We start from the raw sequence: 57671 nt of genomic DNA on the forward strand, positions 1-57671 counted from the left end.
GGCGTTTGCTTGTTGTCGTTGCGCTTCGCGGGATTCGATCATAGCCACTAATCGGCGCTCAAACTCTTGAATTTCTGCGAGTTTTTGATGCAAGCTGTGGCTTGAGTGCATAACCGCTTGAGCAGCTTTTTTATAGCGACGGGCTTTGATGGCTTGTAAACGTTGTGTCGGTTCTTTATGCAATGCTTCATTTGCGTTAAGGGCATTACGCAAAGCTGATATTTGCTGTTCTATCAGTTGCAGTCGACTGTGCGCTAGGGTGTTTTTTTTTGCTGATAATAAGCGCGAAAGTTCAGCCGTTTTAGTTTTTACTTCAAGTACATAAGGGTAGAATTGATCGCTATGGGTGTTAAAAATAGCGTTGGAAAATATGTCGTTTTCTTGAATTAATTGGTGCGACTTAGTCTGTTTATTTTGCTGATCAAGCGCAAGTGCTTGTTGGCTAAGTTGCTCAAGTATCGAGAGGATTTTATTGATGGCTGTTTGCATGCTGTTCCCTGTTTAGCTAAACCATGCTTGGTGAGCTAAATTAATTGACATCAAAATAACGACAGTAATAAATACCGGTCGAATAAATTTGCCGCCAAACTTGATGGCATAATGCGCTCCTACCCAAGCACCCAACATGATAAACAAGCCCATTGATAAGCCAAGAAGAAAGTTCACATGGCCAAGGTAAATAAAAGTTATTAAACTAAAAAAGTTGCTAACAAAATTGGTTGCGCGCGCTAACCCTGAGCTGAGTAGGATGTCTATTTTGTAGAGGACACTTGATGAGCTAACCCAAAATGCGCCTGTGCCGGGGCCAGCAACACCATCATAAAACCCTAACACTAGTCCTTGTATCATCTGTTTGCATTTAATGGCGTTAGTTTTTATCGGTAAACCACAAACTTGATTAATAGTTGATTTAGCGACTAGGGTATAAACCGCCGTTAAAATAATTAATACCGGAATGTATTTATCTAAAAACTCAACAGACAGTAAATTAACAATTAAAGTGCCAATGATAGCGCCAATAGCGGTTGCTATAATAGCAACTCGCCAATACTTGGGGTTAAATAACTTTTTGCGATAGAAAGCAAACGAAGCGGTGCTGGAGCCAAATGAAGCAGCTAATTTGTTGGTGCCTAGTGCAACATGTGGGGGAAGCCCAGAGGTTAATAATGTTGGTACGGTTAACATGCCACCGCCGCCAGCAATGGCATCAATCAGCCCGGCCACAAAACCGACACTACATAAGGTTATCCATAAACTTAGGTCTAGTACGGGATCAACAATAGTCATAGAAAGTTTGCCTGTAAAATGAGCCGCAGACTATAGCACATACAAGCGTCATTTTGCCGATCTTTATCAGCCAAAAACGCTTATTGACACAATTTGACATAGTTTAAATAAGTAAAGATGTATCTAAATTTTTCATAAAGCACTATACATACCTTAACTAATTGTTTTCAAATTGAATTTATTGTTTTTTAAATCTTTAATGCTCAACTGCCAATTTGCAAATATATTGAACTAATTTTACCTCTTTGTTTTTGCATGACATTTCGTTAGCAAGTCGCACAGAAAATGTTTCATTGTGTTTACGATTGAGCGATTACGATGAAATTCGCTATCGGTAAACTTTAACTTGTAAGTAACTAATAATTTTATGTTTTTATGATTGTATCAATTAAAGGATTGAGAAATTGTAAATGAAATGTTGCTAAAATTCACAGGTTGAAATACCTCTGGTTTAGCTATTGATAATGCAGGGTCTAGTATTGCGCTAGAGCGTTGCGTTAGCGAAATTGATGTTTTATTCCTAAGTGTAACGTTAAGCCAAACAAGACAAATTAATAGTCTTGAACCTTAAGGTATCAGCATCACTTAAGTGGTGCAGGGAGAGTAACATGTTAAGTAATCGTACATTGTTAAAACCAACCAATCTAGCACTGGCGTTGAGTACTAGTGCAGCACTAACATTAGCACCAAGCGCTTTGGTGTTAGCGCAAGATAGCGTTGACGAGGTCGAACGAATAGAAGTTACCGGCTCGCGTATCAAGCGTACCGATCTAGAAACACCAGTGCCTATCACTGTTATAGGCCGCACAGATATCTTAGCCATGGGGGCAATTAATGTTGCCGATGTGCTAAATACTAGTCCAGTTGCTGTGGCTGGCTCGGATCAATCGAATACCTCATTTACCAATTCCAGTGTTGGCCTAAATACAACTGCATTGCGTAATTTGCAAGAAGAGCGAACCTTAGTACTGGTTAATGGTCGTCGCTTCGTGTCTGGTGTTTCTCCGTCGGTAGGGTATGCGGTTGATTTAAATGCCATACCTGCCGCGATGATTGAACGTATTGAAATCTTAAAAAGTGCCTCTTCGGCAATTTACGGTACCGATGCGGTCGCTGGTGTAATCAATATCATAACCCGTAAAGATTTTGAAGGGGTTGAAGTTAACCTGCAAACGGGTATTTCCGATGAAAGTGACCGTGAAAAATACGCAATCAATATCACTGCAGGTAATACATGGGATACAGGTAGTGTGACTATGGCTTTTGGCTATGATGAAGACAAAGGCTTGAAGTCCTCTGACCGTCCGTTTTCTGCAGTCGATAGGGCAACAATATTAGATGATAATGGCAATGAAGTGATTGGCGATATATTTTCGTCCTTTCCACCACAGGGGCGCATCGGTGGTACGGCGAGCGGCTATAACGGAGATGGCACACCTTTTAATGGTGCCGCTGGTTTTGCTGGCGACAGATTTAATCGCGCCGACTACCGCCAACTAGTTACGCCGTTAGAGCGTAAATATGTGGCGATGAATTTCAATCAGGAAATTGGTGAAGATATAAATTTCTTTACTGAAATGAATTGGAATTCCACCAAAACCAACAATTCGACCATAGAGCCTTATGCCTTAACGGTACACGATGATATTTGGTTTAATGACCGTGGCGGTAACGGTGGCATGAGTGTAATGTCGCCCCTGTTACCAGCTCTACTTAGAGACAATTTAATTGCTGATGGTGTTAGCGACTTGAATGAAGTTGGTTTTCGTCGTCGTATGGTGGAGTTTGGCCCGAGATCAACTGATCTAGAGCGCTCAACCATTCGTGTGGCATCCGGTTTTGATTGGAATATCGATGATAATTGGAACCTCAACACCTACATTAGCTGGGGGCAAACCGATCAAACGCAGCAAAATGGTGGTCAAGTTAATGTTGAGCGTGCAGCATTGGCACTTGATGTCGAATTGGCTGATGATGGCACGTTACAATGTGTTGATGAGTTAGCTCGCTTGCAAGGTTGTGTGCCCTTGAATATGTTTGGTGCTAATACCATTTCTGACGCTGCCGTTGCTTACGTTAGATCACCTGCAAAAGTCGCCGGCCGTGTTGAGCAGTTTGTATTTGCCGCCTCGGTAACCGGTGAGTTGCCGTTTGAGCTTTCTGGCGGTAATGTTGCCGTTGCCTTTGGTGCCGAGCATAGGTTAGAAAAAGGTGCTTTTAGTCCAGGAGACTTAGCACAAACAGGGGCTTCGTCAACCAATAAGTCCGAAGCAACCAATGGTTCCTTCTACAGTAATGATATTTTTGCGGAAGCTATTTTACCGGTAACTGATGAGTTTGAGGTTGATGTGGCAGTACGCTTTTCAGATCATGAAATTGTCGGTGAAGCCACTACATGGAACTTAGGTCTGCAATATCAACCCACGGATGAACTTATGTTCCGTGCTTCTGCAGCCACTGCTATTCGTAACCCCAATGTTGCCGATTTATTTGGTGGTCGCGGTGAAACCTTTGCTGGTGTTACCGATCCTTGTAATGGTATAACGGCGGCATCGACTTCACAAGAAGCCATCAATTGCTTATCTATTCCAAGCATAGCAGCGCGTGTAGCCGCTAATGGCTCTTTTGAATTAACGCAAATTGAAGCACAAAGTGCTGGCGGTACTATTGGTGGTAGCCCAGATATCCAAGAAGAAACGGCTGACACATGGAGTGCAGGCTTGGTTTGGCAAATCATGGATGGCTTATCAATGACAGTAGATTATTATGATATTTCTATCGAAGATGCCATAGACACAACCAGCAGAACTACAGTGCTGAACCGGTGTTACGCCGTGTCATCGGCAGAGTTTTCGCCAAACTGTAATGGTGCCACGGTGCGTGATGCAAATGGTGCGCTTACTGAGGTTAATTCTGGTACCAGTAATGAAAACAATATTGAAACGTCGGGGATTGATATTGAATTTAATTACACCGTAGAAGTTGGTCCAGGTACCTTAAAAGCGGATTTAATTTGGAACCATACTCGAGAGTGGATCCAAACCGCTATTGAAGATGGTAGCTCGGTAGACTTTGCCGGTGAGGTATTAAATCCAGATAACCGTGCCAATTTGAATTTAAATTATGCCTTAGAAGATCTGTCTTTTTCGTGGCGTATGCGTTATTGGGACAAGTCGGTGGACTCTGTTGAAGGCGATAACTTCAACTTTACTGACTTTGAACCTTTAGAAGCGGCCAATATCTATCCTTCGATGGTTTATCATGATATCTCAGCGAATTATCATGTAGCAGAAAACATAGAGTTGAGCCTTAATATCCGTAATTTATTTGACAAAAAGCCGCCATTTGCAGGTCAAGGTCATGATAAAGGCGGAACCGGTATTAATACCGTTTCTGAAGCGTTTGATGTCACAGGGCGTTACTTTCAAGCGAGTATCACCAGTAAGTTTTAACGCTTAAATTAGCTCAAACAAAGCAATGACCTATGCCAATTGTCAACACTGTGATGATTGGCATATTGCTTTTTGTTAGCTTATGGTAAGTCCCATTGAACATATGCTCTAATGTCTCTGACACGATAGTCACTATAAATTGTTTTTGTGCAGTCACTAGCGGGCAATGCTAACGGCGATAGCCTTGCTTACTTAACCCTAAACCCTTAAATCTTTTAATCTTGGCTTAAAGCTTTCCTCATTAACGACTGCTGGTACTTCGCCCAGTCAGGACAAATCTGCTGGCCTGGCGTGCGTTAACATGCAGGCAACTTTTCTATTTTATCGCTAAAAGCAGCTTACTATTAAATCATGGACGACTTGTCGCCTAACTGTGCAAGTTAGCCGCAATTTTCATAATAATACTGTGTTCGAAATAAAAGACATTTTACAAAACACGCAAAACTGTTTCATTTTGTTTACGTTTTTGCAATATTTATAAGTTATTGATTTCTGGTATTTTGAGCATGTAACTTGCCGTAAAACCAGTGCAAATGGCTAGCAATAAAATACGGCTTACAAACAAAGTGACTGCTATTGTTTCTCATGACGACACCGTTGGGTTGTCGCCTTATATAATTTTTTAGTTATTGTATTGTAAGGTTTTTTTGATGGCTTCGGGGTAGTGCTTTATGGCGTAATAGCAAACGTTTTACAATAAGAAAATGACAAATGTAAATATTGTTTTTAATTCTTTGAGCTTATCTTGTTGTTTTTACCTGAATTTGTCTGCTTTATAGTTGCGTTTACTAGTTAACTGTGAATAATGTAATTGAAACGTAACTGTTTGTGTTGACCAACTAACAACATTAAGTTTAATATCTTCACCGACAGTTCGCTTAAGAACTCAATAAATTTATAACAAGACAATATAGTCTTGAATTTAAACACTAGAATCACGAAAGTGGTCCAGGGAGTATATCAATGTATCAAAGTAACAAGCTTACTAAAGCTGTTCGCTTAGCTCTTGTAGCTGGCGCAACAACTACCGCTTTAGCTGCACCAGCTGCTATGGCATTTGCTGATGAAGCTGCAGCAGAAGACAAAGGTGTTGAACGTATCCAAGTAACGGGTTCACGTATCCGCCGCTCTGAATTAACAGCAGTAACACCAATTATCGAAATTGATGCTCAAGAATTCGCAATTTCTGGTAACCTTAACATCGAGCAAAAACTTGCTGAGTTACCTTCTACTTTACCTTCGTTTGGACCAAGCTCAAACAACCCAGGTGACGGTACAGCAACAGTTGATTTACGTGGCTTAGGTACTTCACGTACGCTAGTTATGGTTAATGGTCGTCGTTGGGTTCCTTCGAACCAATCAGGTGTTGTAGATTTGAATACAATCCCTGCATCATTAATCGAAAATGTTGAAATCATCACAGGTGGTGCTTCTGCGGTATACGGTTCAGATGCAATCGGTGGTGTTGTTAACTTCAAAATGAAAGACGATTTTGAAGGTGTTGAAATTTCAACCTTATATGATGTAACAACAGAAAACGATGCCGAGAAGTTTAACCTTGATTTAACTATGGGTGGTAACTTCGCTGATGATCGTGGTAACGCTGTACTTTACATCGGTTACTCAAAGCGTGAAGCCTTATTCCAAGGTGATCGTGCATTTTCAGATAAAGCCTTAACAGAAGGCGCTGATGGCCTAATCGCTGGTGGTTCTTCTGGTATTCCAGGTACGCGTGTTTTTGGCGGTCCTACATTACCTAATGGTGACAACTTAGGTCGTTTCTTACCAGACGGTTCAGGTGCTCCATTTACTGGCGCTGACCGTTTCAACTATGCACCAGATAACTTCTTGCAGTTACCGCAAGAGCGTTTAACTATGAGTGCTTTCTCGCATTTTTACATCAATGACGAGACGCGTATTTACAGTGAAATTTCATTTATTCGTAACGAAGTTCCACAAGAATTAGCACCAACACCAGCATTTACTACTATCGAAGTAAATCCAAACAGTGCATTTTTTGCCCCAGACGTACAACAAGCCATGCTTAACAGCGGTGACTTAAACGCTGACGGTAACTACGAGATGTTCGTTGGCCGTCGTATGGTAGAAAACGGTCCACGTCAAGCAATCGATACACGTGACGCAATGCGTATTTTAGTGGGTATTGATGGTTACATTAATGACGATTGGTCATACGATGTGTACTATAGTCGTGCGCAAATGGATCAGTCTAACCTACTTAACAATGACGTTTCAGCATCTCGCTTTAAGCAAGCTTTATTAGTTAACGATGCGGCAACTGCGTGTCAAGATACCTCAGGTGGTTGTGTACCATTAAACATCTTCGGTGAAGGTAATATCTCTGATGAAGCGGTTGGTTTTGTAAACGTTGGCGCTGCAAACATTACTTCAATTAAGCAAGAAGTATTCATGGCCACGGTTTCAGGTTCATTACCATTTACTTTCCCAGGTGCAGATGAGCCAGTAGGTGTAGTATTTGGTTATGAGAAGCGTCAAGATGAATCATCGTTCCGCCCAGATGAGTTTTTATCAGCGGGTGACGTATTAGGTTTTAACGCTGGTCAAGCAACTGTGGGTTCATACGCTTCAGATGAGCTATTCACTGAATTCTCATTACCTCTAATGAGTGGTAAAGACTTCGCAGAAGACTTAAGCTTATGGGGTGCAGCACGTTTTGCTGATTACTCTAACATTGGCCAAGTTTCTTCATTTGCTGCAGCATTAAACTGGGCTCCTACAGATTGGGTTAGCACGCGTATTGGTTTCCAATCTGCGGTACGTGCGCCAAACGTTTCTGAGTTATTCTTAGGTGCTGCTAATGGTTTCCCAGGTGCAACCGATCCATGTGCTGTTGACGGTTACCAACCTGGCGTAACCAGTGATGCACTTTGTTTAGCTGACGGTGTTGCTGCTGACCAAATCGGTGTATTTGAGCAAGCTAACGGACAAATTGAAGGTTCGTTTGGTGGTAATGAAAACCTAACGGAAGAAACGTCAGATACCTTTACTGTCGGTATCGTTGTTCAGCCATTTGAAGGTCTTGATTTCACTATCGATTACTTCAGCATTGAAATCGAAGATGCGATTTCTTCTTACGGCGTTAACAACACACTAAACGTTTGTTACAACATCGTTAAAGATGCTAACCACGAAACGTGTAAAAACATTACTCGTCGTGCCGATGGTAACGTAGATATCGTTCAATCATTGAATGCTAACATTGCGTCAATCGAAACAACGGGTGTTGACTTCAACGTAACTTACAACAAAGAACTTGATTTTGGTTTATTTGGTGATGGTTCAGACTTAAATGTTCAGTTCCGCTCAACATTCCTAGAAAAATCTGACTTTGTACCAATTGTTGGTTTAGATACTAAATACGAATGTGCGGGTTACTATGGTAATACTTGTGGTGCTCCACAGCCTGACTTCCAAGCTAATACTCGTATTAACTGGACAAACGGCGACTTAACGTTATCTGCATTAGTTCGTTACATCGGCGCATCAGACGATGACCAATTAATGGTTGATAGCGATTTAGCTAAGAGCGACTTAATTGTTCCAGAAATTGATTCAGCACTTTATGTTGATATCAGCGCTAGCTATGTATTTAGCGAAAACTTAAACATGAACTTTGGTATTAAGAACGTATTTGACGAAGAGCCTACTGCGTTAGGTGACTCACAGCAACAAGCGAACACTTTCCCAGAAACGTATGACGTTATTGGTCCACGTGTATTCGTAAGTGCTTCTTACACGTTTGATTAATATTATTTAAAACTATAAGTTTTATAGTTTAATTTAAGTAATCATAAAAGTGACCAACATTTGTTGGTCACTTTTTTTTAATCTAAATTTTGAGCTAAATCATAACCACCGTTAGCAATTTTTGAGATTGTTTTAGTACAATGTTTTCAAGGTTGCTAGTAGACGGTTATCTAGATACTTTATGACATAACCTTTGCAGGGAAATTGTCAGGTGCTAATCGTCTAATCTAATCACTTTAGCGCGCTTGTTTAAGTGCCTCCTGTAGATTAAAGTCGCCTTAACAGAGCACTGTATTTTTCATATCAATAATAAATAGTTGAGCTTAAAAACTATGTCGAAAGTTAATGCCGCCGCAATCGCTGGCAAGCTTCAGCAGCTTTTTGCCTTATTGCAAAAAGGAGAAGCGAAAACCGTTATCAATGAGCTAAATACATTGCTAGAGCATGCTGGTGCAAGTGCAGATATACTGCATTTATTAGCGATGGCTTATAAGGCTGATAGTCAAACAGATAAAGCGATTAGTTATTTTAATCAATCATTAGCCATTAATGATAAGCAAGCGCAAGTGCACAACAACCTCGCCAATACATATAAACAAAGCAATAATCATCAATTGGCAGAAAAGCATTACCGGCAGGCCATTCAGTTAAACCCTAACTACCTTGATGCCTATAAAAACTTAGGACTGTTACATTTTGCAAACCAAGCGTTTGCGCAAGCAAAAACAAATTTTCAGCAGGTCATTGCCTTGGCAAAGCACGATGTTTCGGCCATAACCTCATTAGCGAATATCTATAAAGCACAAGAAGACTTTCAAAATGCGGTTAAATATTATCAACAAGCGCTCGCTATAAACCCCAATTATGTCAATGCCTTGCATAACTTAGGGGTTGCCTATCGAATGCAAGGTGATTTTGCTAATGCCTTAAGCTGTTTTAAAAAAGCGCAGGCCATTGCTCCTAACATTGCAGAGCTAGATTATAACGAAGCCAATACCCAATTTGATATCGGCAACTTCCAAGCCGCGGAACAAGCCTATTGGCGTGCGCTACAAAAAGCGCCCGATAATTGTGAAGTACACGAAACACTCAATGAGTTTTATTGGCAAATCGGTAAAAAAGATCAGTTTGGTAAAAGCTTTAAAATGGCAATAGAGCACTTACCCAGCCACTCTGCTTTGCGGCATGCTTATGCAGAAAGTCTCTTATCCTCAGGGCATAAAGAACAAGCACTACAAGTCGTAGAACAAGCGTTAAGCTTAGCGCAAAATCCTGAGCTTTTACATTTAAAAGGCAAACTGCTGGCGACTATGGGGGAGCTAGCAAATGCCATTACTTGGATCGAAACCTCGCTAGATAAGCAATATAAACTAACTAATGCCTTGGATTTAATCGAATTGTTAATCATTGTTGGTGATTATGAGAAAGCATTACAGCGAATAGCGCATGCAGAAAAAATAGCGCCGCATAACCAGTTGCTCATCGCCTATAAAAGTGTTTGTTGGCGCTTAACTGATGATGCGCGCTATTTATGGTTAATTGATTATCAAAAACATATTCAAACTTATGACATTCCCGTACCTAAAGGCTATAGCTCCAGAGCCATGTTTTTAGAAGAATTACAGGGTGTGCTACTTACCATGCATCAAACTCAACACGCACCGCTTAAGCAAACATTACGCTTTGGTACACAAACACCAGGTCGTCTTTTTCACAATCGAGTTCAGCAAATAATGGAGTTAAAGTCTGTGTTTGCAGAAGTTGTGCAAGAATATATATCATCGCTGCCAAGTGATGATAGTCATCCGCTTTTATCCAGAAAGCGTCAGCAATTTAGTTTTGCTGGCTCTTGGTCAGTCAAGCTTAAGCCCAATGGTTTTCATGTTAATCATGTTCATCCAGCCGGCTGGCTAAGTTCAAGCTTTTATGTCAACGTGCCTGACTTTAGTCATTACCCACAAACATCTGAGCATGCAGGCGCGATAAAGTTTGGCGAAAGTGCAATGAACTTGCAAGATCGTGAGAAAATATCAAGAATTGTCACCCCTAAAGCCGGATTAGTGGCGATATTTCCATCTTATGTCTGGCATGGCACTTTTGCGTTTAACGGGCCAGATGATATATTTCGCCTCACTGCGCCTTGTGATATTACACCTGTATAAGGTGAGTTATGTCTAATGTCAGTTAACATTTTAGGAAAATAACATGACCACAGCTAATTTGTTGCAGCAAGCAAACCTAGCCTTTGAAGCACAAAATAATCAACGAGGCTTACAATTACTGCGCGAGTACACGGCTATTAATGGACAAGATGTCGAGCAGTTATATCGGCTTGCAGTTATCGAAGAGCAGATAGGTCTTGAAAATAATGCTGCGCAAGCATATTTAAAATGTATCGCTCTTGATGAAAACTTTATTGAAGCCTATCTATATGCGGGTTATTTCTTTCAGCAGCGCGGTGAACTAGAAAAAGCACTCGCCTTATACTCGCTTGGTCAGGACCGTGATGCACGATTAACTTTATTATATCAACATGAAAGCATCGCTTACCCAACTCGACTAAGATCACATGCCGCGCACCTTGCACTTTGCGATCACTTTACCCAGTTACACAGTCAAAGCATCAAGAGCAATAATAACAGCGATAAAATTGCCGCCGCTATCTGGCCGCAGACCCATAATCAAGGCTTCAATTACCCAAGTAAGCAACAACAACCACACTTATTTTATATTCCAAGCCTTACCGCCAAAGGCATTCATGATGCTAGCGACTTTGCTTGGAGTAAAACATTAGAGGCACACTTTGAAGATTTAAGTGCTGAATTTTCAAACCTACAGGCGTTAATTAAAACTCACGGAGTGCCTTACTTAGCAAAAGGCAACTATATTGAGGGCTTTGAGGCATTAACAGGCTCGAAAAACTGGACTGCGCTTAACCTCTATAAAGATGGTGTTGCTAACGAAAAGTTACTTGCAAAAATGCCAAAAACCGCAAAAATGCTCGCACAATTGCCACTGTACAAAATGAATGATAACCCTTATGAAGTGTTTTTTTCTTTACTGAAACCGGGCCAACATATCACGCCACATTTTGGTCAGTCTAACCATAGCTTGACAGTGCATCTACCGATTATTGTGCCCAAGGGTGGCTATTTGACGGTAGCAGGAGAAAATATTGCTTGGCAAGTGGGCAAAGTAATCGTTTTCGATGACTCTTTTGAACATGAAGCGATTAACCCAACCGATGAAGACCGTGTGGTGCTAATTTTTTCAATTTGGCACCCTGAGCTTTCAGCAACCGAGCAGGAAGATATTTTGGCGAGTTTTCATGCTCGTGCACAGTGGTTGGAAAATCGGCATCAATACTTGTCGCCGGCAAGCTCCGCATAATAGCGTTTAAAATCTGCTAATTCTTGCTGGTAATGACGAGAGAAGTTTTGCTTTTTGGTATTTATTGGCTGCCTAACTTGCAACTCACTAAATGTAAAACTGTTGGCAAGTTTGGTGTGAAAATTTAGGTAGTCATCGTGCCATGTTAGCCCACAAAACTTGAAAATACGCTGACCCTGAGCGCTCGGCTCAAGCGTAAGTTGGTTGTAATCTACATCAATAACTTGCTGTGGAAATTTCTCACGCCAAAAGTCCATAAGTTGGTTAGCGTGGTATATGGCGTGAGCAATAGTTTTTAAATTTGCGGCGTAATTGTGATGTGGCGCAAAAGGCTGAGAAAAAATTGATAAGGCAAGATCTTCAGGTGTGCGCCTCATTTGAATAACCTTTACCTGCTTAAATATTGCTAATATGGCGCCAACAAAACGAAAATTATGTGGCATTTTATCCACCACAATATCAGCATTAAGCGCTGTTTTTTCAACGTAATTACGATGAAACTCTTGACCATGCTGCTGAAAAAAGCACTCCCAGTTGGTCGCTAACTTATCTTGCTGGGCATTTATCTTGTTTTCGATAAATAAGGCTAAAGCTTCATTCTCACCACTACTTTGAATATTCGGATGTTGAGCAAAAATACGATCCATTAAAGTGGTGCCTGAACGCGGCATACCGACAATAAACAGGTTGCGGGGTGTTTCGCTGGTATCGGGTTGCAACGTACTAAATACTTGCTTTAAAAATAAGTTGTGCGCTTTGGCTTGTTGGAAATTATAACTAAGGTTTTGCTCAGAAATAATTTGCTCTTGCATCATATTTGCTTTATCAAAACAAGCAAATGCTAAGCGGTATTGCGCTAACTTTTCATAGGCTTTCGCTAGCGTAAAGAGGTTTTGCTGGTTTTCATAATTATTGCTAATGGTGTCTGTTAATAGGTGAGCTAATTGTGTTGTTACTTGTTGGTCTTGGTTAGCAAACTCTTGCTTAGCGCCCCAGGCAATATAACTGTAAGGATTGATTGTAAGCGCTTGCTCCGCAGCCTTTAATGCCTGAGCCTTATTACCCTCGAACCTACAAACACGAATTTCAATTTCATAGCGAGTTAAGCTGACATCATTAAGGGCAATTGCTTTGTTAAGTTGGCTACGCGCCTGGTCTATATCACGAGCAAGAATATACAAATCAGCAAACTTCAAATAATGGTGGCTGTCGGCTTTAACCAACTGTAAAAACGCCGTGAAAGCTGTGATCGCCTCATCGTAACGTCTTAACTTTGCCAAGCAAATAGCAAGGTTATTTTGCACATCGGCTTTATTGTGCGATGTTTCACTTAAGCTTTGCCAGCTTTCTAATGCCTTAATCCAGTTTTCATTTTGCATATGCGCCTTTGCAATGATAACTTTTGTTTGCTGATTTGCCTTGTTCGCTTTACTGGTAATTTCGAGGGCTAAGGTAGGCTGCGCTATTGACAGTGCTAAGTGCGCGAAGGCATTTAATATATAATTGTCATTGGGTAAATGAGCACTAATTGTTGCAATTACTTGGCTTGCTTCTGTATTTTTATTCGCCGCTTTTAAACACATGGCGTAGTTTAGCGTGATATCGATAGCGAATGGCTCTTGTTGCAATGCTTGGTTAAAAAGCGTTATTGCTAAGTCATATTTTTTGATTTGTGTATATAAGGTTGCTAAACCAAATGTAGCATCATTACTCTTAAAACGCTGTAAAATGGCTTTGTAAGCACGTTCAGCTTCTAAGTAATGTCCTTGTTGGTGAGCGGTTTCGGCTATTTTTAGAGATTCACTTAACGTCATAAAGGTATTATTTTTTGCTATTTAAGCCAGTGCTTTATCCAGTGTATGAAATGGATTGAAGCTGGTTATTTAATATATGCGTGAGATAATACAGTAAAACTTGCAGCTAATAAATCACCGCCTAACCTTGAGGAATAAATGAAATTATCATTAAATGAACCGAATAACATCAGCAAGCTTAAGCAAGATTATCTCGCACACGGTTATGTACAATTGCAGCATGCTTTATCAGCTGATAGCGCTAATTTAATATCTGAAAAACTTGCAACGCAAAAACAATGGAACCTTGTGTACAGGCGCAATGGTTGCCATCAAGATTTAAATAGCGTTGAGGTTGCAACTTGGTCATCCGAGCATAAAAATAACCTTTTAAAATTAGTGCATAGCAATGCAGACAATAGCTTTCAATACTTTTACGAAACGATTCCAATTTATGATATTTATTACGATAAATTATTGCCGGGACATTTTTTTAATGACATCGTTGAGTTTTTAAATAGTGAGCCAACACTTAACTTATTTCGAACCCTGCTTAATGCGCCAGAAATCAATTTTGCCGATGCACAAATTACCCGTTTTAGTGCCGGGCATTTTTTAAATCGACACAATGATGATGTACCAGGCAAAAACCGCGTGGCCGCCTTTGTGATTAATTTAACAAAAGAGTGGCGCGCAGATTGGGGTGGGGCATTACAGTTATTGACGAATGATCTAGATATTAAGAAAAGCTTTATGCCAACATTTAATGATATCAATATTTTTAAAGTGCCAGTAGAGCACTTGGTGACTTATGTTCCACCATACACGCCGGTTGCAAGACTATCGATTACTGGCTGGCTTAGAAGTGGCGTAAACCCTAAAGATAACAAAGGACAAGCATGACAATTCAAGCAAATAATATAGGTAATATTGACGAGTTAGCAGCTGAATTTGAACGCCAAGGTGTTGTGAGAGTATTTAACTTCCTAGAGCAAAATAGCCTTAAAACCTTGGCTAACGCAATTGAGCAGCCTGGCCATTATGACAATGCTTTTTATTTAGATGGGCAAAATAAACAAGCCAGTGATGCCGAGATTAAAAAACTTCCTGTTGCTACTCAGCAACAGCTATTTAAAAATATCCATAGTATCGCAGCCAAGGGCGCAGGCTTTTTATATGGCCGTCATAAAATAGAAAATCATTCACCCCGTGAATTTAAAGCCGTTTTGCAGCTATTAAATTCAGATAATGTACTTGCAAATATTCGCGCCATAACAAATCAAACGCAATTACGATTCGCTGATGGTCAAGCGACGCGATATCGCCGTGGCGACTTTTTAACGCGACATATTGATAATATTCCAGGAGAGACTCGACGCATAGCATATGTACTTGGTGTAACACCAGGTTGGCATCCTGATTGGGGGGGGCTATTACAGTTTTTTGAACAAGATGGTACGCCAACGCAAGCATGGTCACCCAGCTTTAACTCCTTGACCTTATTTGATGTCAACAAGGTGCATTCGGTGACCTATGTAACGCCATTTGCGGAAAAAAACAGGTACTCAGTTACTGGGTGGTTTAGAAGTTAACCTTAATATGAAGTACTGCGAAATGTCCTATACTTGGCTAAGTTAGCTTGATTAATTACTATGTGTGATCGCATCAGGTAATACAGATTAGTAGATTTAATTGGCAGAAGCTGTACGTTTTAAAAGCAAATTTATAAAATAAAACCGCATTTGAATAATTATATTTGACTTACTACGAAAGAGTTAGTAAAACATAGGCAGCATATATTTTTACAATTAAGAGGATGTTTGTAACAAAAAATAACCGAATAATATATCTCGTTAACGAAATATCTTATTCAAATCACGTTACTAAATAAAGTTTACTTCATTGACGAGAAATGAATTAAACTGTCTTTTTAATGTACCTAGTTGACAGTTAGGCTGTCGTCTGGGAATATTGCATGGTTTTATTCTAGAGAAATTAAAACTTAAAATGGCAGATTATTAAATTTGCGTTAACAATAAGCTTGTTATCAAAATTCAATAGCAATTGGTTGGGAACTATGTCCAAATTAAGCAAGAAAAGCCTTATCGCATCGACGATAATCGGCGCACTAGCATTTTCAGCAAGCAACTTCGCGGCTGCAGATGCGCTAACAAAACTACAAAAAGCGGAAGCTCAAATCATTAAAGCTTCGAGTAAGTCACAAAGCAAAATCGACAATATTTACGAGCAAACGCAAGAACTTCTTGCTGAATACCGTAATACGGTTGATGAAGCAGACGTACTTAGAGGTTATAACGATCATGTGCAACTTATGGTTGACGATCAAAAAGCCAACATTAAGTCATTGCAAGATCAAATTGCGGGTATCGACAAAACCAAGCAAGGTGTTGTGCCGTTAATGTACAAAATGATCGATACCTTAGAAAAGTTTGTTGACCTTGATGTTCCTATGAACATTGATGCACGTAAAGAGCGTATCGCTGCGTTACGTGATGTAATGGGTGACTCAGACGTTTCAGTTTCTGAACAGTTTCGTTTAGTACTTGAAGCTTATGAGATTGAAGCTAATTACGGCACCATATTCGGTGTGTATCAAGGTGAGCTTGACTTAGGTGATCGCACCATCACTGCTGACTTTGTTCATATGGGACGTATTTCATTTGTTGCTCAATCTCTTGACATGAAAAATGCTTGGGTTTGGAACAATGAACAGCGCGCGTGGGAAGCTTTAGGTGACGAATACTTGAAACCTGTTACTGACGCCGTTCGTATGGCTCGTAAGCAACTTCCACTTGATCTAGCTAAACTACCAGTATTTGCGGCAGGAGCAAAATAATGAAAAAAGTTATTAATTTTGTATTACTTGCTGCTTCAATGACAGTAGCGGCATCAGCATCGGCGAATCAATTAGATGACTTGTTAAAGCAAGTTAAAAACGATCGTATTTCAGAAGCTAAAATTGATAAACAACGTGAAGCTGAGTTTTTATCAGCGCGTGCTGACAAGCAAGCGTTATTAAACAAAGCGAAAAAAGAATTAGCAGACCAGCAAGCACGTAACAAGCGTTTAACTAAAGAGTATGCTGATAACGAAATTACCTTAGCGCAAAAAGAAGTTGAACTTAGCAACGCGCAAGGCACTTTAGGTGAAATGTTCGGTGTAAGCCGTGCAGCAGCAGCAAATGCCTATGGCTCTATTGCGACATCTATCGTATCAGCAGAATACCCTGGTCGTGGTGAAGTACTAAACGTTATTGCTAACTCTAAAGCGATTCCAAAGCTTGAACAACTTGAAGAGTTATGGTTTGCATTGCAAACTGAAATGACACAATCAGGTGAAATTTCTAAGTTTACGACTGAAGTGACTAACTTAGATGGTTCAAAGTCTACAGAAACTGTAGTACGAGTTGGTACGTTCAACTTAGTGTCTGAAAATGGTTACTTAAACTACAATGATGAAGTTGGTCAAGTTCAGCCGTTAGCTAAGCAACCTGCTGGTTACATTGCCGGTGCAGCTGCGTCATTCTTCGGCGAAACTTCTGGTTATTCACCGTTATACGTTGATCCATCTCGTGGTGCTATCTTAACGCTAGAAACGCGTAAGAAAACCTTGATGGAATTCTACCATGAAGGTAAAGAAGTTGGTTATGCCATCACAGTATTGCTTATCATTGGTGTGTTAATCGCTATTGAGCGTATGATTGTTCTTGGCAGCATGAGTGCGAAAATCAAGGCACAAACGAAGAACCTTGATCAACCAAACGAAAACAACCCACTGGGTCGTTTATTAAAAGTTTACTTTGATAATAAATCAGTTGATGCAGAAACGCTTGAACTGAAACTTGACGAAGCTATTCTGCGAGAAACACCTAAAGTTGACCGTGGTATTAACTTAATCAAGATGTTTGCAGCCATTGCACCGTTGATGGGTCTATTAGGTACGGTTATCGGTATGATCATGACCTTCCAAACGATTACACTTTTCGGTACAGGTGATCCGAAAATTATGGCGGGTAACATCTCTCTAGCTCTTGTAACTACTGCTTTAGGTCTGATTTGTGCATTACCACTAATCTTAATCCACAGTGTTGTTGCAGGTAAGAGTAAGTCTGTACTTCAGAAATTAGACGAGCAAAGCGCTGGTTTAATTGCTGCGATTGCAGAGAAGGAGTCTAAATAATGTTATTCCTGATAGAGCTTTGGGAATCTGTCAGGAGTTTTATTGCGACTGGCGGTAACGTACTATACGTTGTTGCCTTCGCACTCTTATTGATGTGGATAATGATGATAGAGCGCTATTGGTTCTTATCAAAAGTATACCCAAAAATGAAAAACGATATCGTTGGACGTTGGGATGCAAGAGAAGATACAACTTCTTGGTATGCACATCGAATTAGAGATACTTGGATCTCCGAAGCGACAGAATTACTAGAGCAACGTATGCTCACAATTAGAACCTTGGTGGCAATGTGTCCACTAATTGGTTTACTCGGTACCGTAACCGGCATGATCGGGGTGTTTGAAGTAATGGCACAACAAGGTACTGGTAACCCGCGTCTGATGGCGTCTGGTATATCAATGGCAACAATTCCGACTATGGCGGGTATGGTTGCTGCATTATCAGGGGTGTTTTTCAGTTCAAGGTTAGACGCTAAAGTTAAACTAGCAAAGGCTAAACTGATTGACAGTTTACCTCATCACTAGAGAGATATTCGAATGGCACGTAAACGTATTCGTGAAGACGAAGAAGCAGCAATAGATATGACGCCGATGCTTGACATCGTATTCATCATGTTGATTTTCTTCATCGTAACTACTTCTTTTGTTAAAGAAGCTGGTATTGAAGTTAATAAACCCAAAGCGGCAAATCAATCTAAACAAAAGTCAGCTAACATCTTTATTGCAGTTAAAGATAACGGTGAAATTTGGTTAGACAAACGTCGTGTAGATGTTGAACGCGTAGCAGCCAACATTGAAAAATTATTGGCTGAGCAACCAACCGATGTTGTAATCATTCAAGCAGACAAAGACGCTAAACACGGTGTCGTTGTTAAAGTAATGGATGCAATCAAAGAAGCGGGCATAGACAGAATTTCTATCGCTGCAGCTAAGGGGTAGATATGGTTCGCTTTTTAGTATCTATACTACTAGGCGCGGCAGTAACATTTGCTTTGTTTTCTTTTATGGCGTTTCTTGTTTCTAGCGGTGATAGAAACAAAGAAGAACCATTAGAGAATATTATTGTAGAAGTTAACACTACGCCTCCAAAGTCAGCAGCAGAACGCCGTCAACGCGTTCCGCCGCCGCCACCGCCGCCGCCTAAAACGCCACCTAAGCCTCAAGCTCCAGAGCCTGAGACAAGCAATACTTCAGGTGGGTTAACGTTTAATATGCCGGGTGTGCAACTGGCTGGTGCAAATGCTGGAATTTCAGCTCCAGGTGCTGGTTTTGGTCGAGACGGAGATGCAACACCGATAGTTCGAATTGAGCCTAAGTATCCGATACAAGCAGCTCGAGACGGTAAAGAAGGATGGGTAAGACTATCATTTACTATCAATGAGATTGGTGGTGTTGAAGATGTTGATGTTATCGAAGCACAGCCTAAACGTATCTTTGATAAAGAAGCAAAACGCGCGTTACGTAAATGGAAATACAAGCCTAAAGTTGTTGATGGCAAAGCTATGAGACAAGAAGGTTTAACGGTGCAACTTGACTTTAAAATGGACGGGGGGAATTAATAATGCATAAGATAATTTCATCTTTACTGTTAATTGTTTCAGTTATTTTAATACAGTTGCCAATAGCTGCAGACGCATCTGCAGCTAGCGCTGAAAAGTCTGAAAAGCCAAAGCGTAAAACACAATTGGTTGGGCCTGCAGTCGGTAAAAAAGTCGGTAAAGCATTTGAGCTTTATTCAGCTGATGATATTCCTGGGGCGCTTGCGCTGCTGTTAGATATCGAAGCGAAAAAAGACTACGACAAAGCCTATGTGTCTCGCTTTATCGCAGTGATGTATGCAACGTTAGGTAATGAGGAAGCAAAAGCGATTGAGTATTTAAAAGCTGCTGTTGAACCTGATATTCTTAACGAAGCTGATCACGGTGAATCTATAAAGTTACTAGCGGATCTTCAAATGCAAACTAAGCGTTATGAAGAAGCACTGGTTAATTATAAAGCGTGGATGGACTTTACTGGTAAGTCAGATGGTGATACTTGGACTAAGATAGCCAATGCTTATTATGCGCTTAAACAATTAGATAAAATGATTGTTCCTGCGGATAATGCAATTGCGGCTTACGGTGACAAGCACAACAAGAACCCTTATATTTTGAAAGTAACCTCGTATTACGAGCGCAAAAAATATAGAGAAGCAGTTGATACGCTTGAAACGGTTATCCAGATATTTCCAGAGGATAAAACCTGGTGGACTCAGCTTGGTATGTTCTACCTGCTAGTTGAAGATTATAAAAAAGCACTAGAAACTCTAGTACTGGCTTATAAACAGGGTTTCCTAGAGAAAGAATCTGAAATCAAAACCTTAGCGAGCTTGTACTCTCAAAATGCGGTGCCTTATAAAGCAGCGGTATTATTAGAGAAGCACATCGACTCAGGTCTGGTAAAACGTGATGACAAAAACTTATCATCTTTAGCAAATGCTTGGCATGCTGCGCAACATATTGACAAAGCCGCTAAGTATTATGGTGAACTCGCTAAAATGACTAACTCAGCTAAGCATTACAGCAAGCAGGGTATGTTATTAAAGCAAGATGAGCAGTTTAAAGCCGCAATTGTTGCGTTAAATAAAGCGTTAGAGCTTGGTGTTAAAGATGAAGGTAAACTGCATATGAGTATTGCAGAATCTCACTTTTATCTAGAACAGTATAAGCAAGCTTATAAAGCGATTAATTTAGCAATGAAAGACCCTAAAACCCGTAAATCGGCGAAGGGTTGGGTAGGCTTTATTAAAGATACAGCACAACGTAAGAACGTATCGCTATAACCTGTTTTGTAAACTAAACAAGTATTTAGTAAAAACCAGCTTAATTGTTAAGCTGGTTTTTTTATGCTTTTAATTCAGTAATAAACTTTCTTCAACATTGCTCGATTAGCAGCAAACTTTCACTATTACGATAAAATAATAAGTAACTAAAGGGCTTACTTGATTTAGGTCAAATAATGCTACCTTTAATGGCTAATTTAGTCTACAATCCGCGCCGTTTAGTCAATTAATAGGTATCATTATGTCAGAAGAAAACTTTAAAGATAGCTCGTCACTAGTTCACCTATTTTGCGCAGTTGTTGTTCTGTTCGCGGCACCTTTATTGCCAATGTTGGCGGGTTGGTATACCATGCTAGCCAATTAAACTTGCAAGAGTTTATAAATAAAATGAATATTTTAGTAGTTGACGATAAAGCAATCGTTATCGATAAGCTCAGCGGTCTGTTGTCAGCATCAGGCTATGCAGTTGCAAGTGCCATTAATGGCCTTGATGCCTCAGAAAAGTTACAGCAGGCAGATTATGACTTACTGATTGTTGATCACCTCATGCCAATAATGGACGGTATTCAACTAGTAAAAAACCTGCGCCAAAATGAAAAATATAACCATACACCGATTATATTTATGACCACGCAAGGACAAGATTCAGTCAAGCAGTTATGCAATATTGATATGTTTACAGCTGTTATTGATAAGCCGATTGATGAGCAAAAATTATTAGATTTAGTTACTAGCTTAGAATCTGCAAATAGTCGCTATCAGTCACTATAAATTCCTCAAGATTTGCTTTATTCTGTTACTAAATTTTATTTTGACCTTGAGCAAATGACAGAAACAGAAATTAAACAGCTTAAATCCGCAATTCACACCATCCCAGACTACCCTAAAGCCGGTATTATGTTTCGGGATATCACAGGAATTTTGGATGACGCTGAAGCATTCAAGCTGACCATAGAAATTTTAGCTAATAAATATAAGGCTGCAGGTTACACCAAAATAGTGGGTACTGAAGCTCGTGGCTTTCTTTTTGGCGCACCATTAGCCTTCGCTATGGGTATTGGCTTTGTACCAGTAAGAAAGCCTGGTAAGTTGCCTAGAGCGACATACGCGCAAGACTATCAACTTGAGTATGGTCATGACACTCTAGAAATTCATCAAGATGCTTTAACCGTTACAGATAAAGTATTAATTCTAGATGATTTACTCGCAACCGGTGGCACAATAGAAGCTACCACTAAGCTGATCCGACGTATTGGTGCGACCGTTACCGACGCTGCATTTGTTATCTCGTTACCAGATTTAGGTGGTGAGCGAAAACTTGAAGATATAGGCTTGTCTGTCTTCTCTTTACTGCAGTATGCAGGTGATTAAGGCGACGTAATGAGTTATCAGGTTTTAGCAAGAAAGTGGCGACCTAAGTCGTTTCAAGAATTAGTCGGCCAGGAGCATGTTGTTACTGTTTTAGTTAATGCACTAACACAGCAGCGCTTGCATCACGCTTATTTATTTACCGGTACCCGCGGTGTTGGTAAAACCACTATTGCGAGAATCTTTGCTAAAAGCCTGAATTGCCAACAAGGGATAACGGCAACGCCTTGTGGCAGTTGTGATGCCTGTGTTGATATTGACCAAGGTAAATTTGTCGATCTATTAGAAATTGATGCCGCGTCACGCACTAAAGTCGATGATACCCGTGAAATACTTGATAATGTGCAATATGCGCCAACGCGCGGTCGATATAAAGTGTACTTGATAGATGAAGTGCATATGCTATCGCGTAGTAGCTTTAATGCCTTATTAAAGACCTTAGAAGAGCCGCCTGAGCACGTTAAGTTTATTCTCGCCACAACTGATCCGCAAAAACTGCCTGTAACCGTGTTATCTCGCTGTTTACAGTTTCACCTAAAAGCACTTACGCTAAAGCAGATTAGCGATAAAATTAGCGAAATTCTCCGTAATGAAGCGGTAACATTTGAAGATGAAGCGATTGCGCTTTTGGCTAAGGCCGCTCGCGGAAGTATGCGTGATTGCTTAAGCCTGACTGATCAAAGTATTGCGCAGGGTAATGGCAACATTGCTCGAACAGACGTACAACAAATGTTGGGCGGTGTTGATAGAGATTGGGTTTTTCAAATTTTAATCGCCTTGCTAAAGCAAGATGCAGCGGGCTTAATGCATTTGTCCCTAAATATCGCATCCTATGCACCAAACTATAGCCAACTGTCAGCAGAGTTAATGCAATTGCTGCATCAAATCGCCATGGCCCAAGTGGTTGATAGCGATTTCTCTCTCCCCCCTGACCAACAGCAACTATTAGCACGTTTTTGTCAATTAATGTCACCAGAAGACGTGCAGCTTTATTATCAAATTGTTTTAGCGGCGCGAAAAGACTTACCTTATGTTGACGATGAGCAAGCCGCGTTTGATATGATGCTTTTAAGGTTACTTGCCTTTAAACCAATAAGCCATAGTGGCGAATTGGCCAATACGACTAGCGAACACAGTTCAGCAGATCAAAAGTTGGGGCTAGATGATTTAACGACGACGCCATTATCTGCAAATAAATCTGCAAAAAATTCAGCACCCGTTGAAACGACGCAAGACAGTGCTTTAAAACATGAACAGCCCATTGTAACCCAGCATAATCAGCCTGATATCGATAGCTCTGCGCAGGCCAAGCAAAGCGAAGAGCTACAAGCAAATGAGCAGGAAAGTGCTGAAAGCAGCGAGAGTGTATTAAATACAGAGCCAACATCAACGCCTAACGTGAACCTAGCAAACTTGCCCGAAAGTGAAGCAAAGCCAGCGCCAGATAACGCTATAACAAGTGCGCCATTAACGCATGACAAAGTAGAGAAAACTGAGTCAACAGTTGCCGCTGCAATTGCAACGCGCAATATGCTGCGCAGCCGAAAAAAGTCGATGGAGAAAGCTGGAAAAAAGTCTAGCGGCGCTGTCACGCGTCTACCATCGAGCTCAGAAAAGCCTGAACCAGATTTTACGACGGCTGAAGCCGTCGCCAATAGTAGCTCATCGCAAGCTGCCAGTGTCGCTGAGTTACCTGATTTACCACAACAGCCTTATAGTGAAGACGCCATTGATCCCGCAAAGATTAAACTAGCGAACCAAGTGGATAAATGGGCGCACATGATAGATAGCATGTCATTGGTGGCTCGCTTACGGCAATTGGCAATACATGCAACGATCGATGAAAAGTCGACGGATGATTTATTGATATTACAGTTAGATCAATCGATCAGGCACTTAAATAGTGACGCCGCTCATAAGCAATTAGAAGCGCAAATATCTCAATATCTACAACGCAAAGTCACAGTAGAATTAAATATCGTCGAAAAAACCGTGGCTGATCCATATCAGATCCAAGCGGATATCAATGCTAAGCGCTATGAGTATGCAAAACAAGTACTCGCTGAAGACGACATAGTGCAGGCACTACAACAGCATTTTCAAGCTGAGCTCGATCAAGAAACCATAGTAGCGCGATAATCGTTACTTGAAATTTTAGCCGTTAAGCACTATCTTTGGCGGCATATTACATGTGGAGTAAAACTTATGATGAAAGGTGGCATGGGCAACTTAATGAAACAAGCCCAACAAATGCAAGCAAAAATGGCCAAAGCGCAAGAAGAGCTTGCCAACATGGAAGTAGTAGGTGAAGCGGGTGCAGGTATGGTAAAAGTTACTATGACAGGCAACCATAATGTGCGCCGCGTAGCAATTGATGATAGTTTAATGGAAGATGACAAGGACATGCTTGAAGACTTAATTGCTGCGGCAATGAATGACGCAGTACGTCGCGTTGAAGAGCAAAACAAAGAAAAAATGGGTGCCTTAACCGGCGGCATGCAGATGCCGCCAGGCATGAAAATGCCGTTTTAAATTTGAACCCCTAAAAAATAGCGCCCTCTGGCGCTATTTTTTTGCTTACACTTTAATCATTTAGTCACAGGTATTGGTTGTAAAGCAGCTTTAATACCCTAAATATACAGATGCTTGCAGGCGGCAAGCATAATGTTTGGCAACAATGATTACTGCTTAAAAGTAAGCACTCACCTTAGCGTTTACCTAGTTATGTCTATAACTGAATTTGTCTGGTAATAAAAATAGGCTAAGAGTAGTTGAGAGTATGTCAGCAGCAACTGCTTGAACAAAATATGGCGTTATGGCAGTGCAGGTCCTTTCATTATTTTGTTAGTGATCACACCAGAAACCATAGCGCCAGACACATTTAATGCGGTGCGAGCCATATCAATTAACGGTTCTATTGAAATGAGCAGCGCGACAATTTCTATGGGTAAGCCCATAGTGGGTAGCACCACCAAGGCCGCAAAGGTAGCACCGCCGCCGACACCGGCAATACCAAAAGAGCTCACAACCACTATGCCAATTAAGGGTAATAAAAACTCGATAGTCATCGGGTCAATACCTACACTAGGGGCAACCATCATGGCAAGCATGGCAGGGTAGATCCCTGCACAACCATTTTGACCGATAGTAACGCCAAAAGACGCGGATAAATTAGCAATGGCAGGGGGAACTTTTAGTTGATTTATTTGCACATCAATATTCATGGGCATAGTTGCCGCTGAGCTGCGAGAGCTGAACGCAAACGTCATTACCGGCCAAATTTTACTAAAGTAAGTTTTTGGGTTAACACCCGCTACGGTTAATAATAAGCCGTGCACGATAAACATAATTAAAATGGCGACATACGAGGCGACAATAAAGGTCAGCAAATTAAAAATATCGCTAGCATTAGCGTTTGCCACGACATTGGCCATCAATGCAGCCACGCCATAAGGCGTTATCGCAATAACCATTTTAACCAAACTCATGATTATCTTTTGCAATGCGTTTACACCAGTACGAATAGGATCAGCCAGTTCTTGTTGTTCACGCATCACTTGACGAGCTGCGAGCCCTACTAGAATACCAAATATAACCACGGCAATGATTGAACTTGGTCGGGCATTTGTTAAGTCGGCAAAGGGGTTTTCTGGTATAAAACTCAGCAGCATTTTTGGCACAGTCCAGTCAGCGATAACCGTAGCTTTATTGTTGATGGTTGCCATTTCTGCTGATTCTCGTGTACCGGCAACAAGACCTGAGATATTTAAGTCAAAACCGTAGGTTACGGCGATGCCGACCAGCGCTGACAAAGCCGTGGTCAATAGCAAAATTGCAATACTCAGCGTTGAAATTTTGCCAAGTGAGCCTTGATTTTCAAGCTTAACTACAGCCGCAATCATAAACACCAGTACCAGTGGCATGATCACCATTTTTAGCAGCCCAACATAACCTTTACCTACCAAGGACACCCAGCTTAAAACCTGATCGGTTATTGAGTTTTGCTCAGGAAATAATAGCTGTAAAAATAAGCCAAAAAAACTACCTAACACCAAACCAAATAAGGTAGTGCGTGATAAGGTTTTACTTTTTTGTGAAAATAGATAGATGGCAAATAATAAGCCAGCAAATAATGCTAACATTAAAGATACAGCGAACGACATGTGTCCTCTTTTTGGAAACTATGATTTAACGCTGCACTCTAACTTATTGAACCAAGTTAAGATAATATGCTTGTGCTATGAGATAGAAGAAATAGCTATGCATGGATAACAATTAATAACAACTCGCACAGCTAAAGGTACTAGTTGTTAGTCAGAGGCATGCAAGTGGCCGATAGCTACATTGACCAAGTCTTGACCAAGATATTTATTATCCTTGATGTTAATTGGCACTACCGTGCGTCAATGAAGAAGAAACACTTGGCTTTATCTTTGGCTTACCCAAATACTGTCTTTCATTTCATTTAGCGATTTTTGATTACAGGCGACGCTTTGATCGCAGCTAATATTGGGTAGCCTTGTACCTGTTGACCTGATGCGCTTTCTAAACCCAGCTAACATGCTATCTAATACCGAGTTTCTATGCATGCCGGTGACAGTGATAACTTCTATATTTTCATCATCTGTGCCAGCTGATTTGAAGGTTTCTATTGGACTTGCTGCAAGTGCTTTATGCAATAGAGGCAGGTTTTCTGCACTAAAGGTGTCAGTGTTTTGCATCCGCTCAAGCCAGTCGACGGTATGTTTAGGGTGCGCTTCATAGACCATAGTTAACCAGATATCTGCTTGGCTAAACTGTTGGCGAGTAAAGTAATTTTTACCTAATAGAAAAGCTGCATTAGGTTGACCTTTTCTTGATGCTCGTTTTAGCCATTTTTCTGCTTGGTCAAAGTCATAAAGCTGCTGGTCGCTAAGCAATAGCATACCAGCACGGTATTCAGCCTCACGGAGTCCACGCATAGCGGCTTTTTTATAAAAGTTGAGCGCTCTTGCATTGTCAATCTCAGTACCAAATCCGTATTGAAAAAACTTACCTAAGTTAAACATGGCATTTTTGTGACCGCGATGAGCGGCTTTTTTAAAAGACTTGAAATAGCTAACGCACTCACTCGTCATGCACTTGGAGATATTTACCGCCAATACATTAAATGAAAAAACTAGTGCTAGAATGGTGATTGATTTCACAATTATCGAAGGCATACCATTTCCTTATTACTACGTTTTTGGTTGATTAATAATCAACATAGCGGATGAAACAATAAACTACAATGCTTTTCGTAGTTTCTAGGCAAGCGATAAAAACAGAGCTTGTGTCATGTTATTCGAAAGTTAAATCAAGCTATGGTATTGTTTATAAATTGATTTTAGCTTTAAATACTTACGGTTAATACCGACATCATGCTATTAATTGGGGCAAAGAGGTCATTATGAAAGCGCGTTTATATTATATCTACGATCCTATGTGTAGTTGGTGTTGGGGATATGCCCCTACTTGGCAGCGCTTACAAAAAGAGCTCGCTACTGAGGTTGAGATCATTTATCAACTTGGCGGCCTAGCCAAAGACAGTGATGAATTAATGCCGGTGGCAATGCAAAAGTTTCTTCAGCAAACTTGGCGAACAATCGCCCAGCAGCTTGGCACCGCTTTCAATTTTGACTTTTGGCAACGTTGTCAACCTAGGCGCTCTACCTACCCAGCATGTCGAGCGGCATTAATTGCCAGAGCTGAGGGCAAAGAGCAAGCAATGTTAGCGGCAATTCAAGAAGCCTATTATTTGCAGGCAAAAAATCCTTCTAATATCGATACATTGCATGCATTGGCGTTACGCCTGGGATTAAACGGTGATGACTTTATGCGGCAAATGACCTGCCCACAACTTGACCAAAAATTACAACGAGAGATTGCCAAGGTTAGCGCTATGCCGATCAGCGGCTTTCCGTCTTTAGTGCTATCAAAAAACCATGTCTATAGCCCGATAACCCTTGATTATCACAATTGGCGTACAAGTTATCAGCAAATCAAGGCGCAAATTTAGCATTCTTAACTTTGATGTCTAATAACGATAAAAAATATTGTAATTAGCGCTTAAAAGCACACTTTTTTGTAGTAAGATATCGCGATAAAACAAGCATTTTTTTGTATTTTAACTGCAAAGTTACCGCAGAATAAGGTTCACTATGACATACGCAGCAATCACCGGTTGGGGCAAATGCCTGCCACCAGCAAAGCTAAGCAATGACGATTTAGCAACATTTCTTGACACCGATGACCAATGGATCACCAGTCGAACCGGTATGAAAGAGCGCAGAATATCTCATGTTTCGGTGAGCGAATTAGCATATGTTGCCTGCGCACGCGCTATAGCGGCGGCCGGTAAAACGGCTAAAGATGTCGACTTGATTGTTTTTGGCAGCACAACCTTTGACGAGCTTTGCCCAAATGCAGCGTCTAACGTGCAACGTTTGTTAGGTGCTGACAATGCCGCGTGTATGGATGTTAGTACTGCCTGTACCGGCGGTATGTATAGTCTAAGCGTTGCTACAGCCATGATTAAAAGTGGTGTTGTAAAGTCAGCCTTGGTTATTGGTGCGGAAACCATTTCGCCGATCATGGATTGGACTAATCGCGATGTGGCAGTACTTTTTGGTGATGGTGCCGCAGCACTGTATTTAGAAGCCAGTACTGAGGAGACAGGTGTTATAACACAAGCGTTAGGTTGTTATGGCGAGTCGAGAGATATTCTTTCCGTTGAAGGCTGGGGTTTGAAATATGCGAATAAAGGTCGCATGCTTGGTCAAAGTAACTGGGCATTTTTAGGACAAGAGATCTTTAAAAAAGCGGTTGCTGGTATGGCGCAAGCTTGTGAAAAGGCTCTGGCGCAGGCGCAGTTAGATGCTGAGCAAATTAGCAGTGTAGTGCCACACCAAGCAAACTTACGCATTATTGATACCTTGGTTAAACGTTTGAAAATGGACAAAGACAAGGTGTTTGTCAATATTCACAAGTACGGCAATATGTCAGCAGCAACGACGTTAGTAGCCTTGGTTGAAGCGATAGAAGAGGGCTTTATTGCTAAGCAATCTTATGTGTTACTACCGGCATTTGGCGGTGGCTTAACCTGGAGTGCCCATGTAATCAAATGGGGTGACAGAAGCCATGCGTTATCAACATCTGAGGTACAACTGCCAGATTGTCCGGACACTGGACTAGCGCTTGTTAAAGCGATCATGGCGGCTAAATCTGTATAAAGCTTAGAGTTTTATTCACATTGTCAGCTGAGTCGATTTTGCTTGGCTGATTATTCCACAGACTTATAATAAGGATAGCTATGCGCTTTCTATCTCGTCGGCTTATTTTGCCGAATGACTTAAATTATGCGAACTCATTATTTGGCGGACGGGCACTGGCTTGGATCGATGAAGAAGCGGCGATTTATGCCATTTGCCAGCTAGAGACCAACTGTTTAGTTACTAAGCATATTGGTGCGATTAATTTTGAATCTCCAGCCCAACAAGGTGATGTTGTTGAATTTGGTTTGAGTACCAAAGCAGTGGGGAAAACGTCAATTACCATTACCTGTATGATGCGTAACAAAGTCACCAAAAAAACCATCTGTCTAGCGGATGATATTGTTTTTGTTCAAGTTGACCCTGACACTAAAAAGCCGATCCCGCATGGCAAAACACTCGCTTCGTTAACGGATAACTTTTAGCTTGCTGCGGCAAGCTATCAGTTGTCATTAAAATCAAGAAACCAGAGCTTAGTTTACTGTTTGCTTTTTTGGTTTTGACTTAAAGCTTTAAACAGACGGCGTAGCACCATATGTTTAAGTTGTTTATTCTTCTGTCAAATATTGCTGGTAGCCTTTAATAGCAAAGTAACGAATCGACTTTTTCAGGATCACTCTTTTTGAAATTAGCTGTTGGTTGCGAAATATTTTAACTACTTGCTTGTCGCCATTAACATCACTTTCGATGTCATGCAGGGGATTAAGCCGTAGGTTGTCAAATTCAGTTCTCATGATTAATTTCATTGTATATATCGCGGTAGTTAAAGGGTAAAAGCGCGGAACTAGTTTTAGCTAAATGTTTAGCGATAAGGTTAAGGCGATCCGTAGTCGTAAAACCCTGCGTACCCTTTGCTTAAAACTTATCAGCCGTTTCTGACCTTTATAATTTGTTTATTTCTTTGCTAACGTCATAACCTTCGTCAGTCACTATTTTTTCTAACACTTGCATACGTTGCTCTAGCGTTTGAATTTGTTGTTTCATGGAGATAACTTGTTCGCTATGCAGGCTATTGTGATTTAACGTTTTTTCTTTAAACTCTAAATGCTTTTTATACATGTCAAATATCACGCCAAAGCCAACTGAAATAAAAACAATTGCCACCACCATTGCAGTTCCCGACATAAGCTATTTCCTCAAAAAGTTGTAATAATCATATGATTAAGTGCGATTCGTTTACCATTAAGCATAGCGTATTTAGCTGATATGCAAAGCGTTAATCTTGATTAGCAAGTGCACCGAGCTCTTGCTTGGCCAGATAGTTGTCCATGGTTGAGCGTAATAATTTATACAGTAAAATTGAGCCATCAATTTCTTCTTTACGGTTGGTTAAACTTTCAATGTTTAAGCCCAGCGGTAATTGGTAAGGTAGTACAGCGTCAAGAATTTGAACTAAAGTGTTAGTGCAAATTCTAATGGACTCATACAAAGGGTGCTTAGCATTTAAAATGCGCAAGCTGGTGGCTTCAGGCACGCTGACACCAAGCCATTCAATAAATTCTAAAGTTTTTTCACTGCCACAGGGCGAAAAGGTCAAAATAATCCGTTGCGGTTTGATACCTTGTTGCTGGCATTCAATGGCATACCGGGTCAACATGTCTATGGTGGCTTGCGCATTATAAATGGCTTGTGAAATAAAGAAGTTGCAACCCTGCTGGTGCTTTTCAATTAACTTAGCATGTTCATTACGTTTATTGGCATGGCGCTCAGCTATGGTAATGCCGCCAATGAAAAAGTCATTATCATTGGCAACAAGTGCTTGATAAGCGTCTCCTAACGGTAAGCTAATCGTATTCTTATTAGACGGACTGCCAACGAGTACAATGTCGCGCACGCCATATTTGTGCCAAGCGTCATTTGCCCACTGGTTAAAGTCGGCGTTATTTGATTGCACCACGCTTTTATAAGTGATAACAGGTCGTTTCGACTTTTCATTTAAAAGCGATGAATAGAGCCTAGGATCGTGAGTCGATTTAAATGGAAATGGGCGCGGCTTTGAAGTACGAGAGTCTTCATCTTGAATGTCATAAACAATTAAGCCATCAAAGTCGATATCGCTAACGCGTTCAAGCAGTTTATCTGCGATGGCTGAAACTTGGGCTATAGGCGTGTCACTTTTAGGTGGCGTAGTGCCAATAAAATATACGCCGCGATTGACGTCATTATATCGCGCTCTTAATTCTGAACCGTTTTTCACTGTTACTGCTTCTTGTTAATTGCTTTGTGGGGCAATTATCTTACCTTGTTGACAATTAAAAATCAGCGCTCAGTTAATAATTATTTTCACCCGTTTATAGTAATTAAACATAACTCAGCTGCCGCTAATTTAGCTTGCTTATTGGTGCGTGAATACGTCAATTTGCTGCAGGATTTCGGTTTTATTTTTTAGCAGTTTGATGGCGTCAAATAGCGCTTGTGCTTGTGGGTATTGTAATCTTAGGTAACGAAGCCATTGCTTTAAACGACTGCTAAAGTAAAAGCTTTTATCGCCTTGAAGCTCAAGTGCACTATAACGTTTTAGTAAAGCTGCTAGCTCAGTCCACGGCATAGGTACTTGATTAAATTTAATGACATTAGCTAAGTTAGGTAAAGCTAATGCGCCGCGACCTAACATTAGGTTTGCGGTTTGACTTTGCTTGATGCAGGTTTTGGCATCTTGAAGACTCCAGATCTCTCCGTTTGCAAATATTTCAAGTGTATACTTGTTCGCAATTTCGCCAATAAAGTGCCAATAAGCCGGGGGGCGATAGCCGTCTTGTTTAGTGCGGGCATGAATGGTCAGTTGATTTACTTTTGCAGACTCAATGGCACTGACAATTTCGTCCAGTTTTGAAGCATCATTAAAACCGAGTCTGATTTTGGCGGATAAGGTATATTCAGCGCCAATAGCGTTTCGAATACTGGATAATATTTGATAAATTTTTTCTGGCTCGTTAAGTAGTATCGCGCCGCCTTTACTTTTGTTGACGGTTTTTGCCGGGCAGCCAAAATTTACATCAATACCGTGAGAGCCTAACGCTAGCGCTCTAACGGCATTTTCTGCCATCCAATTAGGCTCTTGACCAAGCAACTGCATGCGTAATTTAGTACCACTTTCGGTATAGCAATTAGTGGCGATTTCTGGGCAAATTTTGCGAAACACATGTTTAGGCACCAGTGAGTCAACGACGCGAACAAACTCAGTGACGCAGAAGTCATATTGATTTAAAGAGGTTAATAGCTGGCGCATTAACGCATCAGCCACCCCTTCCATCGGCGCTAAAATTACTTTTTTTACTTGTGTCTCAATTGCGGTTTGCATCTTTGGCTAGCGATTATGTTGGTGGCGATTACGGCGTAACTTAGGGCAGGTATACTACCCTAAGCTAAAGCGAATAGGAATGCTAGCTCAGATACTTCTTAGCAGCGCCGTACTCTCTGTTCGTCGATGATAGTCGCATAGCCTAAAACAGAAGTTATGCTGTTGTTGCTATTGATTATGACTTTACTAAATCAATCAATGGTCAAGTTAAATTATACTTTTGTTTAAAAAAGCTAACACATTTTTCATATATTCAGCTTGGTTTTCAGGGTTATAAAATCCATGACTTTCGCTGCTAAATTTATGCCAAACATAAGGTTTTTGGGCTTGTTCCAATGCAGATATTAAACGAGCGGCATGTTCAAATGGTACTTGTTTGTCTTTTTTACCGTGGGCAATCATTAACGGAATTTTGATCTGCTCAACGTGATGCACTGGTGACATGCTTTTATGTATGGCTTGATCTGCTCCTAACGTGCGCGTTAAGTAAGCTTTGCCAAAGCGTAAATTTTGAATGTTACCCTCATCGAACATCAACTCGAGATCATAAACACCAGCATAAGCAATCGCGCAGCGGTAGGTTTCAGGATATTTTATCGCACTTTGAATGGCAGAATAGGCACCAAAACTCGAGCCCATAATACAAGCTTTGTTTTTAGCTGCTAGGCCTGCATTAATAGCCCATTGGTAAGCTTCGTAAATATCTTGTTGAATAAGTGAGCCCCAATTGCCGTATCCTGCTGCTTCAAAACTCGCGCCGTAACCCGTTGAGCCGCGAAAATTTACCTGTAAAACAGAATAACCATTTAAGGCTAAATATTGTACTGTTGGTGAGTACTGCCAATTATCACGATCATGAGGTCCGCCATGTACGAGTATAACGGTTGGTGGAATGGCCCCCTTAACTTGTTTTTTTGCTTGGGTAAAGTAGCCTCTAATTTTTAGCCCATCGGACGAGGTAAATTCAATGGGATCCGTGTAAGCTAATTGCTTCGCGTCTACTTTAGGGTAGTATTTAAATAAACTGCTCAGCTTATTATTAACAAGGTCATAAATGTAAAAGCGACCTGCTTCAATATCTGACGATACACGGACAATATAAATATCGCCTTTTTCTGTTCGGCTGGTGATGTCGATAGACTGGTCAGGAAAGGTAGCAACTAATTGTTTAAAAACTTGAGTTTCCTTTAGCTCTTTATCTATTAAATAATAGCTAGGAAAGCCATTGCTGGTCGCAACCGCATAAATATTTTTTTCATCACTGGTGAGTTTTATTTGGGTAATATCACTTTTATTATCAGAAATAATCGGCTGCATTTCACCCGTGTGTAAATTTAATTTAAATAAGCCTCTTTTATCTTGTTTAAAATTATCTAATACTAATAAATTATCGCCTGAATCATCTAATGTAAGGGCTTTAAAGTTAGAGCCATATTTGTCTGATGGTAACTTTTGCCATTGATCGCCTTTGCGTACATGCACTTCTTTACGGTATTGATCACTTAAGCCGGTAAGGGCCATAACGTCACCCTTGGTGTCGGTAATGTAGCTGGCATAAGGCACGGGGGCGCCAATAACCAATTTCTTTACTTTACCGTTGTAAATATTGAGCTTATAAAGGCCTGAAATTGTGCTCCCCCAAGGAGTTGAGCTAATTAATATATTTCTTTTATCGTCAGGCAATATGTCAATGACATCGGCCCAGCCATCTATTTTCTTTTTCTTTTTTAAGCGATGCCCTAAATCAGTATCTACATTACGGTAACCATAAATGAGTTCGCCGGCGCTCCCGTCGATGTTAACCGCGAATAATTCGCCATAAAATTGTAGTTGTTCTAGCCAAGGTTCGCGTTGATGTATTTTTATGACCACACGCTCGTTATTGGCCCAAAAGTAACTACCCACTTCATTTTTGCCTGGTAATGTGGTGGAGCCTGACATTTTCATGGTTTTACGATTGATAAAAATTAATGCTCGCTTGCCGTTAGCGTCCATTACCGCCGCAATATGTTTGCCGTCAGGAGATATTTTTACTGCTTGATATTTTTTTCTTTCGAATAAGTGCGCCCAGTCTTCCGCTTGCGCTGAAGTGATACTAAGTACCAATAATAGCGATAAGTAAATTGCTTTCATCGTTAAAATCCTTTTTTTGCGTTGGCTGTTAAACATTCCGTTACAAAGATGTTAACAGTTTGTTTAATTATCAGCAAATCCAAATCAAGTGCAACGTTCTTAGAGTTAGCTAATTAAATCACAGGCTTACTGAACGCTATTTCTTTGTTGTGGGTTGTTTAAGAGCGCAGTGTATTCATTGCTATAACATGGCTATGCTATGCGACTTGAAGCTAGTGTGGTGATTTATTTTTTACTTGTGGTTTCATAAAGATAGCGCTAGTCTCAAAGGTGTTATAAGAAATATATGGCTTGTTAAATGTCGTGCTATAAATTAGTAACGCTTGAAATTTAATTAGCTTGGATATGGTCTTTTGTAATTAGCTATACATATAGATGTAGTGTCAATTTGAAAACTAAAAGGAAAAAGTGATGAAATTAATTAAAAAATCTTCGATGGCGGCTTTGTTAGGCCTATTTGCATTAGCGGTTGCGGCTACAATGCCGGTAAAAGCTGAAACTAATCCATTTGCCACTCCTGAAGTAGTGACGCTTGTGTCAGCTGATAACCATGAGAAAGGCAAATGTGGTGAAGGTAAATGCGGTGAAGGCAAAATGAAGCACAAGGCCAAAGGCAAATGCGGTGAAGGTAAAATGAAGCACAAAGCCAAAGGCAAGTGTGGTGAAGGCAAGTGTGGCGAAGGTAAAATGAAGCACAAAGCCAAAGGCAAGTGTGGTGAAGGCAAATGCGGCGAAGGTAAAATGAAACGCAAAGGCAAGTGTGGTGAAGGTAAATGTGGTGAAGGTAAAGCGAAAAAAATGAAAGAAGGTAAGTGTGGCGAATAAGCCCAATGCTAACTTTTGCTTAAGTATCAATTAGGCTTTATCATTACCAACACAATTAAGATTAAAAACCACTTCAGCGTAAGTGGTTTTTTCATTTTTATAACAAGAAACATACTTAGGAAGTTGATATGAGTAAAAACGTAGTAATTACTGGCGCGAATCGGGGCATTGGTTTGGCAATGACGAAACACTTTCTCGCTCAGGGTGAGCAAGTGTTTGCCTTGTGTCGGCAAGCATCAGCTGAGTTGTCTGCACTGGCCGTTAATGTGATTGAAAATGTCGATGTGGCGAGCGAAAGTGGTTTAGATACTATGGTTAGCGCCTTGGCCGGCGTAAGCATTGATGTATTGGTGTGTAATGCCGGTATTTTGCGTGACGAAAGCCTAGGCAAGTTAAGCATTGCCACCATCAGAGAGCAGTTTGAGGTGAACGCGTTAGCGCCGCTTTGCGTAGTTGAACGCTTGCATACACAATTAAACCCGGGGGCAAAAGTTGCCTTAATCACCTCGAGAATGGGCTCTATTGCCGATAACAGCTCAGGTGGACGTTACGGTTATCGTATGTCAAAAGCAGCGTTAAATGCCGCAGCTATGTCGCTACGCCATGACCTCGCGGCACAAAATATCGCTGTTGGTATCTATCACCCCGGTTATGTACAAACCGACATGGTGAATTACGGTGGTGATATTAGTGCTAATGAAGCCGCTGGAAAATTAGTTAATTTGATTAACCAATTAACCATGGCGGAGTCTGGCGTTTTTAAACACTCTAATGGCAGTGTTTTGCCTTGGTAAATCGCGCTGAAACTGCGTTGACAAGGTGCGTCGCTATCAACGAGAAACACAAAAAAATATGGCAAACTGTGCAGGCTATTCCTTATGGAAAGGTGGCCTGTTATGGTCAAATAGCTGATTTAGCCGGCTTGCCTGGTCGCGCGCGTTTAGTGGGTAAGGCGTTAGGGGCAGCGCCCAAGCAGGGCTGGCGCGATCAAGCTGTGCCTTGGCATCGGGTGATCAATGCCCAAGGTAAAATCTCCTTTGCCGCCAACAGCGAGCACTTTCAACAACAGAAAAAACTATTGCAAGACGAGCAAGTAGTGGTTATTGCTGGCAAGGTAAAATTATCAGACTTTCAATGGCAACCTGATTTAGCAGAGTTGTTATTTGTTCTACAAGAATAAGTTTACAACTATGGCGAACACCCGAGATAGCTTGCTAGGTAGCCGCCTTGATAGCAAGCCTGCGTAGCCGGTTATAAGTGGGTACGAACTTCAAATAACTCAGGGAAAAAGCTGATATCTAAGGCTTTTTTTAAAAAGCCAACACCAGATGAGCCGCCAGTACCTTTTTTATAGCCTATGATGCGCTGCACTGTGTACATATGCTTAAAACGCCATTGCTGAAAGGCATCTTCAATATCCACCAGTTTTTCAGCCAGTTCATAAAGCTCAAAATATTGCTCAGGTTTTCGGTAAACACTTAGCCAGGCGTCAAGTACACTATCGTTTCGCTGATATGCTTGGCTAACATCGCGCTGAAGCAGTGTGTTATCTATTGGAAAGCCGGCCTTGGTTAACGCGATAATTACTTCATCGTATAAGCTATTTTTTCTCAGTAAGTTACTCAGCTCTTGGTAGGCACTACTGTTAGCTTGATGGACGTTAAGCATGGCAGCATTTTTATTACCCAATAAAAACTCAAGCTTACGATAGCCACAACTTTGAAAACCCGATGAGCGGCCTAAGTCATCACGAAACTTTAAATAGTCACTCGGGGTCAAGGTCGCTAATATATTCCAAGACTGGGTTAGCTGCATAAATATTTGTTTAACCCGCGCAATCACTTTAAATGCCGGACCAAAATTTTCAGCTTGAATAAAGCCAATGGCACTTTGTAATTCATGACCGGCCAGCTTTAACCATAACTCGCTGGTTTGGTGAATAATAATAAACAGCATTTCGTCATGCTCGCTAGTTAGCGGCTGTTGCGCTGACAATACTTGCTCAAGGCGCAGGTAATCGCCATATGACATTTCATCATTAAAGTCTTGGTGTATGCCTGACTCAAGTGGGCGTGTATTGTCATCCGCGTTGACATTGTTAGCCGAGTCATGAAAAGGGCAATTGCTGAGCGGCTCTGTAGTTGATTTTTTCTGTTTGTTAGCCTGTTTTTTCGAGCCGGTTTTCTGGTTTTCGCCGTTAGTCATGACTCTGTCCTTGTGGGGGATTTATTGCAAAATTTGGCGCTTGGTTTTTTAAATGCCGTTTGCGCGAGTTGGTAAAGTTTTTGGTAGACAAAGTCTTCTTGCCAGCAACTTTCTATGTCCGGAATTTGCATTATTTGTTGCATGACTTGTTGTTGCATATCACCGATCATTAGGGCTTGCGAGTAAGGCAGGTGTGGTGAAAAAGTCACCATGGCATACAGGGGGGTCCACAACTCGGGGTGACGCTTGTGAAATTCTGCTTCGATATTCTTTTGCAATAAAAAGTCAGCCTGACCAGACAACTCACTCATTTCAATAAAGTTTCGCTGTGCTAATTCGGTAATGGCATCGGCATTGATTTTGCGTTGCGCTTGGTAGGCTGGCAATATTTTTGACCAATCGTGTTGATGCGCAGTTATTAACTCTGTAAGTACACGACAGTCTTCAAAGCCGCAGTTTAGTCCTTGACCATAAAATGGCACCATGGCATGAGCAGCATCGCCAATAAGCGCAACTTTATTGTTGATCACCCAAGGGTCAACCTGCACTAAAAATAGTGGGTTGGCGCTTTTTTCCATAAACTCATCCACGGGATTTTCCAATAACGGCATGGCATCGGCAAAGTGCGTTGCAAAAAACTGCTCAACCTCAGCACGTTCGGTTAATGACGCAAATGACAGCTCGCCTTGAAAATCAAGAAATAGTGTACAAGTAAATGAGCCGTCAGGGTTTGGCAAGGCAATGAGCATAAACTGCTTGCGTGGCCAGATATGCAGCGCATTTTTAGCCATTTTATATGAGCCGTCGGTATTGGCAGCAATATGCAATTCAATATAACTTTGTGGCATATAAGTTTGTTGATAACTAAAACGGGGTGTTTCTTGGGCTAAACGTCGCACTTTAGAATAGGCGCCGTCAGCACCAAACAATAAATCTGCGGCTATTTTTTCAAGCTGATGCTCGTGCATAAAGCTGGCGCTGGCAGTGTTAAAGTCGACATCCACTAAGCGTTGCTCAAATTGCAGCTCGATGAGTGGCTCTTGTTCGGCTAAGCCCAATAATTGCTCGTTAATGCCAGCACGCGATACCGACCAAATGGCTTGTGACTTTTTACCATAAGCTTGCTCAGTAATCGTGCCGTCAACGGCATGCATAACACGTTTGTGCATGGCAATGGCCTGTTGTTGCACTGCTTTATCGAGTCCAACCGCGGCAAGTGCTAGCCAACCGCGATCAGATATCGCAATATTAATGGACTTACCTTGGTAGATATTTTTGATGCGCGAGTCAGGTCGCGATTCAAATAACTTAATTGAGTAACCTTGGCGCGCTAACATGACCGCCAATAAGCTGCCCACAGGTCCAGCGCCTGCGATGGTAATGTGTTTTCGCGCCTGAGCTTTTTTGTCTGCTTTCGCTTTAGCGCTGGCGAGCATTCTGCTTGTTAACGACATTCAAGGCACTCCTTGAGTATGTTGACAAAATGATAAACGTCTTGAAAACTGTTGTACAAAGGCACAGGGGCAACACGAATCACATTAGGCTCGCGCCAGTCGGTGGTGACGCCATTTTCGTCTAACGCTTTAAACAACGCTTTACCGTCAAGACCGGCAAGCTTGACCATTAATGACAGCTGACAACCTCGCTCGGCGGGGTTGTTTGGGGTAATAATGCGAATTTTATCACTAAGCTCAGCGGTAAGTCGCTGCGTTAGGTACTGAGTTAATAACAGTGACTTTTTACGCAGTGCCGGCATGCCGCCCGCTAAGGCAATGGTATCGAATGCACCGCGCACTGCTGCAAGCGACAATACCGGCGGGTTTGATAACTGCCAACCTTCGGCGCTTGGGATCGCTTGAAAGTTATTGTCCATATTAAAACGGCTTGATTTGTCGTGACCCCACCAACCGGCAAAGCGGTTAAGCTCGGTATTTTTAACATGGCGTTGATGGATAAAACACCCAGCGACTGAGCCAGCACCACTATTAAGGTATTTATAACTGCACCAACAGGCAAAATCGACTTGCCATTCATGCAAAGATAGTTCGATATTGCCGGCGGCATGGGCTAAATCAAAGCCCACTTTTATACCTTTGGCATGCGCTGCGCTTGTAATACGCGCCATATCTAATACTTGGCCAGTATAATACTGTACGCCAGGCAGTAAAATGAGTGCAATTTCATCGCCATGTTGCTCGATAATTTGCCAAAGATCTTGATAGTTAAGCAGCTCTTCGCCTGCCCTTGGTGACCATAACAGCAAATTGTCTTCGACACTTATACCGTGGTGCTTGAGTTGTGAAGTAACCGCATAATGATCAGATGGAAAGGCATGATCTTCAATTAAAATTTTGCTGCGTTGTTGATTCGGCTGATAAAAACTCACCATCATTAGGTGTAAATTAGCGGTTAATGAATTCATCATCACCACTTCTTCAGGCAGAGCGCCAACAATTGCAGCCGCTTGCTCGGTTAAAAACTCATGATAAGGTAGCCAAGGAAAGTCACCTTCAAAGTGGCCTTTTACGCCACGCGTTTGCCATGCATCGAGTAGCTCTATAACCGCAGCACGGGCAAGTTTTGGTTGTAAGCCTAATGAGTTACCTGTGAAGTAGTATTCGTCGCGGCCATTCGCTTGTTTAGGTATGGCAAAGTGGGCACGCATTGGTGCCAGCGGGTCTTGTTGATCTAGCTGTTGGGCATACGCTAAGGTGTTGTGTTTAATACTCATGTCTATCTCATTATTATTGTTGTCCATGGGATTCGTTTACCCGCAGCGCTTGATATAAAACTGGACGACTGGGCGCGGCGTCAGTGATAAAAGCCGGTGTTTGCAAGTTAAGAAAATAAAAACCATCGCTTAGGCTATTATCGATATACGCCATTTCGGTGATGGTTTTGTTAACCAAGCTTGTAGGGCTTGCTTGATGCGAGCCTGCGCTGACTTGCCAAAACAAACGGTGGCAGGTCAGTAATCCTTGATCATTTGCTCTATCTAAAGACGGTAAGTCGAGCAGTAAGTGTTCAACGCCACGTTCATTGAGATAGCACACGGCGTCAGCAGTGAAGAACGCCGGCTGCTTTTCATCGTTGTAGTGCTGGTGACACTTATCGGCGTTGTTGGGCAAGGTTCTAACCACTAAGGCTTGTAATTGATGCTTTGTATACGGTGCGAGTTGTTGCTCAAGTTGCCGGCGGCCAATAACCCTGTCATTAGCCTCAAGACTAGGGCGATAGTGATCTTGGGTACAACTTGCGGTTATTGGGCTTAGGGTAATTAAGGTGCAGGGGATTAACGGTGGTAACGCTAGTGCTGAAACAGCTATGCTTAATGGATGATCTGTATGGCAAATATGGGCAATGGTTTCGGTATGTGTGCCATGACAATGTGGGTTTATGCTTAACTCTAACACATTACAACTACCGCCTTTACGGGTATCGCCAATAAAGTCACCCGCCTGCATCGCGCTTGCTAATGCAGGCGTTGCGCCAAAATGACTGGGCTGATTGTGCGCGTGTAAAAAATCTAATGGAATGGCTAGCGAATGACCCTGTTCGGTATTTATGATGTAATTATGCTCGGCGAGGCTGATAGCGATCTTCATGCTTTGCTCCTTAGCTTATACTTGAAGCAAACGCTAAAGCTAGGTGATTGCACACAAATCATAAAAACTGCGCCTTGTTTAAACCTAGCCAATTTAGCGCGCTACCATGGAGTAATTTCGCTTTGATATCTGGAGCAAAGTCACTGGTTTCAATTAACTTGCCTGGGCTGAGCTCACCTAAGGGGAATGGGTAGTCGCTGCCAAGGGCAATATTATCGGCGCCCATAAGCTCCACTAAGTATTTTAAGGCAAGGGGATCATGTACTAAGGAGTCGAGGTAAATTTGTTTTAGAAAGTCGCGTGGGTTAGCCGAGCAATCAACGGCACATAAATCGGGTCTGACATTAAAACCATGTTCGATACGGCCAATAGTCGCGGGGAAGGAGCCACCACCATGGGCAAAGGCTATTTTTAGTTTCGGTAGTCGCTGCAAAACCCCGCCAAATATCATCGAGCAAATCGCTAAACTGGATTCAGCCGGCATACCCACTAGCCAAGGTAACCAGTATTTTGGCATTTTCTCTTTTGCCATCATGTCCCAAGGGTGAACAAATATGGCGGCACCGAGATCTTGTGCGGCCTGAAATATTGGGAAAAGTTGCGGGTGATCTAAGTTCCAATCATTAATATGTGAGCCTATTTGCACGCCAGCTAAGCCGATGTCATTGACACAACGTTCGAGTTCTTTTATTGCTAAATCAGGCGCTTGCATGGGTAACGTACCTAGTCCGACAAAGCGTTTAGGGTGCTCGCTGACAATGCTGGCGATATGATCATTTAAAAACTGTGATAAATCCAAGGTATCTTTTGGCTTAGCCCAGTAATTAAACATCACAGGCACAGTAGACAATACTTGCACATCGATATTGTGTTGCTGACAGTCTTTTAAACGTATCTTGGGATCCCAGCAATTGTGCGCGATTTCACGAAAAAATTTATCGTCTATCATCATGCGTGCACAACCACATTGATGGTGATCTAAACTAACAAAGCCGCCATAGCCGTATTTTTCACGCAAATTTGGCCAGCTTTTCGGTAAAATATGGGTATGAATATCTATTTTTAGCATGCTGACATCCTAAGTTCTTTCTGCACGAAAACCACATTGTTGACACTGGCAATGTTGCCGGTCGCCATAAAAGTTATTGAACACTTTCGGCAAGTCAGTTTCGATATTTTTTAAACTAAATTGTTCGCTGTAGAGTGGGTTATTACATTGCTGACAAAACCAAAACAGGGCATCTTGCTGCGTGGGCGCACGTTTTTGTTCAACCACAAGACCTATGCTGTTTTCAAAGCGCTGCGGTGAATGTAGGACTTTAGGCGGCAGCATAAATATTTCCCCTGCCTTGATATGAATATCAGTAAACGTAGGTGCGCGACTATTGTTGGCGTTACTGGCATAGTCTTGGTTGACCACCTTAAGCACCATTTCACCTTGCAATTGATAAAATAACTCAGGGGTTGGGTTGTAGTGAAAGTCGCTGCGCTGATTGGGCCCACCAACCACCATAACAATATAGTCATCTTGCTGAAATAGTTGTTTGTTGCACACTGGCGGCTTGAGTTGTTCGCGATGTTCGTCAATCCAGGCGTGTAAATTAAAGGGCATGCTGAAGTTAGCCATTATTTAGTCTCCGTTGCAGTTTGAGTACTCAAGGCAGCGATACACTTTAATTCAATGGCAATAGGCGTAGGTAATTTGTTCACCTCAACTGTGGTGCGACAAGGCATGTTGTCGGCAAAATATTGCGCGTATATGCGGTTGTAGGTGGCAAAGTCATCCTTGATATTGGTTAAAAATACCGTGACATCAACTAAGTCTAACCAATTAGCGCCGGCTGAGGCTAAGATAGTTCGGACATTTTGAAAGACACTATGACATTGTGCCTCAATGTCGTAGCGGATTACTTCTCCGTTAGCATCAAGCTCAACCCCAGGAATGGTTGCGCTGCCTGCTTGGCGAGGGCCAACACCCGATAAAAACAGTAAATTGCCCACTTGCCTGGCATGTGGGTATAAACCCACTGGTTTTGGCGCCTGATCGACATTGAAAGCTTCTGACATAATATTACCCGTTTAAGTTGTTATTATTATCGCCATATAGCGATGTTTATGTTTATAGGCTTTTACTTATCCTTGACCTTATCTTTTTATTCGCCTCGCTGGTTTGCGGCTTAATTGTTAGTATTTCACGCAAACATTTTTACTTTCCGTGAAAAATCGCATCGCGTCTAGGCCACCTTCACGGCCAAGCCCTGAGTGTTTCATGCCACCAAAAGGGGTGCGTAAATCCCTAAGTAGCCAACAATTTATCCAGACAATGCCGGTATTGATATGCTCAGCTAACTGATGAGCTCGGGTTAAATTATTGGTCCATATTGTGGCGGCAAGACCGTATTGGCTGTCGTTTGCCAGTGCTAAGGCTTGCTGGTCGTTATCAAAGGGCTGAATGGTTATAACTGGACCAAAAATTTCTTCTTGGTTAGCGCGAGCACTATTGGGTAAGTTTTCCATGATAGTGGGCTGGAGAAAGTAACCCTGTTGACAGCGACCTGTTAGTTGCACTTGTTGACCACCGATCAAAATTTTAGCCCCTTGCGCTTTGGCATCATCGAGATGGCCGAGTACTTTGTCTAAATGCGTTTTTGAGACCATGGCGCCCATTTCGCAGTCGTCGTGCAAGGGATCACTCGGGCTTAGCGCCCGAGCCTTGGCTACTAGGGCTTGCTTAAACTTGTGGTAAATCGAGCGTTCAATATACAAACGTGACGCGCACAAGCAAATTTGCCCTTGGTTGGCAAAGCTAGCGCGAAATACTTGCTCAAGGGTATCTTCAAAGTCGCAATCAGCAAAAATTAAGGCCGGATTTTTCCCCCCTAATTCTAGCGAGAGTTTTTTAAAGCTCGGCGCGACCAGTTGCGCTATGACCGCGCCGGTTGTTGTGCCGCCGGTAAATGAAATTGCTGTTATTTTCTTATGTTGGCATATCGCCTGACCAATATTTGTGCCACGCCCGTGCAAGATATTTAGTACGCCGTTAGGCAAACCGACCTTTTGGCAAATCTCACCAAGTATCGCGGCGGTTTTTGGAGTTACTTCCGACGGTTTTGCAATCACACAATTGCCAGCAGCTAAAGCGGGCGCAATTTTCCAAGTAAATAAGTACAGCGGTAAATTCCAGGGCGAAATACAGCCAACAATGCCAATGGCGGGCCTGAGCGTATAGTTAATGGCACTACCGACCATGGCGTGTGCTTCACTGGCAAACTGTGTACAGGCATGAGCAAAAAACTTAAAGTTACTGGCAGCGCGCGGAATATCAACGGTGCGCGCCAATGTGACCGGCTTGCCGTTATCTATGGCTTCGGCGATTGCCAGTTCGTCAAGTCGGTTGTTAATTTCATTGGCGATAGCTAATAAGTAATCAGCGCGTTGCTCTAGCGCCATGCTTTGCCATGCGGGTAGCGCTTTTTCTGCTGCTGTGACCGCTAGTGCTAAGTCTTGTTGGCAGCTATCAGGGAGTTGACCATACACTTTGCCCGTTGCTGGTTCAATATTATCAAGGTATTGCTGTGCAAGCGGCGCTTGATATTGACCATCAATAAAGTTTGCTAAGATATCCATGGCTCTCTCTTTTATAAACAGCTAGTGCGACCACCATCAACAGGTAAGTTAATACCGGTAATATAACTGGCCGCCGGTGAGGCTAAAAAGGCAGCTGCAGCGGCGAACTCTTCAGGAGCGGCAAAGCGCCGGAGCGGAATTTGTGCTTGTTCATTCAGTGTGGCTTGTTCAATGCTGATATTTTGTTTTTTTGCCTTGCCGGCAATAATCGCGTCTAAACGCGCGGTGGCAGTAGCGCCGGGTAGTACATTGTTGACGGTTATCCCGAATGGACCAAGTTCGTTAGCCAAAGTTTTAGCCCAACTGGCGACGGCGCCGCGTATGGTGTTTGACACCCCTAAGCCGGCAATAGGTTGCTTTACTGAGGTAGAAATAACGTTAATAATGCGGCCGAATTGTTTGGCTTTCATGCTGGGAAGCAGCGCTTGAACTAAGTGGTGGTTAGTAATTAAGTGCAAATTAAAGGCCTCTATAAAGTCACTAACGTCAGCGCTATTGGCAGGGCCTGGCGCTGGTCCGCCGGTGTTGTTGAGTAAAATGTCATATCCGGTATTTTCTATAACATCTTTATTAATTACGCTTTTAACTTGTTCAGGTTGCGTGAAGTCAGCAATTAGGATTTTGTGCGTTTGACCTTTTAGGCAAGATAATTGGCTTTTTACTTGCTCAAGCTTGCTTTGGTTGCGAGAGAATAAGGTGACACTGGCGCCTAAATTAGCCAGTTCGAATGCACAGGCGCGGCCTATACCTTGGCTACTACCACAAACGAGTGCCCGTTTGCCGTCTAAATTAATATCCATTGCTGCCTCTATTGTATTTATTTTATCCACTTTTTTAGCACATTAAAAAATTAAATGTCAGTTAATACTGTCAGCTTTAATTGCCGCTTGCAGATGCTAGATCCTATGCTGACAAAAAGAAAACTATCGCTAAAAGGGAGCCGTTTAGCATAAATAACAAGACATTGCGCAGTGGGCTAGGTAGAGTAAGCGTTATGCTATTTAATGCATAAGCCGTTAACCGTGCTCGTATATACCTGTTATAAACACTCGGTGCGAGCAACCATTCGATATACACATGGAGTAGAAAATGAAACGTAACGCACTCGCGATCTTAATTGCCTCATCTTTGGCAATATCTTCTTTGACCAGTAGTACAGTGTTAGCATCTGAGCAAGCGGCGGCAAACTATATTGCCAAGGATTATCAGCAACATTTAGCGCCATTGTGGGATCACTTTCATCGCAATCCTGAATTATCCTTAATGGAAGTAAAAACCGCGAAACGTTTAGCTAATGAGTTAAGTGCGGTTGGCTATGAAGTCACCCAAGGAGTAGGGGGAACGGGCATAGTGGCAATCATGAAAAATGGCCCAGGTCCTTTGGTAATGGTGCGCGCAGATATGGATGGTTTGCCTGTGGTTGAGCAGTCAGGCTTAGCGAATGCCTCAACCGTTAAAATGCAAGATTGGCATGGTGAAACCGTAGGCGTTATGCATGCTTGTGGTCATGATGTGCATATTACCAGTTTAGTCGGTACCGCACGTTATATGGCTGATCATAAAGATAAATGGTCGGGAACATTGATGTTAATTGGGCAACCTGCCGAAGAGCGTGGACCGGGTGCTTCGGCTATGATGGCAGATAATATCTGGCAGCGTTTTGGTCAACCTGATTATGCGTTTGCATTTCATGTCAGCGCTAACGCCGAAGCAGGAAAAGTGATAGTTGATGAAGGCTCACCGTATGCCGGCGCCGATACGGTTGATATTACCATTCATGGTGTTGGTGCCCATGGTGCTTCACCGCATCAAGGTAAAGACCCAATTGTTATCGGTGCACAATTAGTCAATAACTTACAAACCATTATTAGTCGTGAATTAGCGCCGCGTTATGCTGGTGTGATCACCGTTGGCGCTTTTCATGCGGGCACCAAGCACAATATTATTTCCGATCAGGCAAAATTACAGCTCACCGTGCGCAGCTTAACCCCAGAAGTACGTGAGCAACTACTCACTGCCATCAAGCGTGTCGCAATAGGCACCGCGCGCACGGCTGGTGTGGCTGAAGATATGTTGCCTGAAGTGGTTGTCAGTGAGTTTTCATTTCCGCCCACCTTTAATGATCAAAAATTGGCAAAACGCTTGAAGCGAGTATTAGCAGATAAAATGGGGCCCGAGGCGTTAATACCGCCGGCAGAAACCGGTATGGGGGCAGAAGATTTTGGCTTCTTTACTACCGATCCCTATATTCCCAGTGTGTATTTTAAAGTTGGTGGCACGCCAAAAGCTGACTTTGAACGTGCTGCAGCAGGCGGCCCTGCAGTCCCTAGTCACCATAGCCCGCAATTTAAAATAACGCCAGAGCCAGCAATCAGATCGGGAGTAGAGGCAACCATACATGCCTTGCTCGATGTAATGGCGAAGTAAGCTGCGTCTTTGCAATGCTAGCCTATGATGAAAAGCAGCAAGGTAAGCCTACTTTGTTGCTTTAACGCCTAACCACAAGTACTGGTGATCTTAAGTAGGGTAATAGTATAAATAGCTTGTACCCTAAGGCAGGACTAAGGCGAGATTCTGGCGGATAAGCCTTAAACGGTAAGGTAAAATAAAAAAGCCCAGTCTAAGACTGGGCTAAAATAAAGGGAGAGATTATCTAGATAATTTAGCTATGTGCTTAGCTTTTTTTCTTCTAAGCTTTTTTGCTGCATCAAGCTTTTACCATTAATGGCAATTTTTCTTGGCTTTAATGCTTCTGGAATTTCACGCTCAAGGTCAATGTGTAGTAACCCGTGCTCAATAAAAGCACCAATGACTTTAACGTGATCACCTAGCTGAAATTTACGCTCAAAGCTGCGCTCGGCTATACCTTGATGCAAAAATTTACGCTCGTTGTTCTTATCATCACTGGCTTTAGTGCCGGTCACGATAAGGGTGTCTTGTTTTGATTCAATATCCAGTTCTTCTTCCGCAAAACCAGCGATGGCCATGGTGATGCGATATTGATCATCCGCAAGTAACTCAATGTTATACGGCGGGTAAGAAGACTGTTTGTCTGCTCTTGAGGCTTTGTCGATAAGACCCGCTAAGTGGTCGAATCCGATAAATGAGCGGTAAAGTGGGCTGAAATCTGTACTTGTACGCATAATTCATATCCTATTAAAGTTTAGCAATATGTTGTCTCTGTTAATGCTTTAAAATGCCAAAACCAGCCAGTGCTGCGAATTATTACATCAAAAGATATTATACAGAGTGTTTATGTGCCTTTCATTATTGAACAGGCGGTTAATGTAGACCCTATTGGCGACTACAATACTATAGATGGGCTCACTGGGAATTATTTCAAGTGTTAACGTTAAATTTTTTTATTAAAAATAATGGTTTTTTATTTATGTTACTGATTATGTTGTTTTTTTAGTCATAAGTGCTTTGCTGTTAGTCAACACTTATGACGGATATTGGCTTATGAACAGTAAGCAAGTCACCATTACGTCATGGCGTTAACGATCGCTGTTTGCCTCCACAAGATCTGAAGACGTACTTAGGGCTTTTAACGTCGTTAACGCGGTATCGTAATCTGGGTGTTGGGAAATATTTGCCACCAACTCTTTGTAGGCAATGATACCATCAGTATCTATGATAAAAATTGCACGGGTTAACAGCCCCATGTCTTTAATCAATAAGCCATAGTTTTCGCCAAAGTTTCGCCAAACCGCATCTGATAACACCTTGATATTATTAACTTTTTCTGTTTTGCAAAAACGTTTTTGTGCAAAGGGTAAGTCATTGCTTATCGTAAGCACGACAACATCGTCTGCTAAGTTAGCCACCTCATCATTAAAGCGCTTTGTTTGAATAGAACAGACACCGGTATCTAAACTCGGTACTACTGAAATTAATAACGGCTGATTTTTAAAATCAGCTAAAGTGACGGGTGAAAACGACTCGGTGACCACTTTAAAGTCGGGGGCCTTATCACCAACGGCAACTTGGTTACCTAATAAAGTTACATATTTATTACCCGCCATGACTAAATTGGTGGTTTCTGTTAGCTCTGTCGCTGTAGCTTGCACTAGCGCTGAAGTGAAAAAAGTAGCACTTATCAAGGCAATTACTGGCAATTTTAAAATATTCATCATGTTAGTGTTTACTTAAGGTAAAATATTGTTCAAGCTTACCTTTGTCGAAGCGAAAATGCGAATAAAAGCTGTGTAATTTTCCAAAATACACAACTGTTTATCTATATCGTGTTGATGCGTTTCGAGTGTCTGTATTTGTGATGATTTTTTGCTAAAAATATGATGGAGCATTTTACCTAGCAAGATAAGGTTTTTTTATGGCTACCCCTCTACTTATTTGTGACGATTCTAATATGGCGCGTAAGCAAGTTGCGCGCTCTTTGCCAGACGGTTGGGATGTAGATATAACCTTTGCCAGCAATGGCCTTGAAGCTATTGCGGCAATTAAAGCCGGTAAAGGTGATGTTTTATTGCTGGACTTAAATATGCCAGAAATGGATGGTTATCAAGTCTTAGAAGCTATTCTTAAAGAAGACTTGCCAACGGTAGCGGTTGTGATCTCAGGCGATATTCAACCGGAAGCCCATCAAAGAGTAAAAAGTTTAGGCGCGCTAGACTTTATTAAAAAACCGGTAGATAAAAACAAACTCACTGAAATATTACTCGCTTACGGCTTGTTTAATAAACAGGAGTTAAGCGAGCCGCAAACCGATCACCAGACTAGCGCTGCAACCAAGCGTGATGCGCAGCCTTTAGCCAGAGCTGCGCCGGTAGCTAAACCCTTTGCCGCGAAGTCTGATGCCATAATGATGGTAAATAATGAGATGCGCGATTGCTATCAAGAAATTGCCAATGTTGCTATGGGGCAAGCAGGCGACTTATTGGCGCGCTTATTGGACGTTTTTGTGGTGTTACCTATTCCTAACGTCAACTTAATTGAAGTTAGTGAACTCACCATGGCGTTATCTGATGTAGAAAATAAAGAAAAAACCTCGGGTATTTGCCAAGGCTTTATTGGCGCGGGTATCTCAGGTGAAGCACTGTTAATTCTTAATGACTCTAGCTTTCAGGATGTTGCTGCGTTAATGAAATATGAGCAAACACTGGACAGTAATATTGAGTTAGAGCTGTTAATGGATATGGCTAACTTGCTGATTGGCGCCTGTTTAAATGGTATTTCGGCGCAATTAGATATGTCGTTTAGTCAGGGGCACCCTATGGTACTCGGGCAGCACAGACAAATTGCCGAGTTAATTGCCAGTAATACGAAAAAATGGCAAAAAACACTGGCCATTGAAATTAGTTATAGTATTGAAAATTACCCGATTAAATGCGATCTGCTGTTGCTTTTTACTGAAGAGTCAGTAGCGACTTTAAATAATAAAATTGCTTACTTGTTGGATTAATCATGTCAGGACAAAGCGAACAATTAAATGAAATTCATTGGTTAATGGAAATGCTCCACACCATAGATGTGGGCTTAGTGGTGCTTGATAGGGATTATACCATTCAAATTTGGAATGGTTTCATGGAGAACCATAGTGGCTTATTGCCGCGTGAAGTTAAAGACAAAAAGCTGTTTGACTTATTTGCAGAAATCCCTAAAGACTGGTTTCTCAGAAAAGCTGAGTCAGTATTTTTATTGAAGAACAAAGCTTTTACGATATGGGAGCAGCGGCCTTATGTTTTTAAATTCAATAATTACCGACCAATCACAGGAACGGCTGATTTTATGTATCAAAACACGACATTTATTCCATTAATGTCGTCAACCGGGCAGGTTAGCCATTTATGTTTATTGGTCTACGATGTTACCGACAATGCTATTCACAAAATGGAGTTGGAAAAAGCTAATGCTGACTTAGCCATTTTGAGCCAAACCGATGGATTAACGCAGCTTTTTAACCGCAGTCATTGGCAACAATGTCTTGAAGCTGAGTTTAAGCGTTTTACTCGTAGCCAAAATATCAGTAGTTTGGTAATGCTAGATATAGATCACTTTAAGGCGGTTAACGATAACTATGGTCACTTGGTGGGGGATGATGTTATCCGCCACTTAGCAAAAGCCTTGCGTGAACAAGTGCGAGAAACTGATATTTGTGGTCGTTATGGGGGGGAAGAGTTTGCTATTTTGTTAGCCGACACCGGCGCAAATGATGCGCTGGTATTTGCCGAACGGCTACGAAAAACAATTGCAGACGCGCTGGTTATTTACAATGATATTGAAATTAAGTACACCATCAGCATAGGTATCGCTGAGATAAAACCAGAGCTAGGCAGTGCCGCACAGTGGTTAGAAAATGCTGATACAGCACTTTACCAATCAAAAGCAAACGGCCGTAATCAAGTGACAATTTTTCAATCATAAGCCATGAAGCACATGGTTTTTGTCGCAAACGATCACGGCTTGCTTTTGCTATATCTGCTGACATTTCAACTCAAATTAATGTCCTTTGGCGAGATAAAATAACGTATGGCATAGGAAAGGATAATGGCGATTAATACACCACAGGTGTTAGCCGCCAGATCTAGCCACTCGCCATAACGATTGACATGCGGCTGGATTAATTCAATTGCGCCGCTCCAAGCAACAAAAAACACTGCTAATAGCAACCAATATTTAGGGCGTCGTATCGCTGCAGGGAGCATCAAGGCGCAATAACCAATAAAGTGATGAGTTTTATCACTGCCAGGGGCTGGCGGTAAGTAGTCTGCTGGAAATAAAGAGCCGGCGGTGATTAGCGTTAAAATAACTAAGCTAATGGCTAACCAAAACCGACTCACTATTTGGATCAAAGTAGCTAGCATTATTTTTGATAAACCAAGTTACCGTTCACCCAAGTTTTTTCGACGTTTATCTGCCAGATGTTTTCTGCTGGTATCGTAAATAAGTTATTGTCGAGCAATATAAAGTCGGCTTTTTTGCCGGCTGCAAGGCTGCCAATAATATGCTCTTGATGACCGGCATACGCGGCATCTAAGGTAAAGCTTCGAAACGCTTCAACAGCCGACATTTTTTCTGCTGCAAACCAACCACCTTGTGGCTTGTTGTCATGATCTTGGCGGGTTATTGAGGCATGTAAACCATAGAAAGGGTTGGGTGACTCAACCGGAAAGTCTGAGCCGGCGGCAATAATGGCATTGGCATCGAGTAATTTACGCCAAGCGTAGGCACCTAAAATCCGGTTCGGGCCTAGCCTGTCTTGAGCCATGTTTTTATCACTAGTGGCATGCGTTGCTTGCATAGCGGCAATTACGCCAAGCTCAGCAAATCTGGGAATATCTTCTAGCCGTAGCACTTGTGCATGCTCAACGCGGTGGCGCAGCGCTTTGCTATCGCTGGCTTTGATCAGCTTTTCATAACTATCAAGTACCAATTTATTGGCGTGATCGCCAATTGCATGGCTATTGACTTGAAAGCCATGCGCCATTGACGTTTGCACAAGCTGTTCAAACGCTGCTGGGGTATTTAACAACAATCCTTTATGACCTGGGTGATCAGAATAGTCAGCCAGTAAAGCTGCGCCGCGGCTACCTAAGGCCCCATCGGCTTGAATTTTTACACTATTAAAGCTCAGCATGTCATCTGGGCTACGGTAATGGCCTTGCGCTAGGGTTTGCTGCCATTGCGGCGATGGTAGGTATAACATAGCGTTGACCCGAATAGTCATGGCATTTTCTTGACTGAGCTCTTTAAATGCCAGAAGATTTTCACGGTCGATACCCGCGTCATGAACACTGGTTAAGCCGTAACTGGCTAACGAGTCCATGGCTTTGATCAGCACTTGTTTTTGTTGTTTGATAGTTAGTGGCGCAATGCTGTTATCTATTAATGCCATGGCATTATCGATAAAAACACCGGTTGGCATACCTTGGCTATCTTTAATGATTTCGCCACCTTCAGGTGATACCGTATCTTTATTGATACCGGCTAAAGCCATAGCTTTAGTGTTAGCCCAACCGGCATGACCATCGACACGCTTTAGCCAAACCGGGCGATCAGGAAATAGTGCATCTAAGCTTTTAGCACTGGGAAAGGCATTGCTTGGCCATTGGCTTTGATTCCAGCCACGCCCTTGTATCCAAGTTAACGTGGTGTTGGCTTTGGCATAGGCTAGGGTTTTATTGACCGCATCTTGCTCAGAGCGGCTATTAACGAGGTCTGCGCGCAATAAACTTAACCCGTAATTGAGAATATGACCATGAGAGTCTATTAAACCCGGTAGTAGGGTTTTACCCTCACCGTCAATTATCGTTAACCCTTTGTGGCTAGGCAGTGGCTCAGAAGCCGAATATATTTTGTCTATTTTATCATTGGTAAAGGCAATCGCGCTGAACTGGCTAAGCTTGTTGTCGGCTATGGTATAGCCTTGAATATTTTTAATTAATGTACTTTTTGCTAAGACCAATGCAGGGCTGAGTGTCAATAACAATAAGCTTGCTGTAAACGTGCGCGCGATCATCTTCATTTTATTGCCTTTATTTAGCGTTATTTTCGCTAAATACTAGCATGAAGCATGGACAAGTTTTTAGTTTTTCTTTTTAGCCTTATCGGCTCTGCAAAATAAAATTAGGACCGAGAAGGTCCTAATTTTTCTTGTAAACCTAGCGCATAGCTAATGCTTTTTATACCGTTCTGGTGGCACTTGCCGGTGGGATCAAGGCCGCTTTTCTGGCGGGGTAAAGTACCGCTAATTGCCCGACAATAAATAGCGCGATAACACCAAAGGCGATTAATTCAACCCCGATAGGGGCAAAGTTAAAGGTATTAACCAACCAGATATTTAGCGCAATAGCACCGATGCAGCCTAGCGTGACACCAATGCTTGAAATAAGAAAGTTCTCCAGCATAAAGTAACGCATTATTTGCCCCTTGGTCGCCCCTAATGCGCGGCGGGTGCCAATTTGTTTTACGCGCCGGTTAATGCTGAAAATGGCTAAGCCGACGATGCCAAAGCCAGTGATCAAGGTTAAGGTTATCACCACAGTGATGAGAATTTTATTACTGGCATTGTGTTGCTGATAACTACGGGCTCGGGTTTCTTCCACTGTGGTAACGCGGCGGATAATGCGCTCTTTATCACTTTCGGCTAAGGCTTTTTCAATAATAGGCATTAAACGATCACGTTGGCCTGGCTCAGTGCGAATATAGTAATAGCTACCTTTTGAAGCACGATGAAAGGGCACTAACATACTACGCTCAACACCATTCCAGCCATTCCAAGGGGCCTGTAGTGCCTTAACCACGCCGATTATTTGCATGGGTTGATGCTGTGAGATATAGACAGTGTTGCCAATCGCTGCTTGCCAATCATCTGGGTATAAGCTTTCGGCAAAGGCTTGGGTAATAATGGTTTTTGACGGCCATGTGGATTGACCATCTTGACGAATTTCTACGTCGGCTTGACTAAAGTTAGTACCGGCGATTAGCGTTAAACCTAAGCTGTTGATACCGTGCTCGTCAACCAAATAAATGGCAGCGCCAATGGCATCTTTATCTTCACCTGGCTGGTGTTGTAGCGCCATTGACCAACCACTGCCACTTAACGGCACGGCATTAATTTGCACTGCATCAATAACCCCTGGCGTATTGCGTATGGTATGCAAGTCGGTTTGCAGGTGCGAGATAATATTATAGTCTTGCGCAAAGATAGTATTGGTTAAGTAAAAGCTATTAGCCTCGTCTAAACCGCTGGCGCGTTGCATTTGCTGTTGACGCTCTAGGATCATAAAAATGGCATTGACCATGATGGCCAAAGTTAAAGCAATTTGCAGTGCAATGAGTAGCGCACCTATTTTATTACGCGCTAATGCGCGCAGTATCAGTCCGGTTTCTAACATCATAATTTCCTATTTTAGTTAGCGAGCATTTATTGGCTTTTCAGTTGTTGTGCTGGCTGTATGTGACAAGCGCGCCAAGTTGGGTATAAGCCTGCAAGTATGCTAGAAAATAGCGCCAGCACGACTGCCAAGCCTGCCATTTTGCTATCTAGTGTGGCTAAGTCTTTCATGGCGTCACCATAAAGTAGCTCAATACCCTGTAAACCAAAGTAGGCTAGTATCAAACCTAATATGCCACCGATAATGCCGATACAGGCTGACTCAATGATATATTGGTAAAACAAGGTGCGTTTACTGGCACCAAGGGCTTGCCTTAAGCCAATTTCCGGTGCTTTGCCTAAAAATTTTGCCAGCAATAAGCCCACGGTGTTAAGTAAGCACACCATTAAAAACATAAACGACATTGCCATCATCATTTGTGCATCATCTGCCACCACTTCTTGTGACGCTAACCATTGCATAACATTGCTTAAGCGGTTATCTATCGGGCGTTGAAAACGGCCAAGCTGTTGCTGCTCTTGAACGTAGGCGTTGAGAAATTGCATATACTCTGCTTTTTCTTGTGCACTATTTAACTGCACCCAAAACTGTGTCCAAATACACTCTGAAGCTAGAAAAGCCTGAAAGCCATCGCCAGTTGGCTTCCAGCAATTGGTATTACCCGAACGGGATATTTTTTCATCAGCAATTAAGTGAAACGGCACAAAGATATCTTCCGTATCGTTAAAAGCGCCGGTGGTAATATCATAAAAACGCGGCTTTGGTTGCCAGTTGTCAATGACCCCGACGACACGATACATGTTACCGGCGAGTTTGATGGATTGGCCCACTGAGTTTTCACCGCCAAAAAGCTTTTCATTGCTTGCTTTGCTTAGCACCACCACATGCTCTTTGTTGTCATCACTTGCTTGTGACCAAGGGTTACCGTAAAGAAAAGGCACATTAAACATAGTAAAAAAGTCAGCTGTATTTGCCCGGGCATTGACTATTAATGGCAGCATGTCAGGATCTGTTGGCTCAATAACAGCAAAGGCTTGCGCTTGCACGCTTTGTCGAAATGCTTGCTTGGCACGCATTAGATTAGTTGCATCGGTATAGGTTAATTGATCGGGTGGGTTTAAACCGTCATCAAAGGGATCGTTCACATCCCAACTATCAAGTTGGACATAGAAAAGTTGTTCACTTTGCTCTGGGATTGGGTTCGACGACATTAAATAGTTCACCGTCACGGTAGTAATGGCGGCGCCTATTCCTAAGCCGATAGCAGACACCATTAACAGGCTTAAGCCCCAGTGGCGTAAAATGCTGATCCAAGCAAGTCGTAAATAATAATTAAACATACAAGTGTCCTTGTTTATGTGATGTTAAGGTTTCAGGCAATGGCTTGCTTGTTCAGTATGGGTGCGCTTTGTTGCTCATTCACCTGACCATCTTTAACTTGTATGGTACGCTTTGCACGCGCCGCTAATTGTGCATCGTGGGTTACCATAATAATGGTAGTGCCTTGTTGGTTAATCTCTTCTAGTAATGCCATCACCCCTTGAGCCATTTCCGAGTCTAAATTGCCAGTTGGTTCATCCGCTAATAGGAATCTTGGGCTGGTGGCTAGGGCTCTGGCGATGGCAACGCGCTGCTGTTGTCCGCCGGAGAGTTGGCTAGGGAGATGTTTCATCCGTGTTGCTAAACCAACCCGCTCGAGGTTTTCTTCAATTCGGCGTTTGCGCTCTTTGCTGTTAAAGCCACGATAACGCAACGGTACATCGACATTGTCATACAGGTTTAAATCAGGGATTAAGTTAAAGCCTTGAAAAATGAAACCAATTTTTTCATTGCGTAAGCGAGAGCGGCCGTTGTCATTGAGTTTGCCAACGTCCTTACCGTCTAATAAAAACTCACCACTACTGTAAGTTTCCAGTAAACCCGCAATGTTTAAAAAGGTGGTTTTGCCTGAGCCAGAAGGGCCGGTAACACTGACAAACTCGCCCTCGTTAACGTGCAAACAAAAATCGCGTAACGCATGAGTTTGAATGTCGGCTGTTTGAAATATTTTATTAATGTTGTTCATTTCTAGCATGATGTATTCCTTTAGTATTTAGCTACGCTTGTTCGCTATTATTTATGTTGTTTGCAAGTTACTCACTCAGTAACACTTGTCTTGCGTCATTAAAGCTGTCGGTACCTGAGATAATGATCTGATCACCAACGTCAAGGCCGTGTAATATTTCGACATGGCTTAAGCTTCGCGCCCCAGTGCTAATGGCGGTTTTTTCTGCTAAGCCATCGCGCACTTTATAAGCAAAGCGACCACCACTGCTTTCTAAAAACTGCCCACGTTGTACTTGCAAAACATCGGCTTTGTATTCAAGAATAATTTGCGTGTTTAAGCGTTGGTTCTGCCGCAGCTTTGTTGGAATGTCATTAATAAAGCGCACTCGCCCAGTGACCTGGTTATTCAGTATTTCGGGGGAAATCGTCACTAAGCGAGCACGAAAGGGCTGTTGTTCAAATTGAATATTAACTTCCATGCCTAGCGCTAAGTCATCGGCATAGCTTTCAGGAATTTCAATTTCAACTTCAAACTGTGATAAGTCGACTATGGTTAAAATAGCTTGGTTTTTACTTAAAAACGTTTTGTTGGCGGTACTTAAATTACCAACAATACCCTTGACCGGAGCACTAATGCGCAAACCATCTACTTGGCGTTGCAGTTCTTGTACTAATAAGGTTTGT

The 57671-nt window shown here is 42.0% G+C and carries 53 protein-coding genes (2 of these 53 only partly in view); 26 read left to right on the forward strand and 27 right to left on the reverse strand.

Annotated features, from left to right (window positions below; translation table 11 throughout):
• A protein-coding gene (gene priC / locus B6K83_RS02365; protein ID WP_085282849.1) for a primosomal replication protein PriC crosses the window boundary here: on the reverse strand, positions 1-489 show its 5' portion. It extends 114 nt beyond the left edge of the window; 489 of the gene's 603 nt are visible here — the first part of the coding sequence; its start codon is at positions 487-489; its stop codon lies off the left edge, out of view.
• Between the two features lie 12 nt (positions 490-501).
• A complete protein-coding gene (locus B6K83_RS02370) occupies positions 502-1281 on the reverse strand; it encodes a sulfite exporter TauE/SafE family protein (RefSeq protein WP_085283292.1) in 780 nt (259 codons plus the stop codon).
• A gap of 614 nt (positions 1282-1895) precedes the next feature.
• Here B6K83_RS02370 and B6K83_RS02375 point away from each other — a divergent pair.
• The 4 genes from B6K83_RS02375 to B6K83_RS02390 all read left to right on the forward strand — a co-directional run bounded on the left by B6K83_RS02375 (position 1896) and on the right by B6K83_RS02390 (position 11918).
• Complete coding sequence (locus tag B6K83_RS02375) at positions 1896-4739, forward strand: TonB-dependent receptor domain-containing protein (RefSeq protein WP_085282851.1); 2844 nt, start codon at positions 1896-1898, stop codon at positions 4737-4739.
• Positions 4740-5702: 963 nt separating this feature from the next.
• Positions 5703-8528, forward strand: coding sequence for a TonB-dependent receptor domain-containing protein (locus tag B6K83_RS02380; protein WP_085282853.1), 2826 nt, complete (start codon positions 5703-5705; stop codon positions 8526-8528).
• Between the two features lie 332 nt (positions 8529-8860).
• On the forward strand, positions 8861-10690 hold the full coding sequence (locus B6K83_RS02385) for a tetratricopeptide repeat protein (RefSeq protein ID WP_085282855.1): 1830 nt from the start codon (positions 8861-8863) through the stop codon (positions 10688-10690).
• A 43-nt stretch (positions 10691-10733) separates the two neighbouring features.
• The gene (locus tag B6K83_RS02390) at positions 10734-11918 is read left to right on the forward strand and encodes an aspartyl/asparaginyl beta-hydroxylase domain-containing protein (protein WP_085282857.1); all 1185 of its coding nucleotides are present in this window, start codon (positions 10734-10736) and stop codon (positions 11916-11918) included.
• Here B6K83_RS02390 and B6K83_RS02395 read toward each other — a convergent pair.
• Positions 11888-13732, reverse strand: coding sequence for a tetratricopeptide repeat-containing sulfotransferase family protein (locus tag B6K83_RS02395; protein WP_085282859.1), 1845 nt, complete (start codon positions 13730-13732; stop codon positions 11888-11890). The two genes, B6K83_RS02390 and B6K83_RS02395, sit on opposite strands and share 31 nt — an antisense overlap.
• 138 nt (positions 13733-13870) lie before the next feature.
• On the opposite strand from B6K83_RS02395, the gene B6K83_RS02400 reads away from it, so the two are divergent.
• The 13 genes from B6K83_RS02400 to B6K83_RS02455 all read left to right on the forward strand — a co-directional run bounded on the left by B6K83_RS02400 (position 13871) and on the right by B6K83_RS02455 (position 24631).
• The gene (locus B6K83_RS02400) at positions 13871-14614 is read left to right on the forward strand and encodes a 2OG-Fe(II) oxygenase (RefSeq protein ID WP_085282861.1); all 744 of its coding nucleotides are present in this window, start codon (positions 13871-13873) and stop codon (positions 14612-14614) included.
• Positions 14611-15303 carry a 2OG-Fe(II) oxygenase gene (locus B6K83_RS02405; protein ID WP_085282863.1) on the forward strand — a complete coding sequence of 231 codons (693 nt, stop codon included), beginning with the start codon at positions 14611-14613 and terminating at the stop codon, positions 15301-15303. Before B6K83_RS02400 ends, B6K83_RS02405 begins: the two co-directional genes overlap by 4 nt.
• Before the next feature lie 485 nt (positions 15304-15788).
• Positions 15789-16568 carry a DUF3450 domain-containing protein gene (locus B6K83_RS02410; protein WP_085282865.1) on the forward strand — a complete coding sequence of 260 codons (780 nt, stop codon included), beginning with the start codon at positions 15789-15791 and terminating at the stop codon, positions 16566-16568.
• On the forward strand, positions 16568-17911 hold the full coding sequence (locus tag B6K83_RS02415) for a MotA/TolQ/ExbB proton channel family protein (protein WP_085282867.1): 1344 nt from the start codon (positions 16568-16570) through the stop codon (positions 17909-17911). Before B6K83_RS02410 ends, B6K83_RS02415 begins: the two co-directional genes overlap by 1 nt.
• Positions 17911-18435, forward strand: coding sequence for a MotA/TolQ/ExbB proton channel family protein (locus tag B6K83_RS02420; RefSeq protein ID WP_085282869.1), 525 nt, complete (start codon positions 17911-17913; stop codon positions 18433-18435). The genes B6K83_RS02415 and B6K83_RS02420 overlap by 1 nt, the downstream gene beginning before the upstream one ends.
• A gap of 12 nt (positions 18436-18447) precedes the next feature.
• Positions 18448-18849 carry an ExbD/TolR family protein gene (locus B6K83_RS02425; protein ID WP_077285343.1) on the forward strand — a complete coding sequence of 134 codons (402 nt, stop codon included), beginning with the start codon at positions 18448-18450 and terminating at the stop codon, positions 18847-18849.
• A gap of 2 nt (positions 18850-18851) precedes the next feature.
• Positions 18852-19469 (forward strand): energy transducer TonB, encoded by a 618-nt coding sequence (locus B6K83_RS02430; protein WP_085282871.1) that lies wholly within the window; start codon positions 18852-18854, stop codon positions 19467-19469.
• Positions 19470-19471: 2 nt separating this feature from the next.
• On the forward strand, positions 19472-20731 hold the full coding sequence (locus tag B6K83_RS02435) for a tetratricopeptide repeat protein (RefSeq protein WP_085282873.1): 1260 nt from the start codon (positions 19472-19474) through the stop codon (positions 20729-20731).
• 241 nt (positions 20732-20972) lie between these two features.
• Entirely contained in the window at positions 20973-21095 is a 123-nt protein-coding gene (locus B6K83_RS18625; RefSeq protein WP_269843980.1) for a hypothetical protein, read from the forward strand.
• A gap of 23 nt (positions 21096-21118) precedes the next feature.
• Positions 21119-21502, forward strand: coding sequence for a response regulator (locus B6K83_RS02440; RefSeq protein ID WP_139175479.1), 384 nt, complete (start codon positions 21119-21121; stop codon positions 21500-21502).
• A 54-nt stretch (positions 21503-21556) separates the two neighbouring features.
• Positions 21557-22102: an adenine phosphoribosyltransferase gene (gene apt / locus B6K83_RS02445; protein WP_085282877.1), complete on the forward strand. Its 546-nt coding sequence runs from the start codon at positions 21557-21559 to the stop codon at positions 22100-22102.
• Between the two features lie 9 nt (positions 22103-22111).
• A complete protein-coding gene (gene dnaX, locus B6K83_RS02450) occupies positions 22112-24238 on the forward strand; it encodes a DNA polymerase III subunit gamma/tau (RefSeq protein WP_085282879.1) in 2127 nt (708 codons plus the stop codon).
• Positions 24239-24304: 66 nt separating this feature from the next.
• A complete protein-coding gene (locus B6K83_RS02455; RefSeq protein WP_085282881.1) occupies positions 24305-24631 on the forward strand; it encodes a YbaB/EbfC family nucleoid-associated protein in 327 nt (108 codons plus the stop codon).
• 281 nt (positions 24632-24912) lie between these two features.
• Here the strand turns inward: B6K83_RS02455 and B6K83_RS02460 are convergent, their stop codons facing one another.
• On the reverse strand, positions 24913-26262 hold the full coding sequence (locus B6K83_RS02460; protein WP_085282883.1) for an L-cystine transporter: 1350 nt from the start codon (positions 26260-26262) through the stop codon (positions 24913-24915).
• Positions 26263-26526: 264 nt separating this feature from the next.
• Positions 26527-27300, reverse strand: a complete 774-nt coding sequence (locus B6K83_RS02465) for a tetratricopeptide repeat protein (protein ID WP_085282884.1) — start codon at positions 27298-27300, stop codon at positions 26527-26529.
• Positions 27301-27524: 224 nt separating this feature from the next.
• On the opposite strand from B6K83_RS02465, the gene B6K83_RS02470 reads away from it, so the two are divergent.
• From B6K83_RS02470 to B6K83_RS02480, 3 genes are all read left to right on the forward strand, one after another.
• Complete coding sequence (locus tag B6K83_RS02470) at positions 27525-28136, forward strand: DsbA family protein (RefSeq protein WP_085282886.1); 612 nt, start codon at positions 27525-27527, stop codon at positions 28134-28136.
• Positions 28137-28278: 142 nt separating this feature from the next.
• On the forward strand, positions 28279-29349 hold the full coding sequence (locus tag B6K83_RS02475) for a ketoacyl-ACP synthase III (RefSeq protein WP_085282888.1): 1071 nt from the start codon (positions 28279-28281) through the stop codon (positions 29347-29349).
• Positions 29350-29429: 80 nt separating this feature from the next.
• A complete protein-coding gene (locus B6K83_RS02480) occupies positions 29430-29813 on the forward strand; it encodes an acyl-CoA thioesterase (protein ID WP_085282890.1) in 384 nt (127 codons plus the stop codon).
• Between the two features lie 123 nt (positions 29814-29936).
• Here the strand turns inward: B6K83_RS02480 and B6K83_RS02485 are convergent, their stop codons facing one another.
• The 5 genes from B6K83_RS02485 to B6K83_RS02505 form a co-directional block, all read right to left on the reverse strand.
• Complete coding sequence (locus B6K83_RS02485; protein WP_233143780.1) at positions 29937-30122, reverse strand: hypothetical protein; 186 nt, start codon at positions 30120-30122, stop codon at positions 29937-29939.
• Positions 30123-30270: 148 nt separating this feature from the next.
• Positions 30271-30513 (reverse strand): hypothetical protein, encoded by a 243-nt coding sequence (locus B6K83_RS02490; RefSeq protein ID WP_085282895.1) that lies wholly within the window; start codon positions 30511-30513, stop codon positions 30271-30273.
• A 91-nt stretch (positions 30514-30604) separates the two neighbouring features.
• Positions 30605-31585: a methylenetetrahydrofolate reductase gene (locus tag B6K83_RS02495; RefSeq protein ID WP_085282897.1), complete on the reverse strand. Its 981-nt coding sequence runs from the start codon at positions 31583-31585 to the stop codon at positions 30605-30607.
• A 138-nt stretch (positions 31586-31723) separates the two neighbouring features.
• Positions 31724-32689, reverse strand: coding sequence for a tRNA-dihydrouridine synthase (locus tag B6K83_RS02500; RefSeq protein ID WP_085282899.1), 966 nt, complete (start codon positions 32687-32689; stop codon positions 31724-31726).
• Between the two features lie 207 nt (positions 32690-32896).
• Positions 32897-34822, reverse strand: coding sequence for an alpha/beta hydrolase family protein (locus B6K83_RS02505; protein WP_158088310.1), 1926 nt, complete (start codon positions 34820-34822; stop codon positions 32897-32899).
• A gap of 411 nt (positions 34823-35233) precedes the next feature.
• On the opposite strand from B6K83_RS02505, the gene B6K83_RS02510 reads away from it, so the two are divergent.
• The 3 genes from B6K83_RS02510 (at position 35234) to B6K83_RS02520 (ending at position 36827) form a co-directional block, all read left to right on the forward strand.
• Positions 35234-35647 (forward strand): HvfA family oxazolone/thioamide-modified RiPP metallophore, encoded by a 414-nt coding sequence (locus tag B6K83_RS02510; RefSeq protein ID WP_085282903.1) that lies wholly within the window; start codon positions 35234-35236, stop codon positions 35645-35647.
• 128 nt (positions 35648-35775) lie between these two features.
• Positions 35776-36441, forward strand: coding sequence for an SDR family oxidoreductase (locus tag B6K83_RS02515; RefSeq protein WP_085282905.1), 666 nt, complete (start codon positions 35776-35778; stop codon positions 36439-36441).
• Positions 36442-36476: 35 nt separating this feature from the next.
• Positions 36477-36827, forward strand: coding sequence for an MGMT family protein (locus B6K83_RS02520; RefSeq protein ID WP_085283294.1), 351 nt, complete (start codon positions 36477-36479; stop codon positions 36825-36827).
• A gap of 71 nt (positions 36828-36898) precedes the next feature.
• On the opposite strand, the gene kynA is transcribed toward B6K83_RS02520, so the two are convergent.
• The 9 genes from kynA to B6K83_RS02560 all read right to left on the reverse strand — a co-directional run bounded on the left by kynA (position 36899) and on the right by B6K83_RS02560 (position 45884).
• Positions 36899-37852 (reverse strand): tryptophan 2,3-dioxygenase, encoded by a 954-nt coding sequence (kynA, locus tag B6K83_RS02525; protein WP_085282907.1) that lies wholly within the window; start codon positions 37850-37852, stop codon positions 36899-36901.
• Complete coding sequence (locus B6K83_RS02530; RefSeq protein WP_233143782.1) at positions 37849-39306, reverse strand: FAD-dependent oxidoreductase; 1458 nt, start codon at positions 39304-39306, stop codon at positions 37849-37851. The genes kynA and B6K83_RS02530 overlap by 4 nt, the downstream gene beginning before the upstream one ends.
• Complete coding sequence (kynU, locus tag B6K83_RS02535) at positions 39297-40583, reverse strand: kynureninase (RefSeq protein ID WP_085283298.1); 1287 nt, start codon at positions 40581-40583, stop codon at positions 39297-39299. Before kynU ends, B6K83_RS02530 begins: the two co-directional genes overlap by 10 nt.
• A 13-nt stretch (positions 40584-40596) precedes the next feature.
• The gene (locus B6K83_RS02540; RefSeq protein ID WP_085282910.1) at positions 40597-41457 is read right to left on the reverse strand and encodes a cyclase family protein; all 861 of its coding nucleotides are present in this window, start codon (positions 41455-41457) and stop codon (positions 40597-40599) included.
• Positions 41458-41515: 58 nt separating this feature from the next.
• Entirely contained in the window at positions 41516-42526 is a 1011-nt protein-coding gene (locus B6K83_RS18110) for an amidohydrolase family protein (protein ID WP_092251218.1), read from the reverse strand.
• A 9-nt stretch (positions 42527-42535) separates the two neighbouring features.
• A complete protein-coding gene (locus B6K83_RS18115) occupies positions 42536-43084 on the reverse strand; it encodes a 3-hydroxyanthranilate 3,4-dioxygenase (protein ID WP_092251217.1) in 549 nt (182 codons plus the stop codon).
• Positions 43084-43524 carry a RidA family protein gene (locus B6K83_RS02550; protein ID WP_175474801.1) on the reverse strand — a complete coding sequence of 147 codons (441 nt, stop codon included), beginning with the start codon at positions 43522-43524 and terminating at the stop codon, positions 43084-43086. The genes B6K83_RS18115 and B6K83_RS02550 overlap by 1 nt, the downstream gene beginning before the upstream one ends.
• Before the next feature lie 117 nt (positions 43525-43641).
• Positions 43642-45084 (reverse strand): aldehyde dehydrogenase, encoded by a 1443-nt coding sequence (locus tag B6K83_RS02555; RefSeq protein ID WP_085282913.1) that lies wholly within the window; start codon positions 45082-45084, stop codon positions 43642-43644.
• 11 nt (positions 45085-45095) lie between these two features.
• Positions 45096-45884 carry an SDR family oxidoreductase gene (locus tag B6K83_RS02560; RefSeq protein ID WP_085282915.1) on the reverse strand — a complete coding sequence of 263 codons (789 nt, stop codon included), beginning with the start codon at positions 45882-45884 and terminating at the stop codon, positions 45096-45098.
• Positions 45885-46173: 289 nt separating this feature from the next.
• Here B6K83_RS02560 and B6K83_RS02565 point away from each other — a divergent pair, with 289 nt between their 5' ends.
• Positions 46174-47511 (forward strand): amidohydrolase, encoded by a 1338-nt coding sequence (locus B6K83_RS02565; RefSeq protein ID WP_085282917.1) that lies wholly within the window; start codon positions 46174-46176, stop codon positions 47509-47511.
• Between the two features lie 239 nt (positions 47512-47750).
• Here the strand turns inward: B6K83_RS02565 and B6K83_RS02570 are convergent, their stop codons facing one another.
• Positions 47751-48227: an Hsp20 family protein gene (locus B6K83_RS02570; protein ID WP_085282919.1), complete on the reverse strand. Its 477-nt coding sequence runs from the start codon at positions 48225-48227 to the stop codon at positions 47751-47753.
• Between the two features lie 354 nt (positions 48228-48581).
• Positions 48582-49220 carry a thiol peroxidase gene (gene tpx / locus B6K83_RS02575; protein ID WP_092251216.1) on the reverse strand — a complete coding sequence of 213 codons (639 nt, stop codon included), beginning with the start codon at positions 49218-49220 and terminating at the stop codon, positions 48582-48584.
• 197 nt (positions 49221-49417) lie between these two features.
• On the opposite strand from tpx, the gene B6K83_RS02580 reads away from it, so the two are divergent.
• Both B6K83_RS02580 and B6K83_RS02585 read left to right on the forward strand, forming a co-directional pair.
• The gene (locus B6K83_RS02580; RefSeq protein ID WP_085282923.1) at positions 49418-50506 is read left to right on the forward strand and encodes a response regulator; all 1089 of its coding nucleotides are present in this window, start codon (positions 49418-49420) and stop codon (positions 50504-50506) included.
• Positions 50507-50508: 2 nt separating this feature from the next.
• A complete protein-coding gene (locus tag B6K83_RS02585; protein WP_085282925.1) occupies positions 50509-51468 on the forward strand; it encodes a GGDEF domain-containing protein in 960 nt (319 codons plus the stop codon).
• Between the two features lie 65 nt (positions 51469-51533).
• Here the strand turns inward: B6K83_RS02585 and B6K83_RS02590 are convergent, their stop codons facing one another.
• From B6K83_RS02590 to B6K83_RS02615, 6 genes are all read right to left on the reverse strand, one after another.
• The gene (locus B6K83_RS02590; protein WP_085282927.1) at positions 51534-51908 is read right to left on the reverse strand and encodes a VanZ family protein; all 375 of its coding nucleotides are present in this window, start codon (positions 51906-51908) and stop codon (positions 51534-51536) included.
• A complete protein-coding gene (locus B6K83_RS02595; RefSeq protein WP_092251215.1) occupies positions 51908-53569 on the reverse strand; it encodes an amidohydrolase in 1662 nt (553 codons plus the stop codon). Before B6K83_RS02595 ends, B6K83_RS02590 begins: the two co-directional genes overlap by 1 nt.
• A 157-nt stretch (positions 53570-53726) precedes the next feature.
• Entirely contained in the window at positions 53727-54944 is a 1218-nt protein-coding gene (locus tag B6K83_RS02600) for an ABC transporter permease (RefSeq protein ID WP_085282929.1), read from the reverse strand.
• Positions 54945-54970: 26 nt separating this feature from the next.
• On the reverse strand, positions 54971-56281 hold the full coding sequence (locus tag B6K83_RS02605) for an ABC transporter permease (RefSeq protein WP_085282931.1): 1311 nt from the start codon (positions 56279-56281) through the stop codon (positions 54971-54973).
• A 32-nt stretch (positions 56282-56313) separates the two neighbouring features.
• Positions 56314-57015, reverse strand: a complete 702-nt coding sequence (locus tag B6K83_RS02610) for an ABC transporter ATP-binding protein (protein ID WP_085282933.1) — start codon at positions 57013-57015, stop codon at positions 56314-56316.
• Between the two features lie 58 nt (positions 57016-57073).
• On the reverse strand, positions 57074-57671 hold the 3' end of the coding sequence (locus B6K83_RS02615; RefSeq protein WP_085282935.1) for an efflux RND transporter periplasmic adaptor subunit. 680 nt of this gene lie beyond the right edge of the window; only the last 598 of its 1278 coding nucleotides appear in the window; its start codon lies beyond the right edge, outside the window; it ends in the stop codon at positions 57074-57076.

The sequence above is a fragment of the Colwellia chukchiensis genome, from assembly GCF_002104455.1.
In the GTDB taxonomy this organism is placed as follows: domain Bacteria; phylum Pseudomonadota; class Gammaproteobacteria; order Enterobacterales; family Alteromonadaceae; genus Cognaticolwellia; species Cognaticolwellia chukchiensis.

Coding starts and splice junctions, on each gene's coding strand:
- B6K83_RS02375 (WP_085282851.1), top strand. CDS start 1,896: ATGTTAAGTAATCGTACATTGTTAAAACCAACCAATCTAGCACTGGCG.
- B6K83_RS02380 (WP_085282853.1), top strand. CDS start 5,703: ATGTATCAAAGTAACAAGCTTACTAAAGCTGTTCGCTTAGCTCTTGTA.
- B6K83_RS02385 (WP_085282855.1), top strand. CDS start 8,861: ATGTCGAAAGTTAATGCCGCCGCAATCGCTGGCAAGCTTCAGCAGCTT.
- B6K83_RS02390 (WP_085282857.1), top strand. CDS start 10,734: ATGACCACAGCTAATTTGTTGCAGCAAGCAAACCTAGCCTTTGAAGCA.
- B6K83_RS02395 (WP_085282859.1), bottom strand. CDS start 13,732: ATGACGTTAAGTGAATCTCTAAAAATAGCCGAAACCGCTCACCAACAA.
- B6K83_RS02400 (WP_085282861.1), top strand. CDS start 13,871: ATGAAATTATCATTAAATGAACCGAATAACATCAGCAAGCTTAAGCAA.
- B6K83_RS02405 (WP_085282863.1), top strand. CDS start 14,611: ATGACAATTCAAGCAAATAATATAGGTAATATTGACGAGTTAGCAGCT.
- B6K83_RS02410 (WP_085282865.1), top strand. CDS start 15,789: ATGTCCAAATTAAGCAAGAAAAGCCTTATCGCATCGACGATAATCGGC.
- B6K83_RS02415 (WP_085282867.1), top strand. CDS start 16,568: ATGAAAAAAGTTATTAATTTTGTATTACTTGCTGCTTCAATGACAGTA.
- B6K83_RS02420 (WP_085282869.1), top strand. CDS start 17,911: ATGTTATTCCTGATAGAGCTTTGGGAATCTGTCAGGAGTTTTATTGCG.
- B6K83_RS02425 (WP_077285343.1), top strand. CDS start 18,448: ATGGCACGTAAACGTATTCGTGAAGACGAAGAAGCAGCAATAGATATG.
- B6K83_RS02430 (WP_085282871.1), top strand. CDS start 18,852: ATGGTTCGCTTTTTAGTATCTATACTACTAGGCGCGGCAGTAACATTT.
- B6K83_RS02435 (WP_085282873.1), top strand. CDS start 19,472: ATGCATAAGATAATTTCATCTTTACTGTTAATTGTTTCAGTTATTTTA.
- B6K83_RS18625 (WP_269843980.1), top strand. CDS start 20,973: ATGTCAGAAGAAAACTTTAAAGATAGCTCGTCACTAGTTCACCTATTT.
- B6K83_RS02440 (WP_139175479.1), top strand. CDS start 21,119: ATGAATATTTTAGTAGTTGACGATAAAGCAATCGTTATCGATAAGCTC.
- apt (WP_085282877.1), top strand. CDS start 21,557: ATGACAGAAACAGAAATTAAACAGCTTAAATCCGCAATTCACACCATC.
- dnaX (WP_085282879.1), top strand. CDS start 22,112: ATGAGTTATCAGGTTTTAGCAAGAAAGTGGCGACCTAAGTCGTTTCAA.
- B6K83_RS02455 (WP_085282881.1), top strand. CDS start 24,305: ATGATGAAAGGTGGCATGGGCAACTTAATGAAACAAGCCCAACAAATG.
- B6K83_RS02460 (WP_085282883.1), bottom strand. CDS start 26,262: ATGTCGTTCGCTGTATCTTTAATGTTAGCATTATTTGCTGGCTTATTA.
- B6K83_RS02465 (WP_085282884.1), bottom strand. CDS start 27,300: ATGCCTTCGATAATTGTGAAATCAATCACCATTCTAGCACTAGTTTTT.
- B6K83_RS02475 (WP_085282888.1), top strand. CDS start 28,279: ATGACATACGCAGCAATCACCGGTTGGGGCAAATGCCTGCCACCAGCA.
- B6K83_RS02480 (WP_085282890.1), top strand. CDS start 29,430: ATGCGCTTTCTATCTCGTCGGCTTATTTTGCCGAATGACTTAAATTAT.
- B6K83_RS02485 (WP_233143780.1), bottom strand. CDS start 30,122: ATGAGAACTGAATTTGACAACCTACGGCTTAATCCCCTGCATGACATC.
- B6K83_RS02490 (WP_085282895.1), bottom strand. CDS start 30,513: ATGTCGGGAACTGCAATGGTGGTGGCAATTGTTTTTATTTCAGTTGGC.
- B6K83_RS02500 (WP_085282899.1), bottom strand. CDS start 32,689: ATGCAAACCGCAATTGAGACACAAGTAAAAAAAGTAATTTTAGCGCCG.
- B6K83_RS02505 (WP_158088310.1), bottom strand. CDS start 34,822: ATGAAAGCAATTTACTTATCGCTATTATTGGTACTTAGTATCACTTCA.
- B6K83_RS02510 (WP_085282903.1), top strand. CDS start 35,234: ATGAAATTAATTAAAAAATCTTCGATGGCGGCTTTGTTAGGCCTATTT.
- B6K83_RS02515 (WP_085282905.1), top strand. CDS start 35,776: ATGAGTAAAAACGTAGTAATTACTGGCGCGAATCGGGGCATTGGTTTG.
- kynA (WP_085282907.1), bottom strand. CDS start 37,852: ATGACTAACGGCGAAAACCAGAAAACCGGCTCGAAAAAACAGGCTAAC.
- B6K83_RS02530 (WP_233143782.1), bottom strand. CDS start 39,306: ATGTCGTTAACAAGCAGAATGCTCGCCAGCGCTAAAGCGAAAGCAGAC.
- kynU (WP_085283298.1), bottom strand. CDS start 40,583: ATGAGTATTAAACACAACACCTTAGCGTATGCCCAACAGCTAGATCAA.
- B6K83_RS02540 (WP_085282910.1), bottom strand. CDS start 41,457: ATGAAGATCGCTATCAGCCTCGCCGAGCATAATTACATCATAAATACC.
- B6K83_RS18110 (WP_092251218.1), bottom strand. CDS start 42,526: ATGCTAAAAATAGATATTCATACCCATATTTTACCGAAAAGCTGGCCA.
- B6K83_RS18115 (WP_092251217.1), bottom strand. CDS start 43,084: ATGGCTAACTTCAGCATGCCCTTTAATTTACACGCCTGGATTGACGAA.
- B6K83_RS02550 (WP_175474801.1), bottom strand. CDS start 43,524: ATGTCAGAAGCTTTCAATGTCGATCAGGCGCCAAAACCAGTGGGTTTA.
- B6K83_RS02555 (WP_085282913.1), bottom strand. CDS start 45,084: ATGGATATCTTAGCAAACTTTATTGATGGTCAATATCAAGCGCCGCTT.
- B6K83_RS02560 (WP_085282915.1), bottom strand. CDS start 45,884: ATGGATATTAATTTAGACGGCAAACGGGCACTCGTTTGTGGTAGTAGC.
- B6K83_RS02565 (WP_085282917.1), top strand. CDS start 46,174: ATGAAACGTAACGCACTCGCGATCTTAATTGCCTCATCTTTGGCAATA.
- B6K83_RS02570 (WP_085282919.1), bottom strand. CDS start 48,227: ATGCGTACAAGTACAGATTTCAGCCCACTTTACCGCTCATTTATCGGA.
- tpx (WP_092251216.1), bottom strand. CDS start 49,220: ATGATGAATATTTTAAAATTGCCAGTAATTGCCTTGATAAGTGCTACT.
- B6K83_RS02580 (WP_085282923.1), top strand. CDS start 49,418: ATGGCTACCCCTCTACTTATTTGTGACGATTCTAATATGGCGCGTAAG.
- B6K83_RS02585 (WP_085282925.1), top strand. CDS start 50,509: ATGTCAGGACAAAGCGAACAATTAAATGAAATTCATTGGTTAATGGAA.
- B6K83_RS02590 (WP_085282927.1), bottom strand. CDS start 51,908: ATGCTAGCTACTTTGATCCAAATAGTGAGTCGGTTTTGGTTAGCCATT.
- B6K83_RS02595 (WP_092251215.1), bottom strand. CDS start 53,569: ATGAAGATGATCGCGCGCACGTTTACAGCAAGCTTATTGTTATTGACA.
- B6K83_RS02600 (WP_085282929.1), bottom strand. CDS start 54,944: ATGATGTTAGAAACCGGACTGATACTGCGCGCATTAGCGCGTAATAAA.
- B6K83_RS02605 (WP_085282931.1), bottom strand. CDS start 56,281: ATGTTTAATTATTATTTACGACTTGCTTGGATCAGCATTTTACGCCAC.
- B6K83_RS02610 (WP_085282933.1), bottom strand. CDS start 57,015: ATGCTAGAAATGAACAACATTAATAAAATATTTCAAACAGCCGACATT.